Raw genomic sequence first — 57,671 nt, 5'->3', positions numbered from 1 at the left:
TGTTGGCTCCGCTACTCAAGAGGCACTACTTTTGTGTCTGGCTGAGTCTCACTTCCACTACTTAATCCCTACCCATATATCCCATACTCTTCGGTCGTTATTTGAAGACGCTAACTACCGATTAAAATCCTTAGCTCAGGACTCAAAAGAGTCTCAATGGTTACGAAAAATCGATTTGCTCGGCACTTATGAACTAAGGCGTAATATCAGCCTTGATGCTTACGCAGCTATCAGTCAAGGGCTTTACCACAATCGTTGGTTAAACTTGCACTATTACTCTGAAGGGGGACAACACAGAAAAGATGTCATGCCATTAGGTCTTGTACAACAAAGTAATACATTGATATTGGTGTACCGCCAGAAGGGAAATAAAGACGCTACTTTTGTTGATGTCAGCCATATTCACAAGGTCACACTATCAACCTTCACGTTTGCTTACCCACAAGACTTTGACTTACAACACTCAGCATCGGGATACACCAATACAGAGCATGAGCGTTACACACTCGAATTCACTATTACTAAACAAGCGGGTGAACATCTCTACCAAACACCACTTTCCAACGACCAACGTATCTCTGAATTCGATACGTATTTACACATCACTGTTACGGTTTCTAATACACCACCGTTAGTGGCGTGGCTAGAAGCACATAAAAACCACATCACCTTTTCAGAACAACAACCTACACCGCCGTCAATTAAAAGTCCCCAGCTTCAAACCACTTCTCTAAATAGCGATAGCGGTCTCACTTAGTGCTGCCCCATGCGACACCAGATGCCCAACCTATTGATAACCTGACAACAAACAGGGATGTCACATAGGGTTGCCGTCTTTCTATGTGATCCACTACGACATAGACGGGGAGAGAAGTTCATGACAATTAAAGCGATTCGAACATTACTTAACAAGCACCGTTGCCTAGCTTCATTCAGCTGTGAATATTGCGGAGGTAGCCACAGTTCAACCTGTGACATTTGCGATATGCCCCCATGCCGATGCGCTTGCTAGTACCACACGTTTAATACCCACCATTAGCGGTTTACGAAAGTAAGCCGCTTTTGTTTTCTATGCATTTATCCCTGCAAACCAATCTATTAATAAAAAGGAGTTTCCTATGAAAAAGACGTTAGTTTCTGTGCTCATTGCAAGTGCTACCCTTGCTGGTTGCGGCGGTGGTGGCTCATCTGAGCCTTCACAACCATCCAACTCTACGTTGTTATCTGGTCGTGCTATTGACGGCTATATCGTTGGTGCCACGGTTCATTATGATTTTAATTCAAATGGTGTTGCCGATCCTGATGAGCCATCGGCTATCACCGAGGCTGGTGGTGTGTTCACTATTGAAGGTGACATAACAGAAGAGCAACAAGCCTGTCTTGAATACGTTCCAGTGATCGTAGATGTGCCTGTAGGAGCTATTGATGAAGACTTAGGGGAAGTGGCTCAAGCTTATGTACTTAATCTTCCACCAGCGTTCACGTTGCCTGAAGAGGTAGCGAATGGCTCCGTTAACATCACTCCACTCACCACAATGTTGTGGGAGTCAGCTAAACAGACGGTTGAAAGAGAGCAAGTTGCTACATATAGCTGTGAATTAGTGAAAGACAATGAACAAGTCCGCAATGCCATAAAAGACGCCATGCGTAACGTAGCGGGTGATTTAGTTTGGCATTTCAATATCTCAGAGGAAGATCTGTGGAGTGATTACATAGCGGATGGTAACAGTTCGGTCTACGATATTGCTGAGCAGCTTATGGCATCCATTCAACTTTCATTTGAAGAAACTTATGAATTGTCGCTTCAGTACCCATATGCACATATCAACGTGGCTCACTACCTTAACGATCCAACGGACAGGCAACGTCAAGATGATGAACAGTTGTGGTACAAATCGATCTCCATACGTCAAGGTAGCTTCTGGTCTGAATCAGTCTATGCGGTAGATGACAACTGGCTACCCGAACGTTTGATTAGAAACTACCTGCAAGAAGACACTATCACTGACTTTGGTACGGTGGGCTATGTGAATGAATACCGTAACATGAGCTCAGCTCCAAACTTTGACGATTACATTTGCAGTAAATCAGAAACCTTACTTTCGAAGGAGGCTGAAACTGGCAACCAGTACGGTATGAATAACAAGTCATCGTTCTACGATCTGAGTGAATTGGAGTGTAGTGAGGTTGGTTTGAGTGATACTGCTGATAGCCAAAACATGACGCTTTCGACTGCGAGAGTGAGTGGTGTGTACGATGAAGACGGAAGCCGTTACAAGTGGAATACAGTACCAAGTGAGTACACGCATTGGTTAGGTTTCAGTGCTGATGTGGAGAGTATCGACATTGATGCATTAAATGCTGATATCGCAGCACTACCACAAGTCTATGGTACTCAAGATTCTGTTGGGGCTGATTGGTGGGAGCACACAAAACGCTATAAGGAAGGTGAGAACAACGTATCTGAGCATCGAACTAATACGGCGACTGAAATGCCCAATGGCGAGATGGCAATGCACTATCGATTTGTTTCCTATCCTAATGGGACGTTCAAGTATGAGTGTAGCAGTGGTGATGGATGGTATGACTGCACGAAGTAGCCAAGTTAAGCTGGCAGCATAGAAGGGAGCGATTGCTCCCTTTTCTAACATTTAATGGGGTTATTCTCAAAGATACTTGTAAGGTAGCTTCTACTGGAGTTAATAAAACTGCGAGTACATATGGTTTGAAGGGGAATAAAATAGCCACTGTGACATTTTTAATTTTTTGAGCAAGAATGTGTGCTTGAAAGCCTTTTGTATCAATGGGTGTTGATGGAGGCTCTTCTTTGTGTTTCCATGCATATTATATCTTGTATATATAGCGCAGTGTGACAAATGCTAAGCTCTGTTGATAAATTTCTTAAAAAGAATGGCCCATCCTTAAGCTCAGAAGTAACAGAGTTTCTGATTCAAAAGGAAAACATTTCTTCCGCCGCTGCTCGACAACGAGTGTCTCGTAGTGGGGGGAATGTACTACGACTAGATTTATCTTTCCCCCGTAGAGCTAAGTTTTTATTCTTAACCGAGCAAGCTGGTACTGAAATATACTGGATCCGACTAGAGGAAGCATTGCTGAAGTCAAAATCGGCATACGGTTTCGCAATTTCTGCATTGCGTGCGCGCGATGGAATAATGCCTTCTTTTCATTTTGAAATTGCCTGCGGTTCCCCAGTTCAACAAAAAAAGCACTTATCAGCCAATATGGTTCTTCAAAGATTAATTAGGACGAACCTATTAAAGGAAACATACGTTGAGGGTGTTGGTCAGTGCGTGTACCTAGGAATTCATTCGAATCATTTTGAAACCCTTATCCCTCGCTTAAAAGCACGCCTGCTTGCCGAAGAGTTGATATTACGAGGCCTATATGGATGGCTAAGAAAGCTTGGCTTTGCATCTTACAACCAGCTAAAAGCTCGTACTGAGGGTAAAAATCCTATAGTAAGCACAACTGCTTGGGATTTGGCTGGCCCATCCTATTTAAGCCCACTGGTTTCATTTAATAATGATAGTAACTCACCAAATCCTGGCTTTGTTATTTGCGATATTTTATTGGGACATGAAGTCTCTGAGAAAGATATTCAACCGTTCATTCAGAAATTGAATGCACTTAGAAGCCTACGGAAGGTAGGTAAGCAGTTGTGCTTTTTTGTTGCTGATTCATTCAGTGAGACTGCATTTAAGCAACTAAAAGCGATGGGGATCTCTCCTGCGACGACATCTGTAATATTTGATAATGATATAGGGAAAGGGCTCAACGAGCTCATATCCTTATTATCCAAAGTTGCTACAGATGCTATATCGCCAGAGAAAGTGGATACCATATTCAAGACGTTAGGCAAAGTAGAAGGGGCGTCAAACCGTTTACGAGGTACATTGTTTGAATACATGATAGCTGAAACAATGCGATCACTTAATGGTTTAGATGTAACACTCAACCGCTTATGTAAAACTATGAATGGTGTAAAAGAGGCAGATGTAATCAGTGTCAATCATCGAGATATAAGGTTTATTGAAGGAAAAGGATACAACCGAAATAAACGAGTCACTCTCGAAGAAGTTGAATATTGGTTGACGGAACAAATCCCCGTGTTTAGAGCGTTTTGTCTTGCCCACCCTGATGATTGGTCTCGTCGGAATCTGATTTTTGAGTTCTGGACGACTGGAGAGTTTACGCCAGAAGCATTGGAGCGCCTAACGACGGCACAGCAGCTAACTAAAAAATACAGTATAGAATTTCTTGATGCGCAGAAAGTAACTGATGTTATTAAACAAACCAAAGCTACTTCATTGATCAAAACCTTTGGTGATCACTTTGTACATGAGCCCATGATACTTGCTAACTAATATATCTTAAAGGAAGCTATTATAGCTTCCTTTAAGGCTACTGCTTATTCAGTGCTATCACGCTCACCAATACGTTCCAATACCCAATCTGTCACCTCTTCTTCTACCCATGCCACTGAACGACAACCTGATGACACTGCTTTTGGAAATTGGCCTTCGCCCATGTACTTGTAGATGGTAGCTCGTGCAAGGCTGGTTAAGGACATGACTTCTTTTAGTTTGATTAATCTCATGATGAATTCCGGTTAGTTCAACTCATGAGATAACGAGAATGTGCAGTTAATTACTTCACTGCGTAAATCACCACACTCCAACTTTTTTCAACCACACATTACCTTTCTGAAGCCAGCTAGTCGCGGGCTTCCATTTATGCTCGTTTCTTAAATCAAACTAAGCAGGAGGCTCTTATGCCGTTTGTGTTCATTGCTGGCTTTATCGTTGGCGCAGGCTTGTATCACATCAACAAGGAGGCGAATGGTGAATCCCCACCAACCTACTAAGACACTAATCGAGTTGTTCATCTATGGCGTTGTGAGTGGTTACAACTGGGCTAAACGACAAGATAAACAGCAACCATGACCTAAAGCAGCCCAGCGTGATCGGGCTGCTTCTATGGGGAAGGATTCCATTATTTTTTAGCTACATATTACTTGGATGCACATACCTTTAACGCACAAGAAGGAAAGTAGATGCATTCAAATCATTACACGCCAAACGAGCCCACAGAGCTTCGTCAAATCCTAGAGACCGCAGCGACTATGCTCGCAGCGAAGTATGCCCGTTCGGGTTCATTCACCAGTCCAGAAAACACTAAGCAATACCTACAGATGAAACTGGCGCATTACGACAGAGAAGTGTTTGCCGTGATGTTTCTTGATAATCAAAACCAACTGATTGAATACAAGGAGATGTTCTTTGGCACCATTGATGCCGCTAGCGTTTACCCAAGGGAAGTCGTCAAGGAAGGATTACTACTCAACTCGGCTGCGGTGATCTTTGGTCATAATCACCCGTCCGGCTTACCTGAGCCATCACAAGCCGATCGCAGAATCACTCAACGTCTGTCTGATGCATTAGCGCTAGTTGATATCCGAGTATTGGATCACGTTGTGGTCGGTGAGCAATGCGTGTCCTTTGCTGAGCGAGGTTTGTTATGAGCCAAACCACACCCCATCGACTGCTGGTGGAATACCTCAATGCTCTTACTGAGCAATTAGATATTCCCACCTTTGCTACACGTATCGCCCTTAACTTTCGAGTGTCGAGCTACTACCAAGATCGTAGTGGTTTTCATCCTGTCGAGATCCAACTCAACAGATCGACAAACCAATCAGACAACACTCATTGGAACATCGTCTTTGTCACTAGCTTTGCTTATCCAGACGAACAAACCGAAAAGATGGAGGTCGAGCTTTACTTCAATTTTCTGCGTGGATGGTTCTATCAACCGGACATTGAACGCTGTGAGCTCCACCAGCCACAAGTAACCAGCCTATATCAAAGCTATGAACGGTCTTTCCTCAAGCAAATTCAGCAAGGCTCCTTTGATGGTATCCAAGCAACACTCGTCAATATCGATACGCCCAGTGAATCATCAATCTCATCACCACTAACCTAGGAGGCATACCATGCCAGCCACAACCAAAATTCAAACGATGCAGTTTCACCCTTGTGTGCTGCCTATCTCTACTCGCTTTCATAACGCCATTACTAAGCAGGTTCAGGAAGCGAGTCTTGATTACTATTCAGATACCTTAACCATTAACTTTCGTGACACGAGCTATAACGCTGAAGCTGGTGGGTATCATCCAGTAGAAATCATGATCCGCAATGAAGGTGATAAGTGGCGACTCTGTTACATCACCGACTTTGCCTATTCTGGAGGTGTCTATCCAGAGCTAGCCATCGAGCTTGATTTCCATATTGAGAGCAACATATTCAGGCAGATGTTTTTAGCTCCTTGCGCTCTAGCACATCGAGAAGTGAAATCTTTCTATCGAACGTGGGAAAGTAACTTTTTGGAGTATTTATCTGATGGTGTGTTTGACCAAATCAAAGTCACCAAGAGCTGAAAAGCATCCAAGTTCCCATTTTAGCAATTTGGGAACTTGCCAACCCTTATGGAACAAGGCTTTTCTTTTCTAGCCTGATTTGAAGTTCCTCTAATCATCATTTTCATCGAAAAAAGGAAGCTGCGTTATGGCAGAAGTTCAAGCGGTGAAAAACCGTGACACAATCCAGCTCATCGGTCACTTATTAGAAATACGGCATAGTAAGCAAATGTCGGATATATGGAATGTCGGTATCAATCTGGCTTTACGGATTTCTGATTTACTGGCGATTAAGTTCAGTGACATCGAAGAAGACCGTTTAACCATCCGTGAATCTAAAACGGGCAAAGTAGCCCAGATTGCATTAAATCCAAGAAGCTTAGAAATCATCCTTCGCATTAAAAAGGAGAATCCCCACCACATCTACCTATTTCAGTCTTACCGAAATCAGCAAGCAATAAACAAAGCTGCCAATCCATTGAGTCGTCGGGCTGTTAGCCAAGCTTTCTCGTCGATTGGTGAAGAGATTAGTTTTCCACTGGGAACTCACTCAATGCGAAAGACCAGAGGCTATCACCTCTACAAAAGCACCAAGGATATTGCACGGGTGATGCGGATGCTTCGCCATAGTTCAGAAGGTGTAACGCTACGGTACATTGGCGTGACACAAGACGATATTGATAATGACTTTAGGGAGTTAGTATTATAAATACAGAGTCGACCACAACTCTTCTGCCGCCAGCTTGCCGATTAATACAGATACACGAAGCACTAATGGTAACTGCCTCAGATCATTCAACCATTTACAAATGGATGAGTGAAGGGGACTTTCCCAGAGCAGTAAAACTCAACTCTCGATCGGTTCGGTGGCTTAAAAATGAAGTTCAAGAATGGATTACACGTAAACGGGAGCAGCGTGGTATTACAGTAACGTAGGCGTGGAGCCTACGTTACTTAAGAGGTTGGTATTACCTCTTTTTTTCACACATCTTTTTTATGTTCTGACTCATTTCTGGACATTTCTTTATTATATATCTTGCTAAATTAGAAATCAGTAAATTGACTGAGATATGAGAAACTCGTTTAGTTGAGTGTTCAGTCAGGATGGAGCTGATCTCCAAACGATATAACCCTTCAACAAAACAGCTGATATATGTGAGTCCGCTTAGGTTTAGCTGGCCCGAGACTGTATTTTAGATGACACCTTATTTGGCTCGACACATCAGTTGATTATCTTCACCCTATCAAAAAATCTATCGATCTCGTGCCTCAACGGTGTGCCTTTAGTAAGGTTGATGTCGTCGATGTCTGTTAATAATACGCGTTCAAAATAGACTTTTTTACGTGAAGGCTCAAACTTATAAGCTTCCGCCATTGCATCAACGTAACCTATTGCTTCTTCATGAGATTTCTTACTTAAATGTAGTGACAAATCAAACAATTGTGGTGATTCACCATTGCGAGCTAACGTGAGGTAATACGGCCAAAAATCGTCAGGTGTGATGGAATGCAACTGGTGAGTAAAGTTGACTTTATCTTTGACATACTCCAATGACAAGTCGATATGACGCGGTGCGATGGTCATTAACTGATCTTCAAAGTGCTCAAATTCATTAAAGGTGGATAGGTAATATAGATCATAGTAGTTGTCTTGCAGCACACTCAACAACGGAACAGTACGTAGCTCAGGATGCTTGGCGATCAAATTGAGATAAATGCGTGGATCGATATTGAGCAAAGAGACACTTTGTTCGCCAATTGGAAGTTTGGTGGATTTTAACAACTTGATTAATTGAGAGTATTTCTGGCTAAGCTTTTTATTAAGTTCAAACCACGTTTTTTCAATCGGGTACTCGAAGTCTTCATCAATGAGTCTAAGGGCGTTCTGGAGATTGATTCGGATGTCGCTACTGATATCTGGTAGGGTTAAGATCTGCTTAATAGCTGATACGAGCCAATCATCATTGAGTTGGACGTAATAGTCATCAAACTCATCGCCATGGTCACGTTCGTGGCTATCTGACAATATATAAACTTGATTCCAATCTGGAAAATGTTCTTGCGCCCACTCACGATAGGCCGACAATTGATTGTCATGCGCTTTCGATCCGTCCTTGCGTTCAATCACAACGAGGGTTTGACTGTTGCGATCAAGTACTACAATATCGATACGCTTTTTATTTGGCAAGGTGAACTCAGTGATCACTCGGGCGCCAGAATATGTGTGGCTTAGTAATTCATAAGCATGTGATGAAGATGAGTCGTCTGGCAAATTATTCACATAGGCGCTGAGTAGTTGCCTGATAAAATAGTCGTATTGACGATGGCCTTCTTTGGGATCAAGGAACCACCATAACATCATACAGATCTGCTTTTCATCAAAGGTGATAAAATCTCCCAGATAGCTATTGGAATAATAGGTTCGAGTGAGGTTAATATAATCGGTGTCATTGAGTAGTGGCGCAAGTGATTTTAGCAATGGTGTTGTAATGTCTGAAATCATGGTTTTTTCTCTGTCTTGCGTGGTTCTTTGAACTGATAGTAACCCAATTGAATACGAAGTTCCGTTGCTTAAGAGAGAGCTTTGGACGAGATATCAAATAATGAGGTCAACTTGACCTCAAACGTTGGTTACCAAGTAATTATTAAGTATTCGATTAGTTGTATGGTGACAAAGGTAGTCGACTTTGTTGCTTAATTCAAAGAGAAGGCATACCTACCCCCGTAAGCTTGTTCAGCGCTTTGATCATTGCGTAAGTCTCACCAACCTGAGCGTTGTAATTTCTTAGGCTTAGAAAGTCTCTAATAAAACTGGATCATTACACACCTAGTCCATATTCCTCTTTCGACTCAACTGTGAGTAAAAGAAGCATGGGATATCAATGAGCCAGAATTGATCTTCTGGCTCAGAGTGATTATTAAAGCTAAATCAATCCCTTCCTTGGATTACTGCATCCAAAGTTACGGCGACCATCACCAAGTATCTTTGTTTCAGCCTTTGCCAAGTAAGCCAACCTAACCGCCACTTCACCCAAGTCTTTCTGAAATCGTGCTGGTGGGTGATTACGGTTCAACGTATACATAGGGCGCTCAGGGATATGAACCAATCCCTCAGCCTCATCTATCGTAAGCCCTAATGCACTAGCCCATGCGTTGTTAACCATACAAGCCAAAGTACCTTCGTAATGAAGCCTACCAAATGGATAGTAACCATCCTGATTGACCGCTAATGCCACATGGTAATGTTCATTGTGACTGGTGTTACGTTCCCTTACCCAAACGTAATTTAACGGACACGGGTAGATACGCTTCCCTTGTTTGGCTTTATTCCTCTGGTCGAAATGCATCTGAGTTTTCAAAGAGGCTATAAACCGTTTCATCAAATCAACACCGGTATTCACATAGCAGGTCGGCACATCACGTTCTAAAGGGTTGTCAGAGTTCAAGCCATTGTTAGGTATACGTAGGTCAATTCGAGCGATGAGTGTTCTAGGGTGGATCGCTAGGGCTCCCATAACAGTGTCATTGATACGGGCAAGGTGGTGTTGGTTTAAAGAACCGTAGCTAAGTGGGATTTGAGCAAATTGAAACATGTTCATGAAATCTCTCCTGTGTTGTTTGATTTCACATAGAAAGAGAATGATGCGTAACAATTTACATAAAACCGTTCTGCCGTGGCAGTGGGTGAATCTCTATTGCCTATGGCTAGAGATCTTAACTGACTAATCAACATGTACTGCATTCATCAGTAGTGTGGCTACTGAGTGTTGTACTGCTCTTATAAAGAGTGTTTGTTAAGTAGCTATATTACTAATCCACTGAGAGCACTGTTTCTTTCAGGGCTGTAGTACTGGAGTCATGTCGACGAAGCGCCAAAGATTAGACCTAGCTAGGGTGATTGGAACTGAGGTCACTCTGAAGTTATGCCATTCCATGATCGCAATCTTTACATACAGTAACTCTTCCAATTTGTCACATTCAAAGCTCACTAGTCTATTTTGTCTAGTACAACGTCTACCCCAAATTCATCTTGCCAACGTTTCAACACAGAAGCTCTAATCCCTAAAAGCATACTTAAACCAGCGAACAATAAACCTAACTAACTGATAATAATTTAAAATAATGATATATATAACACATAAAACACTACTGTATATTGACGATATAACCACTTTAAATCTACATTAATCATAACTAAAAATACTACTTAGTAAGCATTGTTATGACTGCAACAATTAGTGTTCCATCATGGGTATCAAGTACAGGTATAAACCTTCGTCAAGCTGAATACTTCATCTATGAACTATCTAAAAACAACCCTCTTCAAAGGCCCAAGCCTGCAACGGTATCAGAAGCAATTCTTATCGTTAATCAAGCCATCAATGATATGTATGAGTTCGATGATCAGAAGAGAGTAAAAGCAAAAGAGCTCGTAGATAATGCCTCCACATACCTACTCCCATTGGATGAATTTGACTGGTTGAAAGTTGATGAACGCTGTAACTATTGGGCATGGGTATATATAGCAATTGATCAATCATTCAGCTTACAAGTCCCAGGTTCATACCCAGCTCCACAGTTTGCAAAGTTTTATAACGCATACGGATTAAACCCTATGCCAACTAATTCAAAAGAACGTTACACAGAAATTGTTCGATTTTTTGATATGGGAAACTGGGCGAATGAAACACAGCGCCAACAACTAGCGACAATGAAACAGGTATGGCAATCCATCTTTATAGCCCCCAAACCTTTACGCTGGTTAAGTCCAAAGGATGAAGAACAATGTATTTGGGCATGGGGCTACTTTACGTCGTACTTTCAGAACAGCAATACAACATCTAGCCCTCCGATACTTGGGGTCTTTCCACAGAACGCAAAAGAACGATACCTAGCTTTATGTGCTTCATTTGATGCTTGGTACGCCAGTGCTGAAAGTAAAAAACTGTTCCTGATTAACATCAACAAAGCATGGCACCAAAAGAAACACAGAGACAATATGAAAGGTAGGAAAGCGTGTAGTTTTGTTCTTCAGGACAATGTCAAAAGCCAGCTTGATGAACTAGCACTGAAGGATGGTAAGAACAAGAATGAATACATTGAAAAATTAATTCTAAACGCCTACAAAGAATCATCTCAATCTAGCGGCGGTTAAAATGGTGGTTATAATGGTGGTTATAAATACAAACAGACAACAAATTAAAAGTAAGATATTGATTTAATGTATTTATTTTAATAAATCGACATTCAGATCCAGAACATTGAGTAACAGTCTGTAAGCTGTACACGATAAAGAATAATCAGTGTTGATTAGATCAAAAGGAGCTCCTATTTTTAGGGGCTTTTTTTTGTGGATATAGTAATGACGATCAAGACTAGTCAGTAACATGGTAGTTACGCAGGAGATTTACTTAGAGCAAAAGGTAGATACAGCGATAGTTAGAACGAGATAACGGACGTAAAACAGGATTTTTGAATATTTTGAGGAGGTATTGTAAATGGAGAAGAGTGTTGCGGTAAAACTGAGGGGGAAGCCGATTTTAGAGAGAAAGTGACGCAAGTTGCTAATGCAACCTGCGCCGACTTAAAATCTTATAGAGCTACAACGTTTGCAGCTTGAAGACCTTTTTGGCCTTGCTCTACTTCGAAAGACACTTGTTGGCCTTCTTTAAGAGTCTTGAAACCTTCAGAAGCGATTGCACGGAAGTGTACGAATACGTCAGCGCCGCCGTTGTCTTGAGTTAGGAAACCGAAGCCTTTCTCTTCGTTAAACCATTTTACTACGCCGTTTACTTTGTTAGACATGATGTGTCCCTTATATAAAAATAAAAAATTAATCGCCAAAAGTGCGATGCGCTGAAAGCTTGAATTATTTAATGTATCTATGAAGCTAAGGGAAACACTGAGAATAACAATGAAGCAATACTAAGGGTTCTACTTTACAACTGGATGTTTCATTTAATAACCCTGAGAACAGAGCGACGTCATTCTTGGTGATCTGAGCCTGCTTGTAAAGCGTTATTTGGACAATTTGATGTTTTTTTGTTCAACCGACTTAAATTAAAAGCCCAACGATATCGTTGGGCTTCATTTATAAAACTTTAACCTTCAAAGTGTTACTCATCTGGCTGCTTGGTTCTAAGGTCTACATACGGCCAATAATGATGTCCAACACGAATCAACAATGTTGCTGCGGCCAAGATAAATGCCGCTAAAGATAACCAAACGATCAATACCGCATCGAGTTCTTTCATGCCCAAAGTGATGTAACGAGCAATCGCCATCATCGCGATATAGATCGGGTATCGCACTGGAATCTTACCGTTCATCACAAACTGCTGAACCATCGCCAACACTTCTAAATAGATAAACATCAGCAGAATGTCAGTCAATTGCACTCGGCGTTCAGCGAAGACATGCATGAACTCTTCGACCATCGCAAACAAGGTCGCAAGCGTGATCGCCACCAGCAATACCGCTTCCATAATGTGGAATACTTTTAAAAACGGCTTACTAAAAGATTTAGGTAAGTTAGAAGGCATAGTTACTCTTCAAGAAATAATTAATCCAGTCTCTACAATAGCATGCATCAATATAAGTCGCGTACTGTCAAAGCATCGACTTTAGGATAACGCCATCAATTCATCGGTAGCCAACATTAAGAGGCAACAGTAAAAAGCAACAGATACAAAAATGGCCCCACATTCACTGCAGAGCCATCTGTTTGTCTTTTACTTAGCGACTTCTTAGTGGCTAATTAGCCTTAAAGCAGAATCAGGTAAGTTAAGAACACCACACACAGTCCGTAGATAAGCGGGTGTACTTCTTTGCGCTTACCTGCCACAACCATTGTGAATGCGTAGCTGATGAAGCCCATCGCCATACCGTTCGCTGGAGAGAAGCTTAGCACTGTGAACATGATGGTAAAGAAGGCTGCAATGCGTGACTCTTTCTTTTCCCAGTTGATCTGACCAAGGCGACCTACCATGTAGATGCCAACCACGACCATCGCCGGTGCAACCATTGCAGCTGAGAAGATAGAGAAGATTGGGTATAGGAACAGCGAGATTAGGAACAGACCAGCCACCATCACTGCTGCCAAGCCCGTTTTCGCACCTTGAGAAGACGCAATGCCAGACTCAGAGAAAGCAGTGATCGATGTGGTACCAAGAATCGAACCAATCACAGTACCGCCCGCATCTGCTACTAGAGCCGATTTCGCGTTTGGCACCTTGCCGTCTTTATCGATGATGCCCGCATCACGGCCAACACCAACAATCGTGCTCAAGCCATCAAAGAAATCGACAATCAAGAAGATAAGTACGATGAACAGTAGGTCGAACATTTTTTCTGGCGTGAAAGCAGAGAAATCGAAGATAGCGCCAAAGCTGCCAGCCATGCTTGGTGGCATAGCAATAAACTGCTCTGGGATTGGTGCATTTGAAGTGCCCATGAAGACGTCAGCAAGAATGGTCAACACGATAGCAGAAACGAATGAGATGAACGTTGCTAGCTTGATGTCACGAACCATACAACCCAGTGCGATGAAGATGCTCACGTAAGCGATGATCACTTTTGGATCGGAAATGTCGCCTAAGCCAACCAATACGAATGGGTTAGAAACGATGATGCCCGCATTCTTAAGGCCTAAGAAAGCAATGAACAGTCCGAGAGACACCGTAATCGCCAACTTCAAATCTTCAGGAATCGACTCAATCATCGATTTACGAATATTGGTTAACGAGAACGCGAGGTACAAGATACCAGACAGGAAGATGCCGAACAGCGCCTCATTCCAAAGTACCGCGACTGAACCACTCAATAGTAAGCCTTTGAAGAAGCCATTCATGCTCATGCCCGGCGCAAGCATCACTGGGTAGTTGCCCCAAATGCCCATGATTAGGGTTGCGATTGCCGCAGACAGAGCCGTTGCAGTAAACACGGCGCCTTTGTCCATGCCTGGAATATCACCCAAAATTGCTGGGTTAACCGCCAGAATGTAACTCATCGCCAAGAAAGTAATGAAACCCGCGTACAGCTCAGTGCCAATCGTGGTTTTTCTTTCAGTGATTTTAAACATCGAATCAAGCGAGCCAGAGGTGTTCTGGGCTTTCAGGGTGGAATCGGTACTCACAACAAAACCTATGCAATAAATTAAGAATTTGGTGATTCAAATGCTGTGAGAATAGAGAGGTCTCTACACTAAAAACTGTAGTCACCAAGGTAGGCTCGGTAGTAGAAACATCTAGTCCATCTCACTAGATATATACAGCATTTAATCGTTTGCGCGGATTGTAAGGATTGAGATTAAAACTTCAACAAATTTTGTCCAGATCACATAAAAAAGTACCGATGATGAGTCATTACATTTATACAAAGATCCTTGAGAAGATCATTTGCTAATAAATAACGATCAAGCCAGTTGTTCTCAATCATCTAAATATGCTACTCTTCGCCTCCATTTTTCTGACCTAATTTTCACCAGTTGCTTCTATTAGTTTTACTCGTTATCTCTTTATAGACGTAACCAACGGAACAACAATTAGAGTCAGTGCTATCTTTTATAGTGTAGGTTTATCACCTTCACTCAATCCAACCAACAGTGGAAATATACAGATGGGCAAAGGTACTCTTTACATCGTATCTGCACCTAGTGGCGCAGGTAAGTCGAGCTTGATCTCAGCAATGCTAGAAACCAATCCAACCTACGCAATGAAGGTATCTGTTTCACACACCACTCGCGGTATGCGCCCTGGTGAAGAAAATGGTGTTCACTACCACTTCGTAGAGAAGCATCATTTTGAAGACCTTATTACTAAAGGTGAATTCCTAGAGTACGCTGAAGTGTTCGGCAACTACTACGGTACTTCACGCGTTTGGATTGAAGAAAACCTAAACCGCGGTATCGATGTATTCCTAGATATCGACTGGCAAGGTGCTCGTCAGATCCGTGAACAAATGCCTCAAGCGAAGAGTGTCTTCATTCTTCCACCATCAAATGGTGAACTAGAGCGTCGTTTGAATGTTCGCGGTCAAGACAGCGACGAAGTTATTGCGAAACGCATGAGCGAAGCAAAATCAGAGATTTCTCACTATGCAGAATATGATTATGTGATCGTGAATGACGACTTTGATGCAGCCCTAATGGACTTCAGAGCTATCATTCGTGCGGAGCGCTTAAAAGAAGATAAGCAAGCAGCTAAATACAGCGGCATGCTTACAGCACTACTGGCGGAATAATCTAGAACTGGATTTTCCATTGAGATAAGTATACGGTGATCTAGAAAGTCTCTAGTTAAACTTGTATACTTTCTCGTCATCAAAAATTTATTAGTTAATTACTATTTGGAGTCCTCATGGCACGCGTAACTGTTCAAGACGCTGTTGAAAAAGTTGGCAACCGTTTCGACCTAGTTCTTATTGCGGCTCGCCGCGCACGTCAAATGCAAACTGGCGGCAAAGATTCACTAGTGCCTGAAGAAAACGATAAGCCAACGGTTATCGCTCTTCGCGAAATCGAAGAAGGTCTTATCACTAAAGACGTACTAGATGCTCGTGAACGTCAAGAGCAACAAGAGCAAGAAGCGGCTGAACTTGCAGCAGTAAGCAGCATCGCTCACACTCGTTAAGAACGTCATTCGAACTAATTAACCTTCCGGGCCTTTAATTTGTATCTATTCGATAGCCTCAAAGACGTTGCCCAAGAATACCTAACAGAGCCTCAAATTGAGGCTCTGCGTCAATCTTATGTGGTAGCGAGAGACGCCCATGAAGGGCAAACCCGCTCAAGCGGTGAACCATACATTATCCACCCTGTAGCTGTTTCAAGAATCCTGGCAGAAATGCGTCTGGATATCGAAACCCTGCAAGCTGCTCTGCTTCATGATGTCATCGAAGACTGTGATGTCACTAAAGAAGATCTAGAGGAAAAATTTGGCAATACCGTTGCTGAATTGGTTGATGGTGTATCTAAGCTGGATAAGCTTAAATTTCGTGATCGCAAAGAAGCGCAAGCAGAGAACTTCCGCAAGATGGTTCTCGCCATGGTGCAAGACATCCGCGTTATCTTGATCAAATTAGCTGACCGTACTCACAACATGCGCACGCTTGGGGCACTTCGTCCTGACAAAAAGCGTCGTATTGCTCGTGAAACCCTAGAGATTTATTCTCCACTAGCTCACCGTCTTGGTATTCATAACATCAAGACCGAACTAGAAGAGTTAGGCTTTGAAGCCCTCTATCCTAACCGTTATCGCGTACTTAAAAACGTAGTGAAAGCTGCGCGTGGTAACCGTAAGGAAATGATCCAACGTATCCATAGCGAAATTGAAGGCCGCCTTGAAGAGGTCGGTTTGCCTGCTCGCGTACTTGGTCGTGAAAAGAACCTGTTCTCCATCTACAACAAGATGAAAACTAAAGAGCAGCGCTTCCACACCATTATGGACATCTACGCTTTCCGCGTCGTGGTTGATACCCCAGATACTTGTTATCGCGTACTTGGTCAGGCTCACAGCCTGTACAAGCCTCGCCCTGGCCGCATGAAAGATTACATTGCGGTACCAAAAGCCAACGGCTACCAATCTCTGCACACGTCAATGATCGGCCCTCATGGGGTGCCAGTTGAGGTTCAGATCCGTACTGAAGATATGGATCAAATGGCAGACAAAGGTGTCGCGGCGCACTGGTCTTACAAAGACAATGGCTCACGCAGCAGTAATGGCACAACCGCACAGGTTAAAGCACAACGTTGGATGCAGAGCTTACTTGAGCTGCAACAAAGCGCGGGTAACTCATTCGAATTCATTGAAAACGTTAAGTCTGATCTGTTCCCAGATGAGATCTTCGTGTTCACGCCGAAGGGTCGCATTGTCGAACTTCCTGCAGGCGCAACAGCGGTCGATTTTGCTTACGCGGTGCATACTGATGTCGGCAACATGTGTGTAGGTGCTCGTGTAGACATGAACCCTTACCCACTCAGCAAATCACTGAAGAACGGTCAAACGATTGAGATCATCAGTGCTCCGGGCGCACGTCCGAATGCAGCATGGCTCAACTACGTGGTGACATCACGTGCACGTACTAAGATCCGTCAGGTTCTGAAAACCATGCGTCGTGAAGAGTCGATCACGCTAGGCCGTCGTTTACTGAATCATGCACTTGGCGAACACTCTATTGCCGATATCGGCCAAGAAAATCTAGAGCACGTATTGTCTGACTTACGTCTAGAAAGCGTTGAAGACTTGCTGGCGTCGATTGGTCTTGGTGAGCTGATGAGTATCGTAATTGCTCGTCGTCTGCTTGGTGATGCTGACGAACTGACTGAAGTAGAAAACAACAGCGACACACCGAGGAAGAAACTTCCAATCCGTGGTGCTGAAGGTCTGCTACTGACGTTCGCCAACTGTTGTCACCCAATTCCAGATGATCACATCATTGCCCATGTATCTCCAGGTCGTGGCCTTGTGGTTCACCGTGAAACGTGTCCAAACGTTCGTGGTTACCAGAAAGAACCAGACAAATACATGGCAGTTGAATGGTCTGACGATTACGACCAAGAGTTCACAGCTGAACTTCAGGTTGATCTGCAGAACCACCAAGGTGCACTGGCTGAGTTAACTAATGTTATCTCGAAAACAGGCTCAAACATTCACGGTATTTCTACCGAAGAACGTGATGGACGCCTGTACACAGTGACAATCTTGCTGACCACCAAAGATCGTGTTCACCTTGCAAGTATTATGAAGAAGCTACGTGTGATGCCACACGCGCTGAAAGTAAGACGTCGTAAGAACTAGATCTGAAAGTAGATAGATAAAGCAGATGAGAGATACGAGTCTCGAGATGCGAAGAGCAAAAGCTTTTCACCACTCAACTTTTCGTATTTCGAGTCTGCTTTAATTTTTTATACCACCCTATTCTTTTCGTATCTCGATTATCCGCATCTGCTCTTCATCCCTTCGAATCCCATTAACTCGCACCCCGAACCTGCTCTTCATCCCTTCGTATCTCGATTACCCGTATCCCGAATCTGCTCTTAATCTTTTCGTATCTCGTTTACCCGTATCTGCTCTTATCTCTTCGCATCTCGCTTACTCGCATCCCGTACCTGCTTCTAATCTGCTCTTTCGCTTTATCCTGTACAAAAATCCAGTAAAATGCTTGAATAGATTATCTCTCTTACGTTTATGAGCCTTGTTATGTCACAGCTTTTATCTGCAATCCCTCTCAACTCTTTATCTGGAGTCGGCGCAAAAGTCGCAGAGAAACTGGAGAAGGTTGGGCTTAACAACGTACAAGACTTACTGTTTCACCTTCCTTTACGCTACGAAGATAGAACACGTATCTATCCAATCGTAAAGTTGCACGCCGGCCTTTGGGCTGCTGTACAGGGCAAAGTAATGCACGTCGATACCATTTTCGGTAAACGTAAGATGCTCGCAGTAAAGATCAGCGATGGTAACGGTACGATTACGCTGCGCTTTTTCAACTTTACTGCAGGAATGAAGAATAACTTTGCTGAAGGCAAACAAGTGCACGCCTACGGCGAGATCAAACGCGGTAATATGGGACTTGAGATCGTCCACCCTGACTACAAGTTCTTTGCCCCAAGGCAGCAGCCAGATGTTGAAGCTAACCTGACCCCGGTGTACCCAACCACTGAAGGGCTAAGACAAGTCACACTGCGCAACCTCACTGACCAAGCTCTAGAGCTAATCGACAAAGCTGCCGTCAATGAGCTGCTACCGTCTGGCTTGTACGACCACCAAATCACCCTAGCACAAGCACTGCATACCATTCACAGGCCTCCTCCAGGCATTGACCTAGAGCTGTTTGATGAAGGTAAACACCCTGCTCAACTGCGTCTGATTATGGAAGAGCTACTGGCTCAAAACCTGTCGATGCTGTCTGTTCGTAGCAAAGGACAGCAAGACAAGGCGATGCCTTTTCCTCCAGCGAACACCCTCAAAGATAAGCTGTTGGCTCAGCTGCCTTTTTCTCCGACCAATGCGCAAGCACGAGTGACCAAGGAGATCGAAGCTGACTTGGAAAAGCCGCACCCTATGATGCGTTTAGTGCAAGGGGATGTAGGTTCAGGTAAAACCTTGGTTGCTGCACTAGCGGCGGTTCGCGCACTGGAACATGGCCAACAAGTCGCCTTGATGGCACCAACAGAACTATTAGCCGAGCAGCACGCGATTAATTTTACTAACTGGTTTGAAGCAATGGACATTCAAGTCGGTTGGCTGGCAGGTAAACTCAAAGGCAAAGCCCGTGAAACCGAACTGGCACGCATTGCTAGCGGCGAAGCGCAAATGGTGGTCGGTACTCATGCCTTGTTCCAAGAACATGTCGAGTTCAAAAACCTTGGCTTAGTGATCATCGATGAGCAGCACCGATTTGGTGTCCATCAGCGTTTAGAGCTACGTGAAAAAGGGGCAAAACAAGGCTATTACCCGCACCAGCTAGTGATGACAGCAACACCAATTCCACGAACGCTCGCCATGACGGCCTATGCCGATCTCGAAACCTCGATTATCGATGAACTGCCACCGGGTCGTACACCGATTCAAACCGTGGCGATTCCTGATACCAAACGGGATGATATCGTTGAGCGGGTGCGTAACGCGTGTCTTAATGAAGGAAAACAGGCCTACTGGGTATGTACGCTGATTGATGAATCCGAAGTATTGGAAGCGCAAGCCGCTGCTGATACCGCAGAAGAGCTGCAACGTAAATTGCCAGATGTGAAAATTGGTCTGGTACACGGCCGAATGAAACCCGCCGAGAAACAAGCGGTGATGCAAGAATTCAAAGAGAACAAACTGCACCTATTGGTTGCGACTACGGTGATTGAAGTGGGTGTGGATGTACCTAACTCGAGCTTAATGATCATCGAGAACCCAGAACGTCTTGGTCTAGCACAACTGCACCAATTACGTGGCCGTGTTGGTCGTGGTTCGGTCGCAAGTCATTGTGTACTGCTGTATCACTCGCCGCTATCTAAAACCGCTCAGAAACGTTTAGGTGTACTTCGTGAAAGTAACGATGGCTTTGTGATTGCTCAACGAGACTTAGAGATCCGTGGCCCCGGCGAGCTACTTGGTACTAAGCAAACTGGCCTAGCCGATTTTAAGATTGCTGACTTGGTACGAGACCAACGTTTAATCCCTGAAGTACAGCGTATCGCACGTCATATTCACGATAGCTACCCAGACAATGCTAAGGCGATCATCAATCGCTGGTTGGGTGAGCGTGATGTTTATTCTAAGGCGTAACTAGCAAAACTAACGTAATCCAAAACGCAAAAGGCTTCCCTCAAGGAAGCCTTTTTCGTGTGTGTTACTTCCATCAATCAAGAACGAGATTCCCTATTCGCTCGTTCCTCACGATAGAGAATGACGATCAAAGTAAACTGTCATCGTCAAAGTCCATGGTTAGCAATGCGTCATCCTCGAGAGGGAAGAATGGCCGAGTCGGGGATCTATGTTCAGCCCCCAACCACTCAATAAAACCTAAGGCTTCACTGGGAAACTGATCTGAGCCTTCAAGCCACCTTCACTACGGTTATTCACCACTACCGCACCTTGATGTTGGCTGACAATGCGCTTCACAATTGCCAAGCCTAAGCCCGTACCCTCACTGCCTCGAGCCGTATCACCGCGAGTGAACGGTTCAAACAACTTACCGACTTGGTCTTGTGGGATGCCCGGACCATTATCTTCTACCGTCACCCAAGCCAACTTATTATCTGCAGTCATACCGGTCGATACCTTGACCCAACCATTACCATAGCGCAGCGCGTTCACCACCAAGTTACTCACTGCACGCTTCATCGCGATCGGGTTGCCCAACGCAGGTTTCATGGTTTCTGGAATATCGGTTTCAATCTGAACCTCGTAGCCACCCTCAGAGCTCGATACTTCGCGTGCAATATCATCGACAAACACCGCTTGGAATGAATCACGATCGACTGGCTTTAAGTAATCCATGAACTGACTGATGATCTCGTTACACTCTTCAGTATCACTGATGATCCCTTCGGCTAAGTAGGCATCCTCTGGGGACATCATCTCAGTCGCTAAGCGAATACGCGTTAACGGAGTACGCAAATCATGACTGATACCGGCCATCAAGAGAGCCCTATCTTCTTCCAGTTCTTGTATGCCTTTCGACATCTGATTGAATGCACGAGTTACCGAACGAATTTCTTGCGCACCTTGCACTGGTAATGGCGGTGGAATGTCACCGCGTCCAACACCTTGTGCGGCTTTCTCTAGCGCAATGAGCGGGCGGTTTTGCAATCGGATAAACAGCCAACCACCTGCGACGATCAACATCGCCATGATCAAGCTGTTACGAAATAGTGGTGCAAAATCTTCTTCTTGCAACTCAGAGAGTGGTATACGAATCAAAGAGTTAGGCAGCTGAGCAATGTCCATCCACAGCACATAGCTCTCTTTACCTAGAATCAACCGCACTTCGGTTTCAGAGCCCAGCTCTTTGGTCATCTCCTCACTCATTAGGTCAATTGCGACCGCATGATAATACTCACCCGCAGCCTCGCTATCCTTGGCGTGAACCGTCACTCCGAGTTGCTCAAGCACACGCTGACGCAATGGTGCGTCAATCTCGATATCACTACTGCCTTGATCCAATACCAGGTTTAACTCGTGAGCCAAAATCTTATTAAACTGCTGCAAGCTCGGCATCAATGCGTAGTTAAACACGGCGTAATATGAAAAGATTTGGCTAGCAACCAACAGGGTTAAGAAGAGCACTATCGACTGAGTAAAGGAGCTACGTATGCGCATAGGAGACCTAAAGTGAAAGGTGGAGAAACAGAGACATAATAGAAACTATAACTCTAAACCATTGTGCTGAATACAAAACGGGCCATCACATATCAATGAGATGGCCCGTAAATAGAGAATTCTGAATTACAGAATCGATAAAGCGGCTTTTGAGCTTATAAAGCTAGATTACACAGCTTTACCATCTGGAACGAATACATAACCCAAGCCCCACACCGTTTGGATATAACGGGGTTTGCTTGGATCTTCTTCAACAAGACGACGCAGACGTGAAATCTGAACATCGATAGAACGTTCCATTGCTGAATACTCACGGCCACGAGCCATGTTCATCAGCTTATCGCGAGACATTGGCTCACGCGCGTTAGTGACTAGCGACTTAAGTACCGCAAATTCACCCGAAGTAAGCGGCATAGGCTCTTCACCGCGGAACATTTCACGCGTACCTAAGTTCAAACGGAACTCACCAAACTCAACCACAGACTCTTCTGTGCTTGGCGCGCCCGGTGCTTCAATCACTTGGCGACGCATTACCGCTTTGATACGAGCAAGCAGTTCGCGCGGGTTAAATGGTTTTGGCAGGTAATCATCAGCACCTACTTCCAAGCCCACAATGCGATCCACTTCGTCACCCTTTGCAGTCAGCATCAGGATAGGCAGCGAGTTGTTTGCGTTTCTTAGACGACGACAGATCGACAGACCATCTTCGCCCGGCAACATTAAATCCAATACCATCAAGTGAAAGTTTTCACGGGTTAACAGGCGGTCCATCTGCTCACTGTTTGCCACGCTACGCACTTGAAAGCCCTGCTCTGACAGATAGCGCTCTAACAGTGCACGTAAACGAGCATCGTCATCGACCACTAAAATTTTGTAGTTTTCTTGCATGTAATGGTTCCACCTATTAATCGCTTATTGGGTTATAAGCTTTTGGGCACAGTCTAATGAGTTCAATACATTAAAAATGTAACATTATTGGAGAAAAAGTCGCCTAAATAATTGTTAACGTATGTTGCCTTTCTATATATTCTATCTTAGATCATCATTTCATTAAGTCAGATTTATGAAAACCAAACTTATCACCCGAGAAGGTTATAACAAGCTCAAAGCAGAGCATGACCACTTATGGCACGAGAAGCGTCCTGAAATTACTAAGATAGTCACTTGGGCTGCAAGCCTTGGAGATCGTTCAGAAAACGCAGATTACACCTTCAATAAGCGTTTACTTCGTCAGATCGATCGCCGAGTACGTTTCTTAAGAAAGTTCCTACCTGATGTCACGATCGTTGATTACTCGCCACAACAAGAAGGTAAGGTATTTTTCGGGGCTTGGGTCGAAATTGAGAATGATGATGGGGAAATTAAGAAGTTTCGAATTGTCGGCCCAGAAGAGATCTACGGCGATGCTAAAGGCTATATCTCTATCGACTCACCAATGGCTAGAGCTCTGCTCAAGAAAGAAGTGGATGATGAATTTACGGTAAAAACACCGGAAGGCGACAAAGAGTGGTTCATTAACTCGATTCGCTACGCAGACAACGAATAACCAAACTTAATAAATACTTAGCGATGAGCTGAGTGTTCAAGCAAACCCAAACTCCAGACAAAAGAAAACCCCGATAGGCTTTCGCCTGACGGGGTTAAGTCTCTATCGCAGCAATCCGGCTACTGTTTATCTCTTCGAGATAAGGTGCTCCCTGCATCTTTCCTTGATAGTGGCTAAATCCTTTAACCAATTTCCTTTTTGTTCATCGCCATCCTAGCGGTGTCCATTCTAGCCTGTCATCCTGACTGGCGAATCTCATCCAGAGATTGTTACTTCCTTGCTGACTACTCATCCTAAGTAATCAAATCTTCATCCTGAAGATACCTAGTCCATTAGGCTTTTTCCTGTTCCTGCCAACTCCCTGTCGACAAGTTAAATATTACGGTAATTGAGCGAGTTTCCTAGATAGTCGCAAAAAACATTTCAGGTGGGAAATACGCCCACAAACACACAATCAAATAAAATCAGCAACTTAGGTTAAGTTCAAGACGATATCATCGGTTTAAAGCGACTTAGTCTCACATCACTTGTAAGAGATCTCGCACAAAGCAGGTATCAGAAACGGAAATTCGACTTCTGACAGGATAATTACACAGCCAAAGCTAGAAAAAGCGTACGCTCACCCCCATGTATTTGTCATGATATTAAATAAGAGATTCATCGGATGAGCCAAGCTATCTGTCGACTGATCGCTGAAGAACTGAATGTTCGTTCTGAGCAAGTCACTGCCGCAGTAAACCTAATTGACGACGGTAACACCGTTCCCTTTATTGCCCGCTACCGTAAAGAAGTTACGGGTGGCTTAGACGATACCCAACTACGTAACCTTGATAGCCGCCTTTCTTATCTTCGCGAGCTAGACGATCGTCGCCAAACGATTCTTAAGTCGATTCAAGACCAAGGAAAACTCACGCCAGAACTCGAGCGTGATATCACTCAAGCAGACAGCAAGACTCGCCTAGAAGATTTATACCTGCCATACAAACCAAAGCGCCGTACCAAAGGTCAGATTGCGATTGAAGCGGGCTTAGAGCCACTTGCCGATACGTTATGGAATGAACCACAGCACGATCCGGAAACGGAAGCCACTAACTTCATCAGCAACGATAAAGGCATTGCCGATACCAAAGCTGCACTGGATGGCGCACGTGCGATCATCATGGAGCGCATTGCGGAAGACGCAAACCTGCTTGAAAAGATTCGCCAACATCTAAACCGCAATGCAGAGCTTGGTGCTCGTGTTGTGGCAGGCAAAGAGAACGAAGGTGAGAAGTTCAAAGACTACTTCGAGCATAACGAAGCTCTGAGCAAAGTACCGTCACACCGTGCGCTTGCCATGTTGCGTGGCCGCAATGAAGGCTTCTTAACACTGGCAATGAACGCAGACCCAGAGCAAGAAGAAGGTGTACGTGGTTCATACTGCGAAAACATCATCTCTGATCACTACGGCATTACCTTAAGCAGCGCACCTGCGGATGCATGGCGTAAGCAAGTGATTAGCTGGGCATGGCGCATCAAGGTTTCTATGCACATGGAAACCGAATTGATGGGCGCAATGAAAGAGCGTGCAGAGATCGAAGCGATTGAAGTATTCGCAACCAACCTAAAAGACCTACTCATGGCAGCGCCAGCTGGCCCTCGAGCAACCTTAGGCTTAGACCCGGGTTTACGTACCGGTTCGAAAATCGCTGTCGTGGATTCAACCGGTAAGGTTCTGGCAACAGAAACGATTTACCCTCACCCACCTCAAAAGCAATACGACAAATCGGCGCACGTGGTTGAGCAGATGGTTCGTCAATTCAATGTTGATTTGATTGCGATTGGTAACGGTACGGCTTCACGCGAAACCGACAGCTTTGTGGCTGACGTAATTAAACGCGGCAACCTAAAAGCGCAAAAGATCATTGTTAGCGAAGCTGGCGCATCGGTGTATTCTGCGTCTGAGTTAGCTGCAAAAGAGTTCCCGAACATGGATGTATCAATTCGTGGTGCGGTGTCTATTGCTCGTCGTCTGCAAGATCCACTGGCAGAGCTAGTGAAGATTGACCCTAAATCGATCGGTGTGGGCCAATACCAACACGATGTGAGCCAAACTATGCTCGCTAAGCGTCTAGATGCGATTGTCGAAGACTGTGTAAACGCAGTTGGTGTTGATGTGAATACCGCTTCGGCTGCGCTACTGACTCGTGTTGCTGGCCTGTCTAGCACCATCGCTCAGAACATCGTGGATTTCCGTGATGAGAATGGTCGTTTTGAAGCGCGCACGACGCTGAAAAAAGTCGCTCGCTTGGGGCCAAAAGCCTTTGAACAGTGTGCCGGCTTCCTACGTATTATGGATGGCAAAAACCCGCTGGATGCATCATCGGTTCACCCAGAAGCTTACCCAGTAGTGAAAAGCATCGCTGAGAAAAACCACAAAGACATCAAATCTCTGGTGGGTAACACAGACTTCTTACGCGGTTTACATGCCATTGATTACACCAATAAGAACTTCGGTGTACCAACGGTCAGTGACATCATCAAAGAGCTCGATAAGCCGGGCCGTGACCCTCGCCCTGAATTTAAGACAGCAACCTTCGCCGATGGCGTAAACAGTGTTTCAGATCTAGAACCGGGCATGATTTTAGAAGGTGTGGTATCGAACGTAGCGAATTTTGGTGCCTTCGTTGATATTGGTGTTCACCAAGATGGTTTAGTGCATATTTCAGCGCTCACCGATCGCTTTGTCTCTGACCCGCGTGAAGTGGTGAAAGCCGGTGACATCGTCAAGGTGAAGGTAATGGAAGTCGATGTTCAGCGTAAGCGTATTGCGCTAAGCATGCGTATGAAAGATGAACCAGGCCAAGACAACCGCGCGCAACGTTCAAGTGCACCTCGCACGCAAAACCGCCCGAACCAAAATTCACAAGGCGGACAACGCCGTCGCGAAGAGCCGCAACAAAACGCGGCGATGGGTGGTGCGTTCGCTGCTGCATTTGCTAAAGCGAAAAAATAATCCGTTAAACTGATTCACCTAAAACAAAAAACCTGCATCCCTTAGGGTATGCAGGTTTTTATTAGTGTTCAAAAAAGACATCGAAGCTTGGTTGGGTCATAAGTTTTCGATTTACAACACGACCAGCATCTCTGATGGAGCATGAGGCGCAACAGCATGACCATAATGATATTTTATGACCTTACGTCGTTTCTCCATCTGTCCCTCCTGAATCGCCGCATCTAAAACATGCTTTGGCAGGCGAAAACGCATGGTATAGCCCTTTCCTTGGTCAGCACTGTATGTTCTCAGTGCCAACAAGCTGAACAACCTATCAAAAGGATCTTGTGGCTCTTCTTGGCTAATCGAATTGGCCTCTGACTCATTCTCCATTTCATAACCAGGATGGTCTGAAGGATCCCAAGCCGACTGCTGCCTTCGCTTATCGTCCGACTTAACCTTTCGCTCTGCATTGGTTTTCGCCAACGCTACTGCGGGAGCAACAGGCTCTCGAACTCTATTATCACGCGCAACTTGCTCTGTTTGCACATTAACGGACGGGGCGATAAGTGGCACACTCACTGCAGTTGCAGGTGACACAATCATCGCGAACTCCTCAAGAATCGCCCATCGTTATTGCTATAACGCTGTTGCACTGTGAGTCAGCACAACAAGCATAGCCCAACTTACCGCAATCAGCTCAGGAGAGAGTTAGGTCTGAGTATCATGCTGTGCATTGGTTAGATTATATATCGACCAAGCCGGCGATAAATTTAGCGATTATTTTTGGGCGAAAATGACCAGTTCACTGCAAAAGGCATCGGCTTCGGTCATAAACGGCGCATGTGAAGACTGAGTAAAGATATATTGCTCGGTATGAGGCAAGGCTGCGCCTAAGTCTTTTGCAACCTTGATTGGCACCAATCCATCTAATCGACCATACAAGCGCAGCATTGGCACTGAAATCTCAGGCAGTTGTTCACGCAGATCGACATCCGACAGCATCTTTAATCCTGCCAATAATGATTCAGGGTTCGGCAACGGGCGAGACAGCACCGCTTGCTTGAGTTGTTTTACATCTTGCCTTGCTGAAGGGCTACCCATGGCTTGCAATGCCATAAAGCGTTCGATGGTGGTTTGGAAATCTTCAACTAGCTGTTCGGTGAATGCGGTTAATACGTTGGGCTGAATTCCTCGCCATAACACTGGCTCTTTAGCGGCCGCGAATTTAGGAGAACTGGCGACAGTCACCAGCTTACTCACGTAGTCTGAGTGATGAAGCGCCATGTGCGTTGCGACCAAACCTCCAAGTGACCAACCTACCCAAATCGCTTGCTTTGGTGCTTCGGCCAACAGTTGCAGGGCAATCTCTTCAAGATCTTGAGCGTGGCAGTGCGCACTGTGTCCATACCCTGGTAAATCGACAACATGCACTCGAAAATCAGCTTGTAATGCATTAACGGTTTGTTGCCATACCGCACCGTTCATTCCCCAGCCGTGAACCAGTACTAAATCAGGCCCTTGCCCAGAAACATGCCAATATAACGCGTCACTCATTCTCAATATTCCCTACTTTTTCCATCAGCGATAATCCGCGCTTTTCAGTATGGTTAGCAAAAGGAACACCATAACCCAAAAGCATCGCGAGCTATGTTATCCGATTGGCTACAAAAACACACACCACGTCTGGTCACACCTCAATGCCACCTGTGCAAACTCGATAAACTCCCCAGTGACACACATCCTCGATGGTGCAATTCTTGTCTCAAACTCTTTGAGCCAGTACCACGCTGTCAGCGATGTGGCTTAAAAACACTGACCACTGTCGAACAGTGTGGCGAGTGCTTATCAAAACCACCGCCGTGGCATCGTCTCTATTGCGTTGGGGACTACACCTTTCCTACAGCAAGTTATATTCAGCAAATGAAGTACGCTGATAAGTTTTGGTTTGCACGTGATTTATCTAAGCTATTGGCATCACGTATCGAACATCCTGCTCCGCTGATCACCAGCGTACCGCTGCATTGGCGCCGATACACTCACCGCGGCTTTAACCAAAGTCAGCTGTTAGCCAACTACACGTCTCAAGAGCTTGGCGTTAAAAGTGATGTGTTATTTCGTCGAATTCGCTCAACGGCTTCGCAGCAGGGGCTGACTAAATCCGCACGATTACACAATCTAAAGAGCGCTTTTGCGCTGCGAAAACAAGACTTTCAAGGAACTATCCCCTCTCACGTCGCGATAATTGATGATGTTGTAACCACCGGCAGTACTGTGTATCAATTATGCCAATTACTACTTGAAGTGGGCGTTAAAAGGATTGATATTTACTGCATCTGCCGCACTCCTGAGCCCTCTGGATAAAAGCTGTGAATCACTACTTGTACAGCAATCCAACAAAAAAGGGCTGAATTACAAATCTGACAGGAGTAGAATGGCGCTAATAACCTACAAATCTACTCAGGTATTCGTCGTGTCAAATATTACTATTACAGAAACAGCTCAAACTCACTTTGCCAATCTGCTGTCACAGCAGCCTGAAGGTACAAACATTCGTGTGTTCGTGGTAAATCCAGGCACACAAAACGCTGAGTGTGGTGTTTCTTACTGCCCAACAGATGCTATCGAAGCGTCTGATACAAAGCTTTCTTTCGAAGCATTCTCTGCATACGTAGATGAACTAAGCCTACCATTCCTAGACGAAGCTGAGATTGACTTCGTGACTGACAAAATGGGCTCTCAACTAACGCTTAAAGCACCAAACGCTAAAATGCGTAAAGTATCTGATGATGCACCACTTGTAGAACGCGTTGAATACGCAATCCAAACACAGGTTAACCCACAGCTTGCTGGTCACGGTGGTCACGTTAGCTTGGTAGAAATCACTGAAGACGGTGCTGCTATCGTTGCATTCGGTGGCGGTTGTAACGGTTGTTCTATGGTTGATGTAACGCTAAAAGAAGGCATCGAGAAAGAACTTCTTCAACAATTCGAAGGTGAACTGACTGCTGTTCGTGACGCAACTGAGCACGATCGTGGTGAGCACTCTTACTACTAATTACTCAGTTAGTAGAATCACTGATTAAAAAGGTTGATGCGCAAGCATCAACCTTTTTTGTTTTAGGGCTAAGTGGATACGCTCCCCCTATGCTCTTGTATTCCTAAACGAAATAACCCGAATTCTCGGTTGGTTACCATCTTAAGTAAGGTATTCAAGTGATCGCAATCGGTTCCTGCTCTAATAATTCTCGGATATGAAAACTCGGATCTAGGAACTCAACGTCATTTCCCCTATATTAGAATGACTTTATAAGAAAGAATTCCAATGAGCTAAGGAGCGAGCGCAATGACAAAAAGGACCAAGCCAGAGATTTTGGCTCAGCAAACTGTCGCTCAATCAAAACTATTCTCTATCGAGTCTCTCGATTTACGCTTTTCAAACGGCGAACAGCGCACTTACGAACGCATGAAGCCTAGCGGCCGCAACGCAGTAATGATGGTTCCGATTACTGAACAAGGCGATATTCTGTTGGTGCGTGAGTACGCAGCGGGCACAGAGCGCTATGAACTGGGCTTTCCGAAAGGGCTTATCGACCCAGGCGAGCAACCAAACGAAGCCGCCGTTCGCGAACTTAAAGAAGAGATTGGCTTCGGTGCCAACAAGCTGACTCCGCTAAAGGAAGTGATCCTTGCGCCCTCTTACTTCTCTAGCAAAATGACGCTGTTTATCGCAGAAGACCTCTACCCAGAAAAGCTAGAAGGTGATGAGCCAGAGCCACTCGACATTGTGCGCTGGCCACTTGCTCAAGCCGAAGAACTGTTAACACATCTCGATTTCTGTGAGGCTCGTAGTATTACAGCCCTGCTTTTAAGCCTTCGTGTATTAAACAATAACTAGAATATTCAGGCTCGCTCTAAGAGTAAGAGAACATTTATGCCAATAACAAAAGATTTGTCTCACCTCCTACCCTCTGTCATTGAGATTGCTCGCTCTGCTGGCCAACTCATCTTAGAGATCTACGAGAAAAAAGATTACGAAGAGTTCACCAAGAGTGATGACACACCTGTCACCAGTGCCGATCTAGCAGCGCATAAGCTGATCTCGAAAAAACTCAGTGAGCTCACGCCTGATATTCCAGTGTTGTCTGAAGAAGCTGCGGACATCAGCCTAGAGCAACGTTCTCAGTGGGATCGCTACTGGTTAGTTGACCCACTGGACGGTACCCAGGAGTTCATCGCACGTAGTGGTGATTTCGCGACAATTATCGCCCTAATCGAACATAACAAGCCAGTAATGGGGGTGGTATACGCACCCGTTTCTGGTGTGAGCTATTACGCTTACAGTGGCAAAGGTGCTTGGAAGATCCCAGACCTTAATGACAGCGTGAAAATCAAAACGCATCGTCACGAGCTGCCAAACCAGTCAATCGCCATGGCGATCAGCCGTCGCCAAGACATCAATCGCATCACTAGCCGTATGAGCTCAGCATGGAATTATGATTTGGTTCCTCTAGGCTCAGCAGCGCTTAAGGCATGTTTAGTAGCAGAAGGTGCTGTGGATTGTTATCTGCGCCTTGGACCAACCGGAGAGTGGGATACAGCCGCAACACAGTGCATTGTTGAAGAAGCTGGCGGACGTATCTTAAGTACTCAACTAGAGCCGCTTTCGTACAATGAAAGAGAAACGCTAGAAAACCCGAACTTCATTGTACTCGGTGATGCAGACTTACCGTGGGCAGAGATCTTACAAGGTAAAGACTAGGCGAATTTGCTTCGCTGTAGCTCTAATGATTCAAACAAAACGGGCACCTCAATGAGGTGCCCGTTTTTTATATCTCGTAATTTAGTAGCTCTTAGCTGTTTAGCTAAAAACGCCCTTGATAAGTAAACTGGTACTTACCTTGGCTATCAGGGTTGCCCAACCACTTAAGCTGACTCTGCATCGCTGGCGGGAATTCCGCACCCGGCTTAAACCATGCTGCCGAAGTGTAGCGTTGGTTAGGTGTTACGCTCGCTGAGAACTCACTGTCTACCTGATCGCTCTTCTGAGTGCCTTTCGCTGCAATGGTGCTGTCTTCACAGGTTATGTCTGCAATCACAGGGCCAAGGTCTAGCGAACCAACAGGAGAGTCGACTGCAGCACCAGACCAAGCCAGTGTACCTTCGCCAGATTGACACCAAGGCTGAGCGTGAACCGCATGCTTAATCGTCAGCTCAACTTGTCCACCAATAGAAACTGGGACCGGAATGGCTGGAGCGTATTTCATCACGTTCATAGCAGGCATTGAAGCCACTAAGTTTTCTGCATACGCGCCGCTCATGCTGTACCCGACACGCCCTTTACCTGATAAGTTCATGTCACTGTTACGACCAAAACGAACCGCTAGTTCTGCTTTGGCTTGAAATAACTTAGAAAACTGGAAGTCCCACTGTACTGAACCGTAATTAATGCGCTGCCACACGATATTGTTGGCGCTGCCTTGCCAAACGGTGCCCTCAACGCCTTCGATACTCAAACCGCGTACAGCAGGTGCCTGCTTGAGAGCAAAAGAAGCCGGCAAGTGCAGCAACAAGCTAACCGAGAAAAAGACGATAAAGATGCCACTGAAGAGCAGGCCATACTTAAAAGATAAACCGCGTTTCACATTAACCTCGTTTAAACTGTAGTCGGTTGACGTCAATAACCCCAGGGTTATCAGAGCGATCAATATCCATAAACTCGACCTCAACACCCTGTTTTTCTTTCAGGTATGTAAGCCAGTCAACGAACTTATTAAAAGGCACAGGTTTTACCCACACTTGCAACATCTCGCCACGTGGTTGTACACGTATCAGCTCGATATTAAAGCGACGCATAGAAGCAGGCACAGATTGATTCAAAGGTTGACTCGCACTGATGCTGCCACTGCCTCTTAGCTCAACCACTTCATTGGCTTTATTGGTTACCCAAGCCAGTAGTTGCTTCTCGCTTTGAATACGGCTCTGCGCGAGTTCAGCTCGCTGACTGAGTGGCTGGATTAACCCCCAATAAACGACACCGACCACCAATAGAATTGAGCAACCAATAACTAATCGTTGCTCTCTTTGACTTATTGAAGTCCACCACGCTTGGAGTGGCTCAATCATATTTCTCATCACTGATCTCCTTACGCAGGTTATTGATGGGGTTTAAGAGTAAAGCTGCCAAATACGGCATCGCCATTACGGTTTAATGGACCTTGTTCGACGGTAAACTTCTCTTCTAGCTTCACTCTCGCGGTCTCAAAATGTTGGAAGTCAGAACTTTTCGCCTGAAGTCGAATCTCAGAACGATTACCATCGTAGCGAATGCTTTCGACTTCAATTGATTTCACCTGACCTAAGGTTTCCGGCAGCAACGCTAACCACCCCAACAAAGAGTCACCATCGCCTGAGCCGCCATATTTCTTGGCTTCATCGTTCATCTGGCGCTTAAGGTAGCTCACCGTCGGAATACGTTGTTTACCTGGCAGCACAGTCCTAAAGATACGCTCACTCTCCATGCGGTAGGCTTGTGCTTGAGCTTCGTATTGCTGAACCTTCAACACCTGTTGAGTCACAATAACAGCCACCAGCAAACAAGCAGCAATCGCGACTTTCTGCCATACACGCCAATATTTACTGAATGAAGATTTGGTTTTAAAGGTGCCAGTCAGTAAATTTACGCCGCTTGTGATCGCTTGTTGGCTCAGCAAAGACATTACCAATTCAGCAGGCTTTGCTTGCCAATTCGCGCCGCTTTGCTGTTGAATGTCTTCGTTCGGCATCGTGGTGTAGCTGAAGATAGTCGTCGCTTGCTCTTCGTCATCAGCAACAACCCAATCACTTTGCAAAAACATCGGTAACCATGCTTCGCTGATCGATACCGCTTGATAATTGCCTTGGCGTAATAGCCAATGCTGGTCGATCTGTAATGCACTGATACCTTGCTCTTCAAAAGGCACGGCCAGTGTATCTGGCAACACCTTACGGAAGATAATATTGGCTTCGCGAAACAGGTCTAACGCTTGCTTTAACCATTCACGATCGACACCACACACTGTCGCGAGCGTTGCGTCTTTATCTAAAATAGTCAGGTGTAAGTCTTCGATATCTTGTGCGACTTCGTCTTCTAATAAAAACGGCAGCATAGAATCGAACTGGCGAGCAGCACCTTTCGGGATCTCAACACGCTTAATTAAGCATTCATTTCCCGGCAATAAAGCGATACAGCTGCGCTTTTCAGCGTAAGGCGTTAACTCATCAAGCTGCTCCCAGCTAGACAGTTCGCCACTTGCTATCACTTCTTGTTGGCTTGTCGACCAAACTAACCACTGCACAGGGCTTTGTGGTTCGCTACTCAGTCGAACGGTCAGAAACTCGCTCACTGATTCCTCCAAAACGACGGCGTACTACCGTCACTGTTTCTCGATTACTACTATAGAAAAGCGTCCGTATACGTACACGTGACTGCTCAACTAATACCTCTGCATCTAGCTCAAAATAGGCGCTATCTACAGTTAAATATGCTTTCGCTTTTTTGCTGACTTCGGCACTCACACCCACAATGGCAGGTTCAGCCATAAACGCATCCACCGTATCCCAGCCATCGAATGGGCGTTTGTCTATCAGCTGTTTGGCATCCGATTCACTTAAGCCGGGGGCAAACATCGCTTCCAATAACGGCGCCTGCTTTTCCGTAAGAGTATTCACATTCAAACGGAAATCGTCGCTCGGCAGAGCACAAACAAAGGGGCGAACCTTATTCATCACCTCACCCGTGACTTGATAAACCGCGCGTAGCTCGGACTCATCGGCCATTAAGCCATTCGCTGCCAAATAAGATGGCTTCATCGCCTCATAAGTACTGTCTTCGACACCTGCTGAAGAGGTGGTTCGGGTATCACTATCAACAAATTCCCAGCTTGAATGTGCGATAACCTCGGCCTGATAAGGCTCAACATCTTGGTTTTCCAACAAGGTTTGCCAAACCGTAATTAAATAAGGTGTTTGGTTACTTGAAGTCGTCGTCACACCAGCCAACGCATTGAGATTAAAACATGCCTGAGCATCAACAATACGGCCCTTAACTTGACCATAATCCAATGGGTATACCTGTTCTTCTAATGCCCATGGTTGACTCAAGTTGACGGTATCACTGTCTTTGTAGCTTTGCCTAATACCGTCTTGCACCAGCGCTTCTACACCAATGCTGTACCAGTAAGCCTGTTGGTAATTCAATTGATTGCCAACGCGCTTGAATTGAGTAAACAGGCGTTCCGACATACTGCCAGCGATGGTTGCCATGATCGCCAGTAGCATCAGGATAATGATCAGCGCAACACCACGCTGCTTGCGCCCCATGGCAGACCTTGACAGTGCAAGCTTATTAGTTCGATGAGTCATTATTCCCCTCATTACTACTTGAAGAGTCACTGTTTGAAGAATCATCGGCCTGATCTAGCGTGCCACCTGGGGTGAGATAAATACGCTCTATCTCACCGTAATCTTTCAAGGTTAGCTTCAACCTTACCGCTTTCGGTAGCGATTTGTCGGTTTGCCACTCTTTCCCCCAGCGGCTTCCGTCATAAAACTCGAATTCCAAGCTTTCAACATCATCAAGCAAAGGCGTAATCACACCTTCTTGACCTGCAGGGGTATCGGGGTAACGCCACCACACACGCTCAAGCGTTTCTTCTTTAATGCGGTAACCCACTTTGGTGACTTCTCCGCGAGGAAACTGCTGCTGTGGGTTATGCCAGCCAAGGCGAGTAAACATGATGCCAACGCTGTCGGAATCCAGTAAATACTCTTTAATTAAGATCAGCTTAGATGATGCTTCTTCACCGTTGGTACGAAATTGTCGTACCGCCATCTGGCGAAAATCATTATCTAAAATGACTAAGCTACGTTGCAGTTGATTTAAACGAGCACTGCGCTCGATTGAAAGCTCGTTGCTGCGCTGAACCTGATTGACTACCTGATAAGCCGCCATGCTTAACGTGGCAAAGATAGCGATCGAGACCAAAACCTCAATTAAGGTAAAGCCTCTCCCTTTCGAAGATAGTCCTTGTTTACGAGGCACACGCTTATTGGCGAACATGCTCTTAGTTGACCACATGCTTTTAATTAACCACATAACTGCGCACCGTGACCACTGGAGAAGCTTGTTTACTGGTTGCCACACTCACATCAAACGCCTTTAATAAATCATCGCTAGTATCGATTGGCGTGACCTTCCAAAACCACTCTCTCTCGGCCAACTCTTGTGTGCCCTGCGCTTTTTTTAGCTTCTCAGGATGCAGCATCACCAAAGCCATTTGATTATCAACGACCATAGCAGCGAAGGTTTTTTCTTCGAGATAACTGAGGGTATTGATGTGCTGAGTGACAGCACGAATCACACTGATCGCGGCAGTCGCAAAGATAGCGAGCGCAACCAATACCTCAAGCAGCGTCATTCCTCGAGAACCAAGGGTCATACCACGAGAACGATAAGGAGAACGGTTATTCCTCTTCATCTTCTTCTCCCGGTTCTTGCAGTCGAATCACACCATTGTCCAATACTCGAATTCGCCAACCATCTTGTATGGTGTCTCCGGTATTTGGATAAAACGACAATACAAATGGCGTCATTTCAGCACTCGACAAGATGTAGATCTGTGGTGGTTTCGGCTTCTTTTCCTCTTCAAGATCAGCAAACATATCTTCATCAAACAAGCTTCCTGGGTTGAACAACCGATCATCGTCTTCCCATGCGCCACCACCTAGGGTCAGTGACAATGCGAGTTCTTCCGGTAATTCAGTTAAAGAGGGAATTTTTTCAAAGTCGACTTCTTGCCAGCCTTCAGACTTAAGCGCCATCAGTACATAGGTCGATTTCTTTTCATCAACACGAACGCCAAAATCCAAACCACTCAAAATAGCCTCTTCATTGAGTAATTGAACTCGCTGATAAAAGCTTTGAGCGTATTTTTTAGCAACATCTTTGCTATTGGTAGGAATGGTCGCGATCACCGCGACCGCCGTTACTGACAGTAATACCAACACCAAAAGAATCTCAATCAAGGTGAAACCTGGCTGTGTTTGCTTAGTTTTCACCTTGTAGACTCCATCTGTTTACGTCCTACCATCAATAACGTTTCAAACGACAATAACGAATCAAACAATAAGCTGAAGCTTATTGGAAATCCTGCATGTTCCAGTTGCCGATATCCGCAGCAATACCTTCACCACCTTCTTGGCCATCAGCACCAAGAGTGAAAATATCGATAGTGCCGTTATCACCAGGGCTTAGGTATTGGTACTCGTTACCCCATGGGTCGTTTGGCAGACGCTTGATGTAGCCACCGTCGCGGTAGTTGCGAGGCTCTGGGCTGCTTGGCTTAGAAACCAATGCATCAAGACCTTGATCCGTTGTTGGGTAAACGCTGTTATCCAGTTTGTACATATCTAGCGCGTTCTCTAGCGCCACGATATCAGTGATGGCTTTTTGTTGGTCAGCCTTCTCTTTGTTGCCCAATAGGTTAGGTACAACAAAGCTCGCCAATACGCCAAGGATAACCACAACAACCATCACCTCGAGTAGAGTAAAGCCTGATTGTTTCTTCATTCTGTTTTTCATTATTTTCTCCAAATTACAGACAGCGAGTTGAAGGTAATAATGTCCTTCTTCTCGTTAATCCAAAAACTAACGTCTTATGAGCAGTTGATTAACCACTCATCAAATTATTCATTTCAAGCATCGGCATCAGAGTCGCCATCACAATGAACAGCACCAAGCCTGCCATCAAAGCGATAAGTGCTGGCGTAAAGATACCTAACGCGATATTCACCGTCGATTCAAAGCTTTGGTCTTGGTTGTCCGCCGCTCTTGTCAGCATCTGTTCCAACTGACCACTCTGCTCACCACTGGCGATCATATGCAGCATCATTGGAGGGAAGAGTTTGGTTTGATCGAGCGCTTTACGTAGGCTTGCCCCCTCTCTAACACTGTCTGACGCCTGCAGTACTTGCTGCTTCACATGGTGATTCGACATCACATCTACCGCCACCTTCATCCCTTCAAGGATAGGAATCGCACTCGAGGTACAGATAGAGAGTGTTCGTGCAAAACGAGAGGTATTAATCCCTTTCGCGATCTTGCCGATGAGTGGAATGCTTAATAGCTTGCGATCCCAACTCATACGAACACCCGGCTTTTTCAGCGCGGTCTTAATCAACACAATCACACCGATGATCAACAACAGTAATTGGATGCCCCAATTCTGGATAAATTCACTCGATGCCAATAAAAATTGTGTCGATTGAGGAAGTTCTTGGCCCATTTGGATAATTGGTTCAACGATCTTAGGTACCACGGTTGCCAGCAGGAACGAAACAATCGTCACCGCAAACACCACCAGCACCACAGGGTAGATCATCGCTTGCAGCAACTTAGAACGCATCTTCTGACGGTTTTCTGCGTAATCGGCCAGTCGCTCCAATACCGCATCTAAGTGACCTGATTTCTCACCAGCTGCTACCATGGCCCTAAACAGTTCATCAAAGATGTGAGGGTAATCAGCCAAGCTATCGGCTAGCGAATAACCTTCCGTTACCTTCGAACGAACCGCCAGTAACATGGTTCGAATACGTGGCTTTTCAGATTGCTCGGCAACGGCCTTCAAACACTCTTCTAGCGGCATGCCTGATTGCACCAAGGTGGAAATTTGGCGAGTAATCAAAGCAAGGTCTGGCGTGCTGATACCACGCTTAAAGCTGGTCGAAGGCTGAGCACCTTTCGCAGTTTTGGCCTTAGCTTCGGTCATCTCAACCGGCATCAAGCCTTGTTCCTTTAAGCGTTGGCGAGCCTGACGAGCGTTATCCGCTTCAATCGAGCCCTTTTTGCTTTTACCCTTCGCATCCAGTGCTTTGTATTCAAATGCCGCCATACTAGACTTCCTTGGTCACGCGCATCACTTCTTCTAGGGACGTTACCCCTTTCAGAACTTTGCTCAAGCCATCATCTCGAATACTTGGTGTTGTGCCACGAATTGCTTTCTCAATCGCCTGTTCGCCAGCTTCACTATGAATCAGCTCTTGCACCGAATCGTCAATCATCAATAGCTCATGAATACCGGTACGGCCTCGATAGCCTTTGTGGCTGCAGCTTTCACACCCTTTGGCATGGTAAAGCGTCAGGCTGTCTTTCTTCTTAAACCCAAACAGTTTTTTCTGTTCTTTATCCGCTTCGTAAGGTTCTTTACAGTCGTTACACAGGGTGCGAACCAAGCGCTGAGCCAAAACACCCAGCAGCGAAGAGGAGATCAAGAAGGGTTCGATGCCCATATCACGCAGACGCGTGATCGCACCGATTGCCGTATTGGTGTGAAGAGTCGACATTACTAAGTGACCGGTTAAAGAGGCTTGAACAGCGATCTCTGCGGTCTCCAAGTCACGTATCTCACCAATCATTACCACATCGGGATCTTGACGAAGAATGGCACGTAAACCACGCGCAAAGGTCATATCAACCTTAGGGTTTACCTGCGTTTGGCCAATACCATCAATATCAAATTCGATTGGATCTTCAACGGTTAAGATATTTCGCTCGTTACTGTTGAGTTCTTGCAGGCCAGCGTACAAGGTCGTTGATTTACCAGAACCCGTAGGACCGGTAACCAAGATAATGCCGTGTGGGCGCTGAATAAGCTTACGGAAGTTTTCGTGGTTCTCAGCCGTCATGCCTAAACTGTGCAGGTCTAGACGAGTAGCGTTCTTATCCAACAGACGCATTACCACACGCTCACCGTGCGAAGAAGGCATGGTTGATACACGAACATCGACCGCTCGGCCACCGATACGCAAAGAAATACGACCATCCTGTGGCACGCGTTTTTCTGCAATATCCAACTTAGCCATAACCTTTACACGCGAAACCAACAGCGGAGCCAGTTTACGGCTCGGCGCTAACACATCACGTAACACACCATCAATACGGAAACGGATAGACAGTGACTTCTCAAAGGTTTCGATATGAATATCCGAAGCACCTTCTTTGATCGCCTCACCCAACATCGCATTGATTAACTTGATGATTGGCGCATCGTCTTCCGATTCGAGCAAGTCTTCGTCTTGTGGTAGCTCTTCTGCTAGTGAGAAGAAATCGTCGTTGTCGGCACCAATGTCTTCCATTAGCTGACGAGCTTCCGACGAGTCACGCTGATAAGCATCGGTCAGTTTTTTATCAAATTCGTCTGCGTTGATCGCTTGTGGCGTGAAGCCATTTTTCACCACACGGCTTACTTCAATGATCGCTGCCGATTTCAGAGGCTCCACATAATAAAGCACCGGCGCACGTTCTGGGTGCTGATACTCCAACACCATCTTGTAGCGATTCGCAAAGCTAAACGGCAAGCGCTGATAAGTACGTGCCGCCCCTACCAATTCAGCCATTATTCTGTTTCCATTTGATCGATGAAGGCTTGGATTTCAGCCGGGTGATTCATATCGGCACCAAATTTAGGCAATACAGGGATATTATCGTCATCCAACAGTTTCAAACCTTGCTCAGCCTTGTACAACTGCTCAGCTCGGATGAAGTTGTATTTACGCTGAGTGATACCATCCGCCGTCATGCCATCACGAATAATGGTTGGCTTAATGAATACCATTAGGTTCTTTTTCTCAACCTGAGTACTGGTTGATTTGAACAAGTGCCCTAGCACTGGGATATCACCCAAGAATGGCACCTTAGATTCACTCTCTAATGCACGCTCGTCAATCAAGCCACCAAGCACCAACATTTGGCCATCTTGAACAATCACCGACGTATTCAATTGACGCTTAGCAAAACGCACATCAACCGCGCCATTTGCGCCTAATACGTTCGATACTTCTTGTTCTATTTGCAGCTGAACTGAGTCACCTTCGTTGATTTGTGGGACTACTTTTAGCTTGATACCCACTTCTTTACGTTCAACCGTTTGGAATGGGTTATCGTTACTTGAACCTGCCGTTGAACCAGTTAGAACCGGGACCTCTTCACCCACAATGAACGACGCTTCGCCGTTATCCATTACGGTAATACTTGGAGAAGATAGGATATTTGAGTTGGAATCGGTTGCTACCGCACTGATCAATGCAGTCCAGTCGCCCATCACCACACTCATTGCAGCGCCATTAACGCCTGAAAGAGCTGAGGCTAAGGTTGAATAGTCGCCAGATTCAGTCACGCTATATGGAACTCGATTGCCATTATTATCAGTGTAATATTCAGTACTAGTTTGGTCTTCTGCTTCTTCTATACCAACCATAACATTACCAATCGATGCTCCTGTATTGCCATACTGAATCACTGCACCCGTTTCTAGATTACCCCATTGCACACCAAGGTTAACGCCGTCACCTTCTGCCATTTCAACAATCAAGGCTTCGATCAATACCTGAGCACGACGAATATCTAACTGGGCAATAACATCTTGTAGAGCATTCATGATGTCTGGCTGCGCTGTAATTACCAAAGAGTTGGTATCACTGTGAGCTGAGATCATTACTTGGTTGCGTTGCGATGAACTGCCTTTGGTTGATGATTGTTTCTCTTGTTGCAGGTTATCCGACACGCCTTTCAGTACATCGACTAAGTCTTCTGCTTTTGCATACTTAAGATAAATAACTTGGTTGTTGCCCTTGGTTGCCATTTCGACATCAAGCTGCTCGATTAGCTTTCTTAGGCGGCTACGAACCTTAGGGTCACCAGAAATAAGAATCGCATTGGTACGTTCATCGGCAACCAGTTTAGGTTGTAGGAATGCAGGCGTATTCTTCGCATCTGTGGTTTTACTTAGAGCATCAACAATGCGCACCATCTCTGCCGCTGAAGCGTTCTTTAGCTCAACAACTTCAATCTCTTTATCACCCGCTTGGTCAACACGCTTGATGATTTCAGCTAAACGGTTTACTACCGCCGCTCGGCCTGTAATAAGGATGATGTTGGCTGGGTCGTAGTGCACAACGTTACCCGCGCCAGCATTGTCGTTCAGTTGACGAAGCAGAGGAGAAAGTTCACGAACCGATACATTACGAACCGTCACTACCCGTGTCACTACGCTATCGCCAGTGATCGAATCACGGTCACCAACAACAGGGATTGCCGAAGTTTTCGAATCTTTAGCTTTGATGATCTTAAGAACACCCGAGTCCATTTCAACGACCGCGTAGCCATACACCTCTAATACGTTTAAGAAGAAGCTGTAATATTGCTCTTCATTCAATACGTCGTAGCTGCGTACATCGATTTTTCCGCGCACCGATGGATCAACGATGATGGTCTTCTCTAGGTTACGACCAACAATATTAATAAACTCTTGAATATCAGTGCCTTTAAAGCTGGCACTAAAATCACTCGCGATGGCTGCGGGTGTGCAGATTAAGCTTCCTGCCAATAACCATGCACTTTTCTTAAACCAATGCTTCACGTACTTCTCCTACACTTTCGTCCTTCGTTAGACGCAAAGTTTTAAAATTCAATAAACACTTCATGTTGTTGACCATCTCTCTCGACGACGAGGTTTAACTCTGTCAGCTCGGAGATAGAACGGAATATGTTGCCCATAGCGGCGGGGTCAGTCAGGTCTTGACCATTTAATTGAGTAGCAATATCTCCGTTTTGGAGCCCTACTGAGTTAAAAAGTTCTGAATCTTTGCCAGGGCTCACACGATAACCAATAACGCTATCGTCGCGCTTCACCTGAGACAGTCGAACATATTGGAAGATTTGTTGCGGATCTTTCATTATTTTCGCTTTAATTTCATCAAGCTTCTCTTCTGCAGAAGCCGGGTTATTACCACGAACTGAAGAAGAGCTACGAGGTGCAGCAGGCGCTGATACGGCCAGACGCTTGTACTCAATACCTTCAAGCATCAAGGTTTCGTCTCGTCCTGAGTTATCAATGATTACGCGATCGATTAATACCGCTTTTAGCTTGGCTCGGGTGCCTTCAATCTCTTCATTAATCCCGTAGGTCGCTTGCGTGCCGCGATTGGCGATCACTGCTAAGCTCAGTTTTGGATTTGAGCTCGCGACTGCGCCCACTAAAACGAGGTTTAAACGCGTCTTAGGCGCATCTTGGATAACTTGCTGTTCAACCACAGCGGGCGTGCTTGGGTTATAAGCACCAAACATGTTGCTCTGCTGCAAAGAAGAGATATCAAGGGTCGATTGAGGTGCTGAAGACGATGAAGCCGTTGCTACCCAAGGCACGACGGTTTGCTCGGCAGGTTCGATAAACCATGCAAGCTGTCCTAAAATCCATGCGGAGGTTGCAATCAATACACAGCAGGTCGCTAGGCTTAGTTTCTGCTGAAGTAAAATTCCATTCTCTAATAAGCGGCTCAACATAGGAGAACTCCCCACGCGATTCTTGAGCTCTAAAAAGTTCACTTTCCTAGTCCCTTTTCATGACGACAAACGCTGCAAATCATTAAACTTTCAGCTTTTTTATTCATTCGTTCGATACCAAGCTTATTTAAGCAATAAGATCCTGAACTATACCATAGCAAATCGATAAATCGGTATAACATGGCTATTTTGTATTATGACTTGAAAAAAATGACAACCGCCTCCACTTTAAGCTTCTACTTAATGTGATAAGCATCATCAAAAACATGTTGCGCACTGTTCATTACAGTTAAACCGCATTCATTTCTCACTTAATAAGGCACAGCCCTATATGAAAACTGCTAATGAAGCTGTCAGACTCGATAAATGGTTGTGGGCAGCTCGTTTTTACAAAACCCGGTCTATTGCTCGCAACATGGTCGATGGTGGTAAAGTCCACTATAATGGTCAGCGCAGCAAGCCAAGTAAAATTGTCGAACTTGGGGCTGTGATTACACTGCGCCAAGGTAATGAAGAAAAGACGGTAACGATCGAGAAAATCTCAGCCCATCGTGGTGGAGCTCCGATCGCTCAAACCCTCTATGAAGAAACCACCGAGAGTTTGGCAAAAAGAGAAGAGTTTGCGACACAACGTAAACTGAATGCTCATAACCCAGCTCCAGAGCGTCGCCCTGATAAGAAGCAACGTCGTGACATCATCAAGTTCAAGCATCAATAAGCTAGAAGGAATAGCCAAATGGCAGACCCAATGTCTACAAGTAATGTTTTAAATCGCTACCTATTTGAAGACCTATCAGTACGTGGTGAATTGGTACAAATGGATGAAGCGTACCAACAAATTATTTCTAGCAAGGAATACCCAGCACCAGTGCAAAAACTACTGGGTGAGCTATTGGTATCAACAACGCTATTAACTGCGACCCTAAAGTTTGAAGGTTCGATCACGATGCAATTGCAAGGTGACGGCCCAGTATCTCTAGCAGTTATCAATGGCGATCACGATCAGAAGATCCGTGGTGTTGCTCGCTTTGAAGGCGATATCGCAGACGACGCAGGTCTACATGACCTAATGGGTAAAGGTCACCTAGTGATCACCATCGATCCTAAGAAAGGTGAACGTTACCAAGGTATCGTTGGTCTTGAAGGTGACACGCTTGCACAAGTGCTTGAAGGCTACTTCGCTAACTCTGAACAGCTTAAGACTCGTCTATGGCTGCGCACTGGTGAGCATGAAGGCAAAGCATACGCTGCTGGTATGTTGCTACAAGTAATGCCTGATGGTACTGGTACTCCAGACGACTTCGAACACCTAGAGCAACTAACAGACACCGTTAAAAACGAAGAGCTATTCACTCTAGAAGCGAACGAACTGCTTTACCGTTTGTACAACCAAGAGAAAGTACAGCTATTCACACCACAACCGGTTGAGTTCTTCTGTGGCTGTTCACGTGATCGAAGTGCAGCAGCAATCATTACTGTTGCTCAAGAAGAGATCTACGACATCCTAAGCACCGAAGGAAGCGTTGGTCTACACTGCGATTACTGTGGCACAAACTACTCGTTCGACAAGAATGATGTTGATGCACTGTACGCAGAAGCAGCAGATAAAGGCAGCAATACGGTTCATTAATTTACGGCGTACCAAAAACACGTAATTTACCCCAAAAAGGTCAGCACTCAGCTGGCCTTTTTTGTGATCAAAATAGCGCAAACTCCGTAACATCTCGTAATAAAATCACCGCTTAATTTTAATCAATTAATAATGTTCTCGCCCCTAGCGCAAAGGTTTGCGTACAGGATAGACTAGTTGGGCCAATATGTGACGAGGCGCTTAAAACCCCATGGTTAATATGGATATTTTTTGAGCTGTATCCCTGTTTCCCCCGAGTCTCGTTGCTAGCATGGTGAGCAGATAACAATAAAAAATTAATACAAAATCCCTACAAAATATCCTACAAGGAGCACCTATGACCGTTATGGAACATACAAAGGCTGCACAAATTGATCTAACTAAGCACGGACTGACTGGCGTTACTGAAGTTCTTCGTAATCCTAGCTACGAGCAGTTATTCGTTGAAGAAACACTGCCAGGTTTGGAAGGCTACGAAAAAGGCGTAGTAACGGAACTAGGCTCTGTTGCGGTAGACACTGGTATCTTTACTGGCCGCTCACCAAAAGATAAGTACATTGTTAAAGATGACACGACCCGCGATACCATGTGGTGGTCAGATCAAGGCAAAAATGACAACAAACCGATTACAACTGAAGTATGGAATGAGCTGAAAGAGCTTGTGACAACTCAGCTATCTGGCAAGCGCCTGTTTGTCATCGACGGTTATTGTGGTGCTAACCCTGATACGCGCTTAAGTGTACGTATTATCACTGAAGTAGCGTGGCAAGCGCACTTCGTTAAGAACATGTTCATTCGTCCAACTGACGAAGAGCTAGCAACGTTCGAACCTGATTTCGTGGTAATGAACGGTGCTAAAACAACTAACCCTAACTGGGAAAAGCAGGGTCTAAACTCTGAAAACTTCGTTGCTTTCAACCTAACAGAGCGCGTTCAAATCATCGGTGGTACTTGGTACGGCGGTGAGATGAAGAAAGGCATGTTTGCAATGATGAACTACCTACTTCCTCTGCAAGGTATTGCTTCAATGCACTGTAGTGCAAACGTAGGCGAGAAAGGCGATGTAGCGATATTCTTCGGCCTATCTGGTACAGGTAAAACTACGCTTTCAACCGATCCTAAACGTGAGCTAATCGGTGATGATGAGCACGGTTGGGACGACGATGGTATCTTCAACTTCGAAGGTGGTTGTTACGCGAAGACTATTCGTCTATCTAAAGAAGCAGAACCTGAAATCTACAATGCAATCCGTCGTGATGCACTACTAGAGAACGTAACGGTTCGTGGTGATGGTTCTATCGATTTTGATGACGGTTCAAAAACTGAGAACACTCGTGTTTCTTACCCAATTCACCACATCGACAACATCGTCAAGCCAGTATCAAAAGCCGGTCACGCTCAAAAGGTTATCTTCCTGACTGCTGATGCATTCGGTGTACTACCACCCGTTTCTAAACTGACTCCAGAGCAAACGAAGTACCACTTCCTATCTGGCTTCACTGCGAAACTAGCGGGCACTGAGCGTGGTATTACTGAACCAACACCAACGTTCTCTGCGGCATTTGGTGCGGCATTCTTAACTCTTCACCCAACTCAATACGCTGAAGTGCTTGTGAAGCGTATGGAAGCGGCTGGCGCTGAAGCTTACCTAGTGAACACAGGTTGGAACGGTACTGGTAAACGTATCTCTATCCAAGATACTCGCGGCATCATCGACGCTATCCTAGATGGCTCAATCGACAACGCTGAAACTAAGGTTATCCCTATGTTTAACCTAGAAGTGCCTCTAGCGCTTCACGATGTTGACCCAGCAATCCTTGACCCACGCGATACGTACACTGACCCTCTACAATGGGAAAGCAAAGCGAAAGATCTAGCCGAGCGCTTCATCAACAACTTTGATAAGTACACAGACAACGCTGAAGGTAAATCACTGGTTGCGGCTGGCCCTCAACTGGACTAACCCAATCATCTGCTCGGGCTTAGCCAAAAGCGAACGCCCAATTTAAAGTGATATTTTTGTAGCAAGCCCCTCTTTTGAGGGGCTTTTTTGTTGCTGCTTGCCCCTTTTTGTTCCACTCTGTTTTGAGACTATTGAAATTTAAGGCTTTCAGGGAATGAAAAAGGTATTCATGGTGTTCGGCATTGTGTTGGCTATCGCCGTTGCAACTATCGCAGCGTTGCTATTAAGCCTGCAGACCCAATACCGTGCAGATGTTGCTAACTTTTTTATCAAACATACGATTGAACAACCTGTACTTATTGAAGATGTTGAGTATCAGGCGCCTTATCACATCACCTTAATGGGCATCACCCAAAGCCAACCAGAAAAGCAGACACCTCTGTATATCGACAAGATCGATCTTTGGTTCAGCCCCAGCTCGATGACAGAGGCCAAACTGGTCTTTGAATCTGTTTTGATCAGTGGCCTGCAGTTAGAGGCAGACGATCTAAAAACACTGACTTCTTTATTTACCCAGCCAAACATCAAGCTCCACCAGCTGGCTATCAACAATCTCGACTTTTCGACGCCAGAGTTTAATGCGCGAGGCATCGACCTGCAGATCTCCGACCCAAAATGGAACAACGACAATTCACTTCTCCCTTATGGAAAAACCCAACTCTCTGCCTCACAACTGTATTGGCAAGGTGAAGCATTCGATAACCTGTTGATTGACCTAGACCTCAAGCCGAGTGACAGCACCCTTTATGGTGCTTCGTTTGACTGGCGTGGCGCCAAGATTTCCGGACAAGCAGAGCAGTATCAACAAGATTGGTCGTTGGTGAATGTGACCGTCGATGGCTTACGACTCAATCAGAAACAGACCCAAAGCCTAATAAGCAAAGAGTGGGATGTGGCAGGTATTCAGATCAATCACATCAATAGCTTAGATATTCTACGTAGTGACGTAGAGTGGCAAGATGGCCACCTCGCAGCCTTTGATGCCTCATTAGAAAATATCCAACTGCCTTTTGAAATCTGGAAACAACAGAAAGCCATTTTCTCTCTGCAAGCAGAAGGAGTGACCATTGATGATGACATGTTCATCGAGCCAAGCCTAAAGCTCAACCTAGAAGCAAACCGGATTCTGATTGAGGATTTCTATACTCAATTCCTACAAGGCACTGTTCAGCTCAATGGCGAAGTCACCCCTAGCAATATTGAATTAGCGCAGCTCGACCTGCAAGGGATCAAGTGGATTACCGAAAACCAAGATAGCCCTCTAGTCGTAGCTCGACTAATACCTTGGCTTACACAACTCCAGAACGTCGAGATTAACCGACTTAACATAGAACGCAGCCAACTTATCCAACTCGCACAACAACCTTACTGGCAGGTCTCTGGATTACATGTCGAGGGGCATCAAGTCCAGCTGCTGCAAGATAGAAAGCTAGGCCTGTGGCAAGGGAAGCTGATGGCGAGCGCCAATGATGCCAGCTATCAAAATATTCTCAGCGCACAGCCTGTGGTTGAGATGAATAGCGAACAAGGGAAATGGTCGCTGACACGTCTGTTTGCACCACTCAGGAATGGCTACATTGAAGCCAATGCAACACTCGACTTTAACCAAATCAGCAAGCCATGGAGCTTAGATATTTCTGCCGATGGGTTACCGATAGCGCCTATGCTGCAGCGACTTGAATTACCACTCGATGCAACCGGTTATGGCGAGTTTGAACTTCAAGCCGCAGGTTTATATGGCGACTCTCTGATGCTCGGTTACTCAACCACAGGGCAACTCACTGGCAGCGTTCGCCAGGGTGTGATGACCTTTAATGACAAGCTTTCTGAAACATCGACTGATAACGTGTTTGAAATTCCAGAGCTTAATGCGCATTTTGACCGTGGGCGCTTCACTCTCGAACCGATGCACATTATTGGTGCATCAGCAGCAGAGCAAGGCGAACAAAGGGTTCAAACGCTCAATGGCGAGGCTTCTGGAGAACTCGACTTGCTTAAAGCCGAGCAACACACCCTCTCGATTACCCTATCGGACCCATGCCATCAAATCTCAGGAAAGCTCACCCAAGCTGAGTATTCGGAGATTAACGACTGCCAACAAAAAAGCGCCACTCCACAGGAGTAGCGCCTTGTATCTTTAATCTGTATCTGTATCTGTATCTGTATCTGTTAGCCAGTGTCAGCTATACGTTTACGTTGGAGTCTGTTGATAATCGCTTTTTGTAGTCAGGGATCAGCATATAGGTTCCCGTAAACTCTACCGCTTCCACATCGCCGCTATGAATGGTCACGTGAATGATGATACGTGCCTTTCTTCCTGACGCAAGGCGGTCCAAGTCACCACTGATCCCATCCAATGAAGTAGAGGCAACAGGGTTTTGCTCAACCGGGTGACGATAACGAATATTACTGTCTGCCAGCACGATATCACCGGTCAGCCCGCGTTCTTTCATCAATAACCAAGTCATCCCCCAACCAGTTAAGGTCGCTAAGGTAAAGGCAGAGCCTGCAAACATGGTATTATGCGGGTTCAAGTTAGGATTCAGCTGAGCACTACACTCAAATTGGTAACCCGTGTATTGGTTGATCTTGATGCCCATCTTGTCACTGATCGGGATCTGATGTTCCCAGCGCTGCTGAAGCTCATTACACCACTCAGGCTTACGCAGAACGTCTGCCATTGGGTCAAGATGCTTAACCATCTGTTGGTGACGCACAGGGCCACGTTGATCGTTAATCTCACCGCGACGTTCAAATTCATTCTTCTCATAGAATGAGATCGCATCTTCACGTGCATTACACACCAAGCGCTTAGCACCCTCTTGGCGAGCCAATGACTCAAGTGCGACTAGAATCAACGAACCCATGCCTTTACTTTGGCGAGATTTCTTCACCGCCATGTAGCGGATCTGACCTTCCAGATCTGGGGTGATATACAGACGACCAATCGCCATCGGGCGACCGCGACCATCAACAATCATGCGATGGTGACTCATTGGGTCATATTCATCGCGCTCAGAACCTACCGGCATTCGCCAAGGTTCACGGAGCATTTGCCAACGAAAATGGTAATACTTGTTTAGCTGATTTTCGGTGGTTGGTGTTATGAGTTTAAACATGCTTATTCCTTTAAGCCTAAACCTGCAGCCAGAATGTCACTGGGCCATCATTAACCAAAGACACTTTCATGTCGGCAGCGAATCGGCCACGTTCCGTTGGCAACACTGATTCACACTGGTTAGAGAAATAGTTGTAAAGACGCTCAGCATCTTCTGGGTGAGCACCACGAGAGAACCCTGCTCGAGTCCCTTTCTTGGTATCGGCCGGCAGAGTGAATTGAGACACCACTAATACCTTACCTTCTACCTGCTTCACGTTGAGGTTCATTTTATCGTCTTCATCTCCAAAGACACGATAAGTGGTCACTCGTTCCATCAAACGTTTGGCTTTGGCTTCGTCATCACCTTTTTCTACGCCTAACAGAACCAATAAGCCTTGCTCAATCTCACCAACTACTTCGCCATCAACACGGACGGCAGCTTCACTTACTCTCTGGATCAGTGCTATCACTGTTGTTTCCTTGCTCTGTGATTTTGTCTTTATCCGACGAGTGTACCATTTCTTTCGAGTCACTCCACTGTTCCTGCTCACCCAATGCAGCGGTCACCTCAGCACCCACCAGCACAATCAACCAGCACAAATAAACCCATACAAAAAGAATTGGTATTGCCGCTAATGCGCCATAAATCAACTGGTAAGAAGGGAATTGAGTTATGTAAGCCGCGAAACCTTTCTTACTGAGTTCGAACAACAGAGCCGCCACTAGAGAACCTGCAGCCGCATGAGAAAAGTGTATCTTTTTGTTGGGAACCAACAGGTACAGACCGAAAAACGCAAAGAAAGAGAGAATCAAAGGAAGTTTGCGAATCACGGTATTAAAGGCGCCAGACACCACTTCGTTTTGCAGCAAGCTCAATGATGTCACATAAGAAGTGGCTGCAATGCTCGCCCCAACTAGAATAGGTCCAAGCGTGAGCACCATCCAGTACATAGAGAAAGACAGCACCGCACGACGCTTCTCGTCGACACGCCAGATGTAGTTTAAGTTCTTATCAATATTCGAGATCAGCATCAGCGCTGCAATAAATAAGAACACACTACCCACCGCCGTCATTTTTCCGGTATTGGCAACGAACTCTAACAAGGCGCCGTGCACCGCATCCCCAGACGCGGGAACAAAGTTGGTAATAACGAAGTTTTGAATCACGATACCAACATCAGCAAAGATGGAGAATGACGACAAGATAGAGAGCAGAACCGTCAGCATCGGTACGATCGAGAGCAAGGTAATGTACGCCAAGTAGCCCGCATTCACATTGACTCTATCGTGCGTCATCCGCGCTAAAAGGTAGCGAGAAAACTGAATACTGAGTGTGGCGACCTTTTTTATCTTCAACTTGTAACTCCCTTGTAACTCGTTCATAGTCCTAATTAATATTCCGACATATTAATCACAGTAAGTAAATGTTCAAAAATAGCGCAGGAAAAAGGCTTGAGAACAAGGCAAATTTTTTGATAAGTAGTTATTCTACAATCAAAAATTCTAACGCCGTTATCGAGCATTTTAACAAGCTAGGTTAAGCAGTTATTTACTACGATTGATATCATTTAACTATAGGAAACTAGGATGCCTTATTTAATAGTTATAGTCCTCTCTATTTTTACTCTTACTGGATGCCAATCAGCTTATTACTCCGCAATGGAGCAAGTGGGTTACCACAAGCGTGACATTATGGTCGATAGAGTGGAAGACGCTAAAGAGTCGCAGCAGGATGCTCAGGAAGAGTTTACTAGCGCACTTGAAGCCTTGAGTAGCCTGACTAATTTCAGTGGCGGCGACCTTGAAGACATGTACAACAAGATTAATGATAAATACCAAGACAGCGAGAAAGCCGCACAAAATGTCAGTGATCGCATTGCTGCGATTGAAGATGTGTCCGATGCGCTGTTTGAAGAGTGGCAGAGTGAATTAGATCTCTACACCAGTGATTCACTGCGCCGCTCGAGCGAGCAAAAGCTTCGTGAAACTAAATCGTCTTACCAAACGATGCTGTCAGCAATGAAGCGCGCCGAGAAGAAAATGGACCCTGTGCTCAACACCCTTCGCGACAACACGCTTTACTTGAAGCACAACCTCAATGCGAGCGCTGTCGGTTCACTGCAGGGTGAGTTTATGAGCTTAGAAAAAGACATCGCCTACGCAATAGAACAAATGAATGCTGCGATCGCCGAATCGGATAAATTCCTTGCTCAACTGAACCAGAAATAACGCCCGTAGACACAAATAAGATAAGCCCGTATGAACCCAATCATTATTACTGGCGGCCCTGGCGCCGGAAAAACCACATTGATCAATGCCTTGGGTGATGCGGGTTACCCCACTTTCGCTGAGTCCTCTCGCCAGTTAATCGAACAGCAGAGCCAACTTGAGAACGGTATCTTACCTTGGTTAGACCTTCCGGGCTTTGCTCGCCTATGTTTAACCGTCATGAGCGAACAAAAAGACCAAGCCAGTCAGCATCCAGTTGCCTTTCTCGATCGTGCCATTCCAGACATTTGTGGCTATTTGGCTCAGGCGAAACTAGAGATAAACACAACCTACCGAGATGCGAGCCAAGGTTACCACCCCCAAGTGTTGTTCTGTCGTCCTGAGGCTTCAATTTATGTACAAGATGATGTGAGACCTTATCCGTTTGAAGAGGCGCTAGAGATTCACCACGCGTTAGTAACAGTCTATCAAGAACTTGGTTATGAGGTTGTTGAAGTGCCGTTTATATCGGTCGCGGAACGAGTGCAGTTCATTGAAAGTTACTTAGCAATAAAAGCTGCTCTCTAGCTTAGTGAACATCTCTTGCCTGCCGCCTGTGCATATCGAAAAGAGATTCCAGATATTTCGTTCCTCAATTCTGGAATGACGATTCGATGACAGGCAATGGATAAAAGAGAACGGACACCGAAGATACTCCCCCTCTTAGTACCTGACTATCTTCGTCTAAACGCGCTCTTTGTACCCCACACCTCGTTTATTTGTAACCACCAAACAGACTTCCGTCATTCCCTACAGCTAGGCACGAGCCTGATAGGGAATCTCTTCTACCCCGTAAAAAGATTCCTGATATCTCGCTCCTCAATTCTGGAATGACGATTCGATGACAGGAAATGGATAAAAGAGAACGGGTACCAAAGATAGTCACCCTCTTAGTGGCTGACTATCTCCAGCCTAAATACGCTCTTCGTATCCCGCATCTCGTTTACTCGAATCTAAACAAACTAAAAAAAACAAAAGCCCCGAGCAGCTAGGCTACTCGGGGCTTTCTTTATGGCTTGTTAGCTAGAAGCTAGTCAGCTGGCAATTAAGCCTTAGCTGGACGTGCTGCACGCTTACGTTCGTTTTCAGTAAGAAGCTTCTTACGGATACGAATGCTTACTGGCGTTACTTCTACTAGTTCGTCTTCGTCGATGAACTCAAGAGCTTGCTCTAGAGTGTGACGGATAGGTGGCGAAAGAACCTGTGCTTCATCAGTACCAGATGCACGAACGTTCGTTAGCTGCTTACCTTTCAGACAGTTTACTGTTAGGTCGTTTGAACGGTTATGAATACCGATGATTTGGCCTTCGTATACTTCATCCGCGTGCTCAGCAAATAGACGACCACGTTCTTGTAGGTTGAATAGTGCGTAAGTCAGAGCTTTACCAGTCGCGTTCGAGATTAGAACACCGTTGTTACGTTGACCGATTACGCCGCCTTTGTGAGGACCGTAGTGATCAAATGAGTGGTAAAGAAGACCAGAGCCAGACGTTAGAGTTAGGAACTCAGTTTGGAAACCGATAAGACCACGAGAAGGCATCATGAAGTCCATGCGAACACGGCCTTTGCCATCTGGAGACATATCAGTTAGCTCACCTTTACGTAGACCGATGTTTTCCATGATGCCACCTTGGTGCTCTTCAAGCACGTCGATAGTCACAGTTTCAAACGGTTCAGTTAGGTTGCCATCTTCGTCTTTCTTGATGATAACTTCTGGACGAGATACAGCTAGCTCGAAGCCTTCACGACGCATGTTTTCGATCAGGATAGATAGGTGAAGTTCACCACGACCTGAAACACGGAAACGATCTGGGTTATCAGTTTCTTCAACACGTAGTGCAACGTTGTGTACTAGTTCTTTCTCTAGACGCTCAAGGATGTTACGTGAAGTAACGAACTTACCTTCTTTACCCGCGAACGGAGAAGTGTTTACTTGGAACGTCATTGTTACTGTTGGTTCATCAACAGAAAGCGGAGTCATTGCTTCAACATTGTTTATGTCACAGATAGTGTCTGAAATTTTCAGCTCACCAAGACCAGTGATTGCAATGATGTCGCCAGCGTTAGCTTGCTCAACTTCGTGACGGTCAAGACCTAGGTAACCAAGAACTGTACCTACTTTACCGTTACGTTTTTTGCCTTCTGCATTTACGATAGTTACTTGTTGGTTTGGTTTAACAGAACCACGAGTAACACGAGCAACACCGATAACACCTACGTAAGAGCTGTAATCAAGTTGCGAAATTTGCATTTGTAGTGGACCGTCAAGGTCAACTGCAGGCGCGTCTACTGTATCAACAACAGCTTGGAACAATGGTTCCATGTTCTCGCCAGTTTCGCCTTCAGTCATTGTTGCCCAACCGTTTAGAGCTGAAGCGTAAACAACTGTGAAGTCTAGTTGCTCATCAGTAGCACCTAGGTTGTCGAAAAGGTCGAATACTTGATCCATAACCCAATCAGGACGAGCGCCTGGGCGGTCAATCTTGTTGATTACAACGATTGGCTTAAGACCGTGTGCGAATGCTTTTTGCGTTACGAAACGAGTTTGAGGCATTGGGCCATCAACTGCGTCAACGATAAGCAGAACAGAGTCAACCATAGACATGATACGCTCAACTTCACCACCGAAGTCCGCGTGTCCCGGAGTATCTACGATGTTGATGCGGTAATCATTCCAGTTGATTGCTGTGTTCTTAGCAAGGATTGTAATGCCACGCTCTTTTTCGATGTCATTCGAATCCATGACACGCTCTTCAGCTTCACCACGAGACTCAAGAGTGCCTGACTGTTGTAGCAGTTTATCAACCAAAGTCGTTTTACCGTGGTCAACGTGCGCGATGATCGCGATATTTCTTAACTTATCAATCTGTGGAGTAGACATGGATTCTCGATTCACTCATAAAAGTAGCCGTCACTTATCTCAAAAGTTTGGATAATAACCGCTAGCTTGATTTAAAAAACGGTCAATAATATACCAGATTCTAGACAAAAACCCAGAAATATGTGATCTGAACCAAGGCTTTTTTCTTTATTAGCGATTCATATCCGCTTAACTTTGATTCAGTACAGTGTTGAGCAGCCAAATTCGTAGGACTCTAAAAAAGTATCACCTGCGAGTGGCGAGCCAAATCTCCCGCAAAATAACAAAAGTGGATTGACAACTTAGGCAATTCATTGCTGAATGGTGCTCGCTTATGTCTCATATTGGTGCACAGACAAACGATTGCACCAATAAAGTGCAAGTAGAGATCATTTTGGTGCAAAAACCAGATTAAGCAAAATCGCAAAACAAGTAAATCATTGAAATTAATGGAATAATTTTTTTGGCACGTTTTTGGCAATAGATAAATCAGCATCGATTAATGCACTTATAGACATTAATCAATGCTAGTTTCAACCGAATCGAGCTAATACCGAATTAATAACACTGGAGGTTATCCAAGATGTCAGTAGAAAATGTACTATCCCTGATCCAAGAGAACGAAGTTAAATTTATCGACTTACGTTTTACTGATACAAAAGGTAAAGAGCAGCATATCTCTATTCCTTCTCACCAAGTTGATGCAGACTTCTTCGAAGAAGGCAAAATGTTTGACGGCTCTTCAGTAGCTGGTTGGAAAGGCATTAACGAATCTGACATGGTAATGATGCCAGACGCAGCATCTGCTGTACTGGACCCATTCACAGAAGACGCAACGCTAAACATCCGTTGTGACATCCTAGAGCCTGCAACAATGCAAGGCTACGACCGTGACCCACGTTCTATCGCTAAACGTTCTGAAGAGTACCTACGTTCTACAGGTATCGCAGACACAGTTCTAGTTGGTCCAGAGCCAGAATTCTTCCTATTTGACGACGTTAAGTTCTCAAACGACATGTCTGGTTCTTTCTTCAAGATCGATGACGTAGAAGCAGCTTGGAACACAGGTTCTGACTTCGAAGGCGGTAACAAAGGTCACCGTCCTGGCGTTAAAGGCGGTTACTTCCCAGTAGCTCCAGTAGATTCATCTCAAGACATCCGTTCAGCAATGTGTCTAGTAATGGAAGAGATGGGCCTAGTTGTTGAAGCTCACCACCACGAAGTAGCAACTGCGGGTCAAAACGAAATCGCAACTCGCTTCAACACGCTAACAGCGAAAGCTGATGAAACTCAAATCTACAAGTACGTTGTACACAACGTTGCTCACGCATTTGGTAAAACAGCGACATTCATGCCTAAGCCACTAGTTGGTGATAACGGTTCTGGTATGCACGTTCACCAATCTCTAGCAAAAGACGGCGTTAACCTGTTTGCTGGTGATAAGTACGGCGGCCTATCTGAAATGGCTCTTTACTACATCGGTGGTGTAATCAAGCACGCTCGTGCAATCAACGCGTTTGCTAACCCATCAACTAACTCGTACAAGCGTCTTGTACCTGGTTTCGAAGCACCTGTAATGCTTGCTTACTCAGCACGTAACCGTTCTGCTTCTATCCGTATCCCAGTAGTACCAAGCCCTAAAGCACGTCGTATCGAGCTACGTTTTGGTGACCCAGCAGCTAACCCATACCTATGCTACTCAGCAATGCTTATGGCTGGCCTTGACGGCATCAAGAACAAGATTCACCCAGGCGAAGCTATGGATAAAGATCTATACGACCTTCCTGCAGAAGAAGCAGCTGAAATCCCAACAGTTGCAGAATCTCTACAAGAAGCTCTAGCAGCGCTTAGCGAAGACCGTGAGTTCCTAACAGCTGGCGGCGTATTCTCTGACGATTTCATCGATTCTTACATCACTCTGAAATCTGACGACGTACAACGCGTGAACATGGCTACACACCCACTTGAGTTTGAACTGTACTACTCAGTTTAATCTCCTGTAGAGATAAGCCATTTCTTACTGCAACCTTGTAAGAATCGCTGACTAAATATTAGGCTCGCCTCGCAGGCGGGCCTTTTTTATATTCTCCCTCCCCCTGCTTCCTCGTACCATACCTTAGACAAAAGCCCTCAGAGGCTGTCGCGCTAAATTCAAAAAAACCAATAACAAAACCAACGCCAAACGTGAAATCACCTAGCGGTGAAAAGAGGCTAAAGATATGAAAAACATACTGTTCCTGATCGGGTTAACAGTCACGCTCTCGTGCTCTGCTCAAACGGTGTATACCTGGGTAGATGAAGATGGCGTGCTCCACTTTAGTGATAACCCTAATGCTCAAGATGCCGAGGCTCTTCGCCTGCCAGATGTGCAAGCTTCAGCACCCGCCCCTAAATTTGAGGCCTCGACTCCGGTTGACGCCGCTACTTCCTCTACAACTAAAACGCCAACTAAAACCCAGGCAGAAACCGAAACCACAGAGCGCGAGGTTCCCACTCAATTAGCCCTCACCATGCTGACTCCAGTTCATGATCAAACCATTCGCAACAACCGCGGCTTAATCCCGATTCAGATAGAACTCAACCGAAAACTTGGTATCGGGGAGCAATTACAATTGATATTCGATGGCCGTCGATATGGCGCCCCACAGACCCAACCTATTTGGGAATTAAAAGGTATCGATCGAGGTACTCACACCATTGCAAT

The 57,671-nt window shown here is 45.4% G+C and carries 53 protein-coding genes and 1 riboswitch (2 of these 54 cut by a window edge); of the genes, 27 read left to right on the top strand and 26 right to left on the bottom strand.

Translation table 11 applies throughout. The features are described from left to right. The 3 genes from AB6E85_RS06695 to AB6E85_RS06685 form a co-directional block, all read left to right on the top strand. On the top strand, positions 1 to 757 hold the 3' portion of the coding sequence (locus AB6E85_RS06695; RefSeq protein WP_371711836.1) for a helix-turn-helix transcriptional regulator. The gene continues 245 nt to the left of window position 1, outside the view; 757 of the gene's 1,002 nt are visible here — the last part of the coding sequence; the start codon falls outside the window, past its left edge; it ends in the stop codon at positions 755 to 757. Between the two features lie 361 nt (positions 758 to 1,118). Next, a complete protein-coding gene (locus AB6E85_RS06690) occupies positions 1,119 to 2,600 on the top strand; it encodes a hypothetical protein (RefSeq protein ID WP_372141948.1) in 1,482 nt (493 codons plus the stop codon). Positions 2,601 to 2,876: 276 nt separating this feature from the next. Continuing rightward, positions 2,877 to 4,385 carry a hypothetical protein gene (locus tag AB6E85_RS06685; RefSeq protein WP_371711834.1) on the top strand — a complete coding sequence of 503 codons (1,509 nt, stop codon included), beginning with the start codon at positions 2,877 to 2,879 and terminating at the stop codon, positions 4,383 to 4,385. A gap of 44 nt (positions 4,386 to 4,429) precedes the next feature. Here the strand turns inward: AB6E85_RS06685 and AB6E85_RS06680 are convergent, their stop codons facing one another. Beyond that, positions 4,430 to 4,618: an AlpA family transcriptional regulator gene (locus tag AB6E85_RS06680; RefSeq protein ID WP_371711833.1), complete on the bottom strand. Its 189-nt coding sequence runs from the start codon at positions 4,616 to 4,618 to the stop codon at positions 4,430 to 4,432. Between the two features lie 456 nt (positions 4,619 to 5,074). Here AB6E85_RS06680 and radC point away from each other — a divergent pair, with 456 nt between their 5' ends. The 5 genes from radC (at position 5,075) to AB6E85_RS06655 (ending at position 7,372) form a co-directional block, all read left to right on the top strand. Then, positions 5,075 to 5,542, top strand: a complete 468-nt coding sequence (gene radC, locus AB6E85_RS06675; protein WP_371711832.1) for a DNA repair protein RadC — start codon at positions 5,075 to 5,077, stop codon at positions 5,540 to 5,542. Beyond that, on the top strand, positions 5,539 to 6,003 hold the full coding sequence (locus tag AB6E85_RS06670; protein ID WP_371711831.1) for a DUF2787 domain-containing protein: 465 nt from the start codon (positions 5,539 to 5,541) through the stop codon (positions 6,001 to 6,003). The genes radC and AB6E85_RS06670 overlap by 4 nt, the downstream gene beginning before the upstream one ends. 10 nt (positions 6,004 to 6,013) lie before the next feature. After that, the gene (locus AB6E85_RS06665) at positions 6,014 to 6,457 is read left to right on the top strand and encodes a DUF2787 family protein (protein WP_371711830.1); all 444 of its coding nucleotides are present in this window, start codon (positions 6,014 to 6,016) and stop codon (positions 6,455 to 6,457) included. A 127-nt stretch (positions 6,458 to 6,584) separates the two neighbouring features. Continuing rightward, positions 6,585 to 7,145, top strand: a complete 561-nt coding sequence (locus AB6E85_RS06660) for a tyrosine-type recombinase/integrase (RefSeq protein WP_261857399.1) — start codon at positions 6,585 to 6,587, stop codon at positions 7,143 to 7,145. Next, positions 7,139 to 7,372: a helix-turn-helix transcriptional regulator gene (locus AB6E85_RS06655; protein ID WP_371711880.1), complete on the top strand. Its 234-nt coding sequence runs from the start codon at positions 7,139 to 7,141 to the stop codon at positions 7,370 to 7,372. The genes AB6E85_RS06660 and AB6E85_RS06655 overlap by 7 nt, the downstream gene beginning before the upstream one ends. Positions 7,373 to 7,658: 286 nt before the next feature. On the opposite strand, the gene AB6E85_RS06650 is transcribed toward AB6E85_RS06655, so the two are convergent. Further along, complete coding sequence (locus tag AB6E85_RS06650; RefSeq protein ID WP_371711829.1) at positions 7,659 to 8,939, bottom strand: PD-(D/E)XK nuclease family protein; 1,281 nt, start codon at positions 8,937 to 8,939, stop codon at positions 7,659 to 7,661. Positions 8,940 to 9,360: 421 nt separating this feature from the next. Next, positions 9,361 to 10,035 (bottom strand): inovirus Gp2 family protein, encoded by a 675-nt coding sequence (locus AB6E85_RS06645; protein WP_372141947.1) that lies wholly within the window; start codon positions 10,033 to 10,035, stop codon positions 9,361 to 9,363. A gap of 623 nt (positions 10,036 to 10,658) precedes the next feature. On the opposite strand from AB6E85_RS06645, the gene AB6E85_RS06640 reads away from it, so the two are divergent. Then, positions 10,659 to 11,591, top strand: coding sequence for a hypothetical protein (locus tag AB6E85_RS06640; RefSeq protein ID WP_371711827.1), 933 nt, complete (start codon positions 10,659 to 10,661; stop codon positions 11,589 to 11,591). A gap of 437 nt (positions 11,592 to 12,028) precedes the next feature. Here the strand turns inward: AB6E85_RS06640 and AB6E85_RS06635 are convergent, their stop codons facing one another. The 3 genes from AB6E85_RS06635 to AB6E85_RS06625 all read right to left on the bottom strand — a co-directional run bounded on the left by AB6E85_RS06635 (position 12,029) and on the right by AB6E85_RS06625 (position 14,570). Further along, the gene (locus AB6E85_RS06635) at positions 12,029 to 12,241 is read right to left on the bottom strand and encodes a cold-shock protein (RefSeq protein ID WP_017071067.1); all 213 of its coding nucleotides are present in this window, start codon (positions 12,239 to 12,241) and stop codon (positions 12,029 to 12,031) included. Between the two features lie 311 nt (positions 12,242 to 12,552). Then, positions 12,553 to 12,978: a phosphate-starvation-inducible protein PsiE gene (locus AB6E85_RS06630; protein WP_017079068.1), complete on the bottom strand. Its 426-nt coding sequence runs from the start codon at positions 12,976 to 12,978 to the stop codon at positions 12,553 to 12,555. A 221-nt stretch (positions 12,979 to 13,199) separates the two neighbouring features. After that, the gene (locus tag AB6E85_RS06625; protein ID WP_017062465.1) at positions 13,200 to 14,570 is read right to left on the bottom strand and encodes an NCS2 family permease; all 1,371 of its coding nucleotides are present in this window, start codon (positions 14,568 to 14,570) and stop codon (positions 13,200 to 13,202) included. 58 nt (positions 14,571 to 14,628) lie between these two features. Continuing rightward, a riboswitch (purine riboswitch) is annotated at positions 14,629 to 14,728 on the bottom strand. A 324-nt stretch (positions 14,729 to 15,052) separates the two neighbouring features. Here AB6E85_RS06625 and gmk point away from each other — a divergent pair. From gmk to recG, 4 genes are all read left to right on the top strand, one after another. Further along, complete coding sequence (gene gmk / locus AB6E85_RS06620) at positions 15,053 to 15,676, top strand: guanylate kinase (RefSeq protein ID WP_017062466.1); 624 nt, start codon at positions 15,053 to 15,055, stop codon at positions 15,674 to 15,676. Between the two features lie 116 nt (positions 15,677 to 15,792). After that, positions 15,793 to 16,065, top strand: coding sequence for a DNA-directed RNA polymerase subunit omega (gene rpoZ / locus AB6E85_RS06615; protein ID WP_009848003.1), 273 nt, complete (start codon positions 15,793 to 15,795; stop codon positions 16,063 to 16,065). Between the two features lie 39 nt (positions 16,066 to 16,104). Continuing rightward, positions 16,105 to 18,231: a bifunctional GTP diphosphokinase/guanosine-3',5'-bis pyrophosphate 3'-pyrophosphohydrolase gene (gene spoT, locus AB6E85_RS06610; protein ID WP_372141945.1), complete on the top strand. Its 2,127-nt coding sequence runs from the start codon at positions 16,105 to 16,107 to the stop codon at positions 18,229 to 18,231. Positions 18,232 to 18,633: 402 nt separating this feature from the next. Further along, on the top strand, positions 18,634 to 20,712 hold the full coding sequence (gene recG, locus AB6E85_RS06605; RefSeq protein ID WP_107899020.1) for an ATP-dependent DNA helicase RecG: 2,079 nt from the start codon (positions 18,634 to 18,636) through the stop codon (positions 20,710 to 20,712). A 237-nt stretch (positions 20,713 to 20,949) separates the two neighbouring features. On the opposite strand, the gene envZ is transcribed toward recG, so the two are convergent. Together envZ and ompR are read right to left on the bottom strand one after the other, a co-directional pair. Beyond that, positions 20,950 to 22,248, bottom strand: a complete 1,299-nt coding sequence (gene envZ, locus AB6E85_RS06600; RefSeq protein ID WP_102432194.1) for a two-component system sensor histidine kinase EnvZ — start codon at positions 22,246 to 22,248, stop codon at positions 20,950 to 20,952. 168 nt (positions 22,249 to 22,416) lie between these two features. Beyond that, positions 22,417 to 23,136 carry a two-component system response regulator OmpR gene (gene ompR, locus AB6E85_RS06595; protein ID WP_009848007.1) on the bottom strand — a complete coding sequence of 240 codons (720 nt, stop codon included), beginning with the start codon at positions 23,134 to 23,136 and terminating at the stop codon, positions 22,417 to 22,419. A 175-nt stretch (positions 23,137 to 23,311) separates the two neighbouring features. On the opposite strand from ompR, the gene greB reads away from it, so the two are divergent. Beyond that, entirely contained in the window at positions 23,312 to 23,794 is a 483-nt protein-coding gene (gene greB / locus AB6E85_RS06590; RefSeq protein ID WP_017062470.1) for a transcription elongation factor GreB, read from the top strand. A 664-nt stretch (positions 23,795 to 24,458) separates the two neighbouring features. Next, complete coding sequence (locus tag AB6E85_RS06585) at positions 24,459 to 26,789, top strand: Tex family protein (RefSeq protein WP_372141944.1); 2,331 nt, start codon at positions 24,459 to 24,461, stop codon at positions 26,787 to 26,789. A 111-nt stretch (positions 26,790 to 26,900) separates the two neighbouring features. Here the strand turns inward: AB6E85_RS06585 and AB6E85_RS06580 are convergent, their stop codons facing one another. Both AB6E85_RS06580 and bioH read right to left on the bottom strand, forming a co-directional pair. Beyond that, the gene (locus AB6E85_RS06580; protein WP_048618565.1) at positions 26,901 to 27,374 is read right to left on the bottom strand and encodes a hypothetical protein; all 474 of its coding nucleotides are present in this window, start codon (positions 27,372 to 27,374) and stop codon (positions 26,901 to 26,903) included. Between the two features lie 174 nt (positions 27,375 to 27,548). Next, on the bottom strand, positions 27,549 to 28,325 hold the full coding sequence (gene bioH, locus AB6E85_RS06575) for a pimeloyl-ACP methyl ester esterase BioH (RefSeq protein WP_372141943.1): 777 nt from the start codon (positions 28,323 to 28,325) through the stop codon (positions 27,549 to 27,551). 93 nt (positions 28,326 to 28,418) lie between these two features. Here bioH and AB6E85_RS06570 point away from each other — a divergent pair, with 93 nt between their 5' ends. The 4 genes from AB6E85_RS06570 to cysQ all read left to right on the top strand — a co-directional run bounded on the left by AB6E85_RS06570 (position 28,419) and on the right by cysQ (position 31,530). Next, a complete protein-coding gene (locus AB6E85_RS06570) occupies positions 28,419 to 29,132 on the top strand; it encodes a ComF family protein (protein WP_372141942.1) in 714 nt (237 codons plus the stop codon). A gap of 109 nt (positions 29,133 to 29,241) precedes the next feature. Further along, positions 29,242 to 29,826, top strand: coding sequence for a Fe-S biogenesis protein NfuA (nfuA, locus tag AB6E85_RS06565; RefSeq protein WP_029405734.1), 585 nt, complete (start codon positions 29,242 to 29,244; stop codon positions 29,824 to 29,826). A gap of 288 nt (positions 29,827 to 30,114) precedes the next feature. Then, a complete protein-coding gene (gene nudE / locus AB6E85_RS06560) occupies positions 30,115 to 30,666 on the top strand; it encodes an ADP compounds hydrolase NudE (protein WP_019826462.1) in 552 nt (183 codons plus the stop codon). 36 nt (positions 30,667 to 30,702) lie between these two features. Further along, positions 30,703 to 31,530, top strand: coding sequence for a 3'(2'),5'-bisphosphate nucleotidase CysQ (gene cysQ / locus AB6E85_RS06555; RefSeq protein ID WP_048612454.1), 828 nt, complete (start codon positions 30,703 to 30,705; stop codon positions 31,528 to 31,530). 103 nt (positions 31,531 to 31,633) lie between these two features. Here the strand turns inward: cysQ and AB6E85_RS06550 are convergent, their stop codons facing one another. The 12 genes from AB6E85_RS06550 to gspC form a co-directional block, all read right to left on the bottom strand. Beyond that, on the bottom strand, positions 31,634 to 32,413 hold the full coding sequence (locus AB6E85_RS06550; protein ID WP_086971629.1) for a type II secretion system protein N: 780 nt from the start codon (positions 32,411 to 32,413) through the stop codon (positions 31,634 to 31,636). A gap of 1 nt (position 32,414) precedes the next feature. Then, positions 32,415 to 32,903 (bottom strand): type II secretion system protein M, encoded by a 489-nt coding sequence (locus AB6E85_RS06545; RefSeq protein WP_061039834.1) that lies wholly within the window; start codon positions 32,901 to 32,903, stop codon positions 32,415 to 32,417. Positions 32,904 to 32,923: 20 nt separating this feature from the next. Then, positions 32,924 to 34,153: a type II secretion system protein GspL gene (gspL, locus tag AB6E85_RS06540; protein WP_372141938.1), complete on the bottom strand. Its 1,230-nt coding sequence runs from the start codon at positions 34,151 to 34,153 to the stop codon at positions 32,924 to 32,926. Then, positions 34,122 to 35,171 (bottom strand): type II secretion system minor pseudopilin GspK, encoded by a 1,050-nt coding sequence (gene gspK / locus AB6E85_RS06535; protein WP_372141936.1) that lies wholly within the window; start codon positions 35,169 to 35,171, stop codon positions 34,122 to 34,124. The genes gspL and gspK overlap by 32 nt, the downstream gene beginning before the upstream one ends. Beyond that, positions 35,155 to 35,904 carry a type II secretion system minor pseudopilin GspJ gene (gspJ, locus tag AB6E85_RS06530; RefSeq protein WP_086971637.1) on the bottom strand — a complete coding sequence of 250 codons (750 nt, stop codon included), beginning with the start codon at positions 35,902 to 35,904 and terminating at the stop codon, positions 35,155 to 35,157. Before gspJ ends, gspK begins: the two co-directional genes overlap by 17 nt. Further along, positions 35,891 to 36,286, bottom strand: coding sequence for a type II secretion system minor pseudopilin GspI (gene gspI, locus AB6E85_RS06525; protein ID WP_048618578.1), 396 nt, complete (start codon positions 36,284 to 36,286; stop codon positions 35,891 to 35,893). Before gspI ends, gspJ begins: the two co-directional genes overlap by 14 nt. Then, positions 36,273 to 36,866 carry a type II secretion system minor pseudopilin GspH gene (gspH, locus tag AB6E85_RS06520; protein WP_372141934.1) on the bottom strand — a complete coding sequence of 198 codons (594 nt, stop codon included), beginning with the start codon at positions 36,864 to 36,866 and terminating at the stop codon, positions 36,273 to 36,275. The genes gspI and gspH overlap by 14 nt, the downstream gene beginning before the upstream one ends. Positions 36,867 to 36,945: 79 nt before the next feature. Continuing rightward, positions 36,946 to 37,389, bottom strand: a complete 444-nt coding sequence (gspG, locus tag AB6E85_RS06515) for a type II secretion system major pseudopilin GspG (RefSeq protein WP_017062485.1) — start codon at positions 37,387 to 37,389, stop codon at positions 36,946 to 36,948. Positions 37,390 to 37,477: 88 nt separating this feature from the next. Then, positions 37,478 to 38,698, bottom strand: a complete 1,221-nt coding sequence (gene gspF / locus AB6E85_RS06510) for a type II secretion system inner membrane protein GspF (protein ID WP_048661299.1) — start codon at positions 38,696 to 38,698, stop codon at positions 37,478 to 37,480. 1 nt (position 38,699) lies between these two features. Then, entirely contained in the window at positions 38,700 to 40,202 is a 1,503-nt protein-coding gene (gene gspE, locus AB6E85_RS06505) for a type II secretion system ATPase GspE (RefSeq protein WP_372141932.1), read from the bottom strand. Beyond that, positions 40,202 to 42,223 (bottom strand): type II secretion system secretin GspD, encoded by a 2,022-nt coding sequence (gene gspD, locus AB6E85_RS06500; protein WP_372141931.1) that lies wholly within the window; start codon positions 42,221 to 42,223, stop codon positions 40,202 to 40,204. The genes gspE and gspD overlap by 1 nt, the downstream gene beginning before the upstream one ends. A 41-nt stretch (positions 42,224 to 42,264) precedes the next feature. Continuing rightward, positions 42,265 to 43,146: a type II secretion system protein GspC gene (gene gspC, locus AB6E85_RS06495; RefSeq protein WP_050652711.1), complete on the bottom strand. Its 882-nt coding sequence runs from the start codon at positions 43,144 to 43,146 to the stop codon at positions 42,265 to 42,267. A 331-nt stretch (positions 43,147 to 43,477) separates the two neighbouring features. On the opposite strand from gspC, the gene hslR reads away from it, so the two are divergent. The 4 genes from hslR (at position 43,478) to AB6E85_RS06475 (ending at position 48,864) form a co-directional block, all read left to right on the top strand. Then, complete coding sequence (hslR, locus tag AB6E85_RS06490) at positions 43,478 to 43,864, top strand: ribosome-associated heat shock protein Hsp15 (RefSeq protein WP_048607611.1); 387 nt, start codon at positions 43,478 to 43,480, stop codon at positions 43,862 to 43,864. Positions 43,865 to 43,882: 18 nt separating this feature from the next. Continuing rightward, the gene (gene hslO / locus AB6E85_RS06485; protein ID WP_372141929.1) at positions 43,883 to 44,776 is read left to right on the top strand and encodes an Hsp33 family molecular chaperone HslO; all 894 of its coding nucleotides are present in this window, start codon (positions 43,883 to 43,885) and stop codon (positions 44,774 to 44,776) included. Between the two features lie 337 nt (positions 44,777 to 45,113). After that, positions 45,114 to 46,739 (top strand): phosphoenolpyruvate carboxykinase (ATP), encoded by a 1,626-nt coding sequence (gene pckA, locus AB6E85_RS06480; RefSeq protein ID WP_017062492.1) that lies wholly within the window; start codon positions 45,114 to 45,116, stop codon positions 46,737 to 46,739. A 154-nt stretch (positions 46,740 to 46,893) separates the two neighbouring features. Further along, entirely contained in the window at positions 46,894 to 48,864 is a 1,971-nt protein-coding gene (locus tag AB6E85_RS06475) for an AsmA family protein (protein ID WP_372141928.1), read from the top strand. A gap of 58 nt (positions 48,865 to 48,922) precedes the next feature. On the opposite strand, the gene AB6E85_RS06470 is transcribed toward AB6E85_RS06475, so the two are convergent. Genes AB6E85_RS06470 through AB6E85_RS06460 form a run of 3 tightly spaced genes read right to left on the bottom strand, consistent with a single transcriptional unit; the run spans position 48,923 to position 51,222 of the window. Next, positions 48,923 to 49,858 (bottom strand): bifunctional GNAT family N-acetyltransferase/hotdog fold thioesterase, encoded by a 936-nt coding sequence (locus AB6E85_RS06470; RefSeq protein WP_017065806.1) that lies wholly within the window; start codon positions 49,856 to 49,858, stop codon positions 48,923 to 48,925. A 16-nt stretch (positions 49,859 to 49,874) separates the two neighbouring features. Next, positions 49,875 to 50,309: a D-aminoacyl-tRNA deacylase gene (gene dtd / locus AB6E85_RS06465; protein WP_372141927.1), complete on the bottom strand. Its 435-nt coding sequence runs from the start codon at positions 50,307 to 50,309 to the stop codon at positions 49,875 to 49,877. Then, a complete protein-coding gene (locus AB6E85_RS06460; protein WP_019826491.1) occupies positions 50,281 to 51,222 on the bottom strand; it encodes a virulence factor BrkB family protein in 942 nt (313 codons plus the stop codon). Before AB6E85_RS06460 ends, dtd begins: the two co-directional genes overlap by 29 nt. Positions 51,223 to 51,426: 204 nt before the next feature. Here AB6E85_RS06460 and AB6E85_RS06455 point away from each other — a divergent pair, with 204 nt between their 5' ends. Further along, entirely contained in the window at positions 51,427 to 52,068 is a 642-nt protein-coding gene (locus AB6E85_RS06455) for a DUF2959 domain-containing protein (RefSeq protein WP_372141925.1), read from the top strand. Between the two features lie 30 nt (positions 52,069 to 52,098). Beyond that, positions 52,099 to 52,635, top strand: a complete 537-nt coding sequence (locus tag AB6E85_RS06450) for an AAA family ATPase (RefSeq protein WP_372141923.1) — start codon at positions 52,099 to 52,101, stop codon at positions 52,633 to 52,635. A 517-nt stretch (positions 52,636 to 53,152) separates the two neighbouring features. Here the strand turns inward: AB6E85_RS06450 and typA are convergent. After that, a complete protein-coding gene (gene typA, locus AB6E85_RS06445; RefSeq protein WP_372141921.1) occupies positions 53,153 to 54,988 on the bottom strand; it encodes a translational GTPase TypA in 1,836 nt (611 codons plus the stop codon). A 562-nt stretch (positions 54,989 to 55,550) separates the two neighbouring features. Here typA and glnA point away from each other — a divergent pair. Together glnA and AB6E85_RS06435 are read left to right on the top strand one after the other, a co-directional pair. Then, entirely contained in the window at positions 55,551 to 56,960 is a 1,410-nt protein-coding gene (glnA, locus tag AB6E85_RS06440; RefSeq protein WP_017059221.1) for a glutamate--ammonia ligase, read from the top strand. Between the two features lie 226 nt (positions 56,961 to 57,186). After that, positions 57,187 to 57,671 carry the 5' portion of a DUF4124 domain-containing protein gene (locus tag AB6E85_RS06435; RefSeq protein ID WP_372141919.1) on the top strand. The gene runs 79 nt beyond the window's last position, so only the first 485 of its 564 coding nucleotides appear in the window; it begins with the start codon at positions 57,187 to 57,189; the stop codon falls past the right edge of the window.

The organism is Vibrio sp. 10N.247.311.51 (genome assembly GCF_041467855.1).
Lineage (GTDB): Bacteria > Pseudomonadota > Gammaproteobacteria > Enterobacterales > Vibrionaceae > Vibrio > Vibrio coralliirubri.
The sequence above is the reverse complement of the archived record's forward strand: the minus strand, read 5'-3'. Positions and strand labels throughout refer to the sequence as shown.

Coding starts and splice junctions, on each gene's coding strand:
- AB6E85_RS06690 (WP_372141948.1), top strand. CDS start 1,119: ATGAAAAAGACGTTAGTTTCTGTGCTCATTGCAAGTGCTACCCTTGCT.
- AB6E85_RS06685 (WP_371711834.1), top strand. CDS start 2,877: ATGCTAAGCTCTGTTGATAAATTTCTTAAAAAGAATGGCCCATCCTTA.
- AB6E85_RS06680 (WP_371711833.1), bottom strand. CDS start 4,618: ATGAGATTAATCAAACTAAAAGAAGTCATGTCCTTAACCAGCCTTGCA.
- radC (WP_371711832.1), top strand. CDS start 5,075: ATGCATTCAAATCATTACACGCCAAACGAGCCCACAGAGCTTCGTCAA.
- AB6E85_RS06670 (WP_371711831.1), top strand. CDS start 5,539: ATGAGCCAAACCACACCCCATCGACTGCTGGTGGAATACCTCAATGCT.
- AB6E85_RS06665 (WP_371711830.1), top strand. CDS start 6,014: ATGCCAGCCACAACCAAAATTCAAACGATGCAGTTTCACCCTTGTGTG.
- AB6E85_RS06660 (WP_261857399.1), top strand. CDS start 6,585: ATGGCAGAAGTTCAAGCGGTGAAAAACCGTGACACAATCCAGCTCATC.
- AB6E85_RS06650 (WP_371711829.1), bottom strand. CDS start 8,939: ATGATTTCAGACATTACAACACCATTGCTAAAATCACTTGCGCCACTA.
- AB6E85_RS06645 (WP_372141947.1), bottom strand. CDS start 10,035: ATGAACATGTTTCAATTTGCTCAAATCCCACTTAGCTACGGTTCTTTA.
- AB6E85_RS06640 (WP_371711827.1), top strand. CDS start 10,659: ATGACTGCAACAATTAGTGTTCCATCATGGGTATCAAGTACAGGTATA.
- AB6E85_RS06635 (WP_017071067.1), bottom strand. CDS start 12,241: ATGTCTAACAAAGTAAACGGCGTAGTAAAATGGTTTAACGAAGAGAAA.
- AB6E85_RS06630 (WP_017079068.1), bottom strand. CDS start 12,978: ATGCCTTCTAACTTACCTAAATCTTTTAGTAAGCCGTTTTTAAAAGTA.
- gmk (WP_017062466.1), top strand. CDS start 15,053: ATGGGCAAAGGTACTCTTTACATCGTATCTGCACCTAGTGGCGCAGGT.
- rpoZ (WP_009848003.1), top strand. CDS start 15,793: ATGGCACGCGTAACTGTTCAAGACGCTGTTGAAAAAGTTGGCAACCGT.
- recG (WP_107899020.1), top strand. CDS start 18,634: ATGTCACAGCTTTTATCTGCAATCCCTCTCAACTCTTTATCTGGAGTC.
- envZ (WP_102432194.1), bottom strand. CDS start 22,248: ATGCGCATACGTAGCTCCTTTACTCAGTCGATAGTGCTCTTCTTAACC.
- ompR (WP_009848007.1), bottom strand. CDS start 23,136: ATGCAAGAAAACTACAAAATTTTAGTGGTCGATGACGATGCTCGTTTA.
- greB (WP_017062470.1), top strand. CDS start 23,312: ATGAAAACCAAACTTATCACCCGAGAAGGTTATAACAAGCTCAAAGCA.
- AB6E85_RS06585 (WP_372141944.1), top strand. CDS start 24,459: ATGAGCCAAGCTATCTGTCGACTGATCGCTGAAGAACTGAATGTTCGT.
- AB6E85_RS06580 (WP_048618565.1), bottom strand. CDS start 27,374: ATGATTGTGTCACCTGCAACTGCAGTGAGTGTGCCACTTATCGCCCCG.
- bioH (WP_372141943.1), bottom strand. CDS start 28,325: ATGAGTGACGCGTTATATTGGCATGTTTCTGGGCAAGGGCCTGATTTA.
- AB6E85_RS06570 (WP_372141942.1), top strand. CDS start 28,419: ATGTTATCCGATTGGCTACAAAAACACACACCACGTCTGGTCACACCT.
- nudE (WP_019826462.1), top strand. CDS start 30,115: ATGACAAAAAGGACCAAGCCAGAGATTTTGGCTCAGCAAACTGTCGCT.
- cysQ (WP_048612454.1), top strand. CDS start 30,703: ATGCCAATAACAAAAGATTTGTCTCACCTCCTACCCTCTGTCATTGAG.
- AB6E85_RS06545 (WP_061039834.1), bottom strand. CDS start 32,903: ATGAGAAATATGATTGAGCCACTCCAAGCGTGGTGGACTTCAATAAGT.
- gspK (WP_372141936.1), bottom strand. CDS start 35,171: ATGACTCATCGAACTAATAAGCTTGCACTGTCAAGGTCTGCCATGGGG.
- gspJ (WP_086971637.1), bottom strand. CDS start 35,904: ATGTGGTTAATTAAAAGCATGTGGTCAACTAAGAGCATGTTCGCCAAT.
- gspI (WP_048618578.1), bottom strand. CDS start 36,286: ATGAAGAGGAATAACCGTTCTCCTTATCGTTCTCGTGGTATGACCCTT.
- gspG (WP_017062485.1), bottom strand. CDS start 37,389: ATGAAAAACAGAATGAAGAAACAATCAGGCTTTACTCTACTCGAGGTG.
- gspF (WP_048661299.1), bottom strand. CDS start 38,698: ATGGCGGCATTTGAATACAAAGCACTGGATGCGAAGGGTAAAAGCAAA.
- gspE (WP_372141932.1), bottom strand. CDS start 40,202: ATGGCTGAATTGGTAGGGGCGGCACGTACTTATCAGCGCTTGCCGTTT.
- gspC (WP_050652711.1), bottom strand. CDS start 43,146: ATGTTGAGCCGCTTATTAGAGAATGGAATTTTACTTCAGCAGAAACTA.
- hslR (WP_048607611.1), top strand. CDS start 43,478: ATGAAAACTGCTAATGAAGCTGTCAGACTCGATAAATGGTTGTGGGCA.
- hslO (WP_372141929.1), top strand. CDS start 43,883: ATGGCAGACCCAATGTCTACAAGTAATGTTTTAAATCGCTACCTATTT.
- pckA (WP_017062492.1), top strand. CDS start 45,114: ATGACCGTTATGGAACATACAAAGGCTGCACAAATTGATCTAACTAAG.
- AB6E85_RS06475 (WP_372141928.1), top strand. CDS start 46,894: ATGAAAAAGGTATTCATGGTGTTCGGCATTGTGTTGGCTATCGCCGTT.
- AB6E85_RS06470 (WP_017065806.1), bottom strand. CDS start 49,858: ATGTTTAAACTCATAACACCAACCACCGAAAATCAGCTAAACAAGTAT.
- AB6E85_RS06460 (WP_019826491.1), bottom strand. CDS start 51,222: ATGAACGAGTTACAAGGGAGTTACAAGTTGAAGATAAAAAAGGTCGCC.
- AB6E85_RS06455 (WP_372141925.1), top strand. CDS start 51,427: ATGCCTTATTTAATAGTTATAGTCCTCTCTATTTTTACTCTTACTGGA.
- AB6E85_RS06450 (WP_372141923.1), top strand. CDS start 52,099: ATGAACCCAATCATTATTACTGGCGGCCCTGGCGCCGGAAAAACCACA.
- typA (WP_372141921.1), bottom strand. CDS start 54,988: ATGTCTACTCCACAGATTGATAAGTTAAGAAATATCGCGATCATCGCG.
- glnA (WP_017059221.1), top strand. CDS start 55,551: ATGTCAGTAGAAAATGTACTATCCCTGATCCAAGAGAACGAAGTTAAA.